General features: G+C 65.1%; 54 protein-coding genes and 7 pseudogenes (1 of these 61 cut by a window edge). 35 read left to right on the top strand and 26 right to left on the bottom strand.

Annotated elements, in window-relative coordinates; all coding sequences use genetic code 11:
* Positions 1-139 precede the first annotated feature (139 nt).
* The 4 genes and pseudogenes from ALC15_RS22895 to ALC15_RS22880 all read right to left on the bottom strand — a co-directional run bounded on the left by ALC15_RS22895 (position 140) and on the right by ALC15_RS22880 (position 3,120).
* Entirely contained in the window at positions 140-1,048 is a 909-nt protein-coding gene (locus ALC15_RS22895; protein ID WP_050629201.1) for an AAA family ATPase, read from the bottom strand.
* Positions 1,049-1,147: 99 nt separating this feature from the next.
* Positions 1,148-1,954, bottom strand: coding sequence for an FAD binding domain-containing protein (locus ALC15_RS22890; RefSeq protein WP_050422266.1), 807 nt, complete (start codon positions 1,952-1,954; stop codon positions 1,148-1,150).
* 66 nt (positions 1,955-2,020) lie between these two features.
* A pseudogene (locus tag ALC15_RS22885) lies at positions 2,021-2,505 on the bottom strand ((2Fe-2S)-binding protein).
* A 168-nt stretch (positions 2,506-2,673) separates the two neighbouring features.
* A complete protein-coding gene (locus ALC15_RS22880; RefSeq protein WP_016840413.1) occupies positions 2,674-3,120 on the bottom strand; it encodes an SRPBCC family protein in 447 nt (148 codons plus the stop codon).
* Between the two features lie 210 nt (positions 3,121-3,330).
* Between ALC15_RS22880 and ALC15_RS22875 the strand changes: the two genes are divergently transcribed.
* From ALC15_RS22875 to ALC15_RS22865, 3 genes are all read left to right on the top strand, one after another.
* A complete protein-coding gene (locus ALC15_RS22875) occupies positions 3,331-4,686 on the top strand; it encodes a 3-carboxy-cis,cis-muconate cycloisomerase (RefSeq protein ID WP_050629200.1) in 1,356 nt (451 codons plus the stop codon).
* A 54-nt stretch (positions 4,687-4,740) separates the two neighbouring features.
* Positions 4,741-5,523, top strand: a complete 783-nt coding sequence (gene pcaD / locus ALC15_RS22870; protein ID WP_050629199.1) for a 3-oxoadipate enol-lactonase — start codon at positions 4,741-4,743, stop codon at positions 5,521-5,523.
* 102 nt (positions 5,524-5,625) lie between these two features.
* On the top strand, positions 5,626-6,018 hold the full coding sequence (locus ALC15_RS22865) for a carboxymuconolactone decarboxylase family protein (RefSeq protein ID WP_050629198.1): 393 nt from the start codon (positions 5,626-5,628) through the stop codon (positions 6,016-6,018).
* Here the strand turns inward: ALC15_RS22865 and ALC15_RS22860 are convergent.
* A complete protein-coding gene (locus ALC15_RS22860) occupies positions 5,998-6,525 on the bottom strand; it encodes a hypothetical protein (RefSeq protein WP_050629197.1) in 528 nt (175 codons plus the stop codon). The genes ALC15_RS22865 and ALC15_RS22860 overlap by 21 nt on opposite strands.
* 180 nt (positions 6,526-6,705) lie before the next feature.
* On the opposite strand from ALC15_RS22860, the gene ALC15_RS22855 reads away from it, so the two are divergent.
* The 7 genes from ALC15_RS22855 to ALC15_RS22825 all read left to right on the top strand — a co-directional run bounded on the left by ALC15_RS22855 (position 6,706) and on the right by ALC15_RS22825 (position 14,234).
* Positions 6,706-7,464, top strand: a complete 759-nt coding sequence (locus tag ALC15_RS22855) for a hypothetical protein (protein WP_050629196.1) — start codon at positions 6,706-6,708, stop codon at positions 7,462-7,464.
* A gap of 496 nt (positions 7,465-7,960) precedes the next feature.
* Complete coding sequence (locus tag ALC15_RS22850; RefSeq protein WP_050629195.1) at positions 7,961-8,878, top strand: ABC transporter permease subunit; 918 nt, start codon at positions 7,961-7,963, stop codon at positions 8,876-8,878.
* Between the two features lie 67 nt (positions 8,879-8,945).
* Positions 8,946-10,214, top strand: coding sequence for a high-affinity branched-chain amino acid ABC transporter permease LivM (gene livM / locus ALC15_RS22845; protein WP_200914685.1), 1,269 nt, complete (start codon positions 8,946-8,948; stop codon positions 10,212-10,214).
* Entirely contained in the window at positions 10,211-11,044 is an 834-nt protein-coding gene (locus tag ALC15_RS22840; protein ID WP_050629193.1) for an ABC transporter ATP-binding protein, read from the top strand. Before livM ends, ALC15_RS22840 begins: the two co-directional genes overlap by 4 nt.
* Positions 11,041-11,790, top strand: a complete 750-nt coding sequence (locus tag ALC15_RS22835) for an ABC transporter ATP-binding protein (protein ID WP_050629192.1) — start codon at positions 11,041-11,043, stop codon at positions 11,788-11,790. Before ALC15_RS22840 ends, ALC15_RS22835 begins: the two co-directional genes overlap by 4 nt.
* 155 nt (positions 11,791-11,945) lie before the next feature.
* Positions 11,946-13,064, top strand: a complete 1,119-nt coding sequence (locus ALC15_RS22830; RefSeq protein ID WP_050629191.1) for a branched-chain amino acid ABC transporter substrate-binding protein — start codon at positions 11,946-11,948, stop codon at positions 13,062-13,064.
* Between the two features lie 117 nt (positions 13,065-13,181).
* Positions 13,182-14,234 (top strand): P1 family peptidase, encoded by a 1,053-nt coding sequence (locus ALC15_RS22825; protein WP_050629190.1) that lies wholly within the window; start codon positions 13,182-13,184, stop codon positions 14,232-14,234.
* Between the two features lie 74 nt (positions 14,235-14,308).
* Here the strand turns inward: ALC15_RS22825 and ALC15_RS22820 are convergent, their stop codons facing one another.
* On the bottom strand, positions 14,309-15,154 hold the full coding sequence (locus tag ALC15_RS22820) for an EF-hand domain-containing protein (RefSeq protein WP_050629189.1): 846 nt from the start codon (positions 15,152-15,154) through the stop codon (positions 14,309-14,311).
* A gap of 250 nt (positions 15,155-15,404) precedes the next feature.
* Between ALC15_RS22820 and rpe the strand changes: the two are divergent.
* Positions 15,405-16,105: pseudogene (gene rpe, locus ALC15_RS22815) on the top strand (ribulose-phosphate 3-epimerase).
* Here the strand turns inward: rpe and ALC15_RS22810 are convergent.
* From ALC15_RS22810 to ALC15_RS22780, 8 genes are all read right to left on the bottom strand, one after another.
* Positions 16,102-17,547, bottom strand: a complete 1,446-nt coding sequence (locus ALC15_RS22810; RefSeq protein ID WP_050629223.1) for a serine/threonine protein kinase — start codon at positions 17,545-17,547, stop codon at positions 16,102-16,104. The pseudogene rpe and the gene ALC15_RS22810 overlap by 4 nt on opposite strands.
* A 19-nt stretch (positions 17,548-17,566) precedes the next feature.
* Positions 17,567-18,307 (bottom strand): metallophosphoesterase family protein, encoded by a 741-nt coding sequence (locus ALC15_RS22805; protein ID WP_050629188.1) that lies wholly within the window; start codon positions 18,305-18,307, stop codon positions 17,567-17,569.
* A gap of 83 nt (positions 18,308-18,390) precedes the next feature.
* A complete protein-coding gene (locus tag ALC15_RS22800) occupies positions 18,391-18,663 on the bottom strand; it encodes a DUF7957 family protein (RefSeq protein WP_050629187.1) in 273 nt (90 codons plus the stop codon).
* A gap of 62 nt (positions 18,664-18,725) precedes the next feature.
* Positions 18,726-19,319 (bottom strand): TetR/AcrR family transcriptional regulator, encoded by a 594-nt coding sequence (locus ALC15_RS22795; protein WP_050629186.1) that lies wholly within the window; start codon positions 19,317-19,319, stop codon positions 18,726-18,728.
* Complete coding sequence (locus ALC15_RS47235) at positions 19,316-19,450, bottom strand: hypothetical protein (RefSeq protein WP_016843141.1); 135 nt, start codon at positions 19,448-19,450, stop codon at positions 19,316-19,318. Before ALC15_RS47235 ends, ALC15_RS22795 begins: the two co-directional genes overlap by 4 nt.
* Before the next feature lie 398 nt (positions 19,451-19,848).
* Complete coding sequence (locus ALC15_RS22790; protein WP_050629185.1) at positions 19,849-20,457, bottom strand: hypothetical protein; 609 nt, start codon at positions 20,455-20,457, stop codon at positions 19,849-19,851.
* On the bottom strand, positions 20,450-21,139 hold the full coding sequence (locus tag ALC15_RS22785; RefSeq protein ID WP_021077822.1) for a DUF2135 domain-containing protein: 690 nt from the start codon (positions 21,137-21,139) through the stop codon (positions 20,450-20,452). The genes ALC15_RS22790 and ALC15_RS22785 overlap by 8 nt, the downstream gene beginning before the upstream one ends.
* Positions 21,136-21,915, bottom strand: a complete 780-nt coding sequence (locus tag ALC15_RS22780) for a MotA/TolQ/ExbB proton channel family protein (protein ID WP_050629184.1) — start codon at positions 21,913-21,915, stop codon at positions 21,136-21,138. The genes ALC15_RS22785 and ALC15_RS22780 overlap by 4 nt, the downstream gene beginning before the upstream one ends.
* Before the next feature lie 250 nt (positions 21,916-22,165).
* Between ALC15_RS22780 and ALC15_RS22775 the strand changes: the two genes are divergently transcribed.
* From ALC15_RS22775 to ALC15_RS22760, 4 genes are all read left to right on the top strand, one after another.
* Positions 22,166-23,536: a histidine kinase gene (locus ALC15_RS22775; protein WP_050629222.1), complete on the top strand. Its 1,371-nt coding sequence runs from the start codon at positions 22,166-22,168 to the stop codon at positions 23,534-23,536.
* A gap of 16 nt (positions 23,537-23,552) precedes the next feature.
* Entirely contained in the window at positions 23,553-24,206 is a 654-nt protein-coding gene (locus ALC15_RS22770) for a response regulator (protein ID WP_050629221.1), read from the top strand.
* A gap of 311 nt (positions 24,207-24,517) precedes the next feature.
* Complete coding sequence (purB, locus tag ALC15_RS22765; protein ID WP_050629183.1) at positions 24,518-25,825, top strand: adenylosuccinate lyase; 1,308 nt, start codon at positions 24,518-24,520, stop codon at positions 25,823-25,825.
* A gap of 85 nt (positions 25,826-25,910) precedes the next feature.
* The gene (locus ALC15_RS22760; protein WP_050629182.1) at positions 25,911-27,083 is read left to right on the top strand and encodes a M20 aminoacylase family protein; all 1,173 of its coding nucleotides are present in this window, start codon (positions 25,911-25,913) and stop codon (positions 27,081-27,083) included.
* A 67-nt stretch (positions 27,084-27,150) separates the two neighbouring features.
* On the opposite strand, the gene ALC15_RS22755 is transcribed toward ALC15_RS22760, so the two are convergent.
* A complete protein-coding gene (locus ALC15_RS22755; protein WP_050629181.1) occupies positions 27,151-28,179 on the bottom strand; it encodes an agmatine deiminase family protein in 1,029 nt (342 codons plus the stop codon).
* Positions 28,180-28,334: 155 nt separating this feature from the next.
* Positions 28,335-28,868, bottom strand: a pseudogene (locus tag ALC15_RS22750) (cytochrome b); the annotation flags it as partial.
* 182 nt (positions 28,869-29,050) lie between these two features.
* Between ALC15_RS22750 and murI the strand changes: the two are divergent.
* The 8 genes and pseudogenes from murI to ALC15_RS22710 all read left to right on the top strand — a co-directional run bounded on the left by murI (position 29,051) and on the right by ALC15_RS22710 (position 36,389).
* Positions 29,051-29,847, top strand: a pseudogene (gene murI, locus ALC15_RS22745) (glutamate racemase).
* 60 nt (positions 29,848-29,907) lie between these two features.
* Positions 29,908-30,684 carry an HpcH/HpaI aldolase family protein gene (locus ALC15_RS22740; protein WP_050629180.1) on the top strand — a complete coding sequence of 259 codons (777 nt, stop codon included), beginning with the start codon at positions 29,908-29,910 and terminating at the stop codon, positions 30,682-30,684.
* Positions 30,685-30,917: 233 nt separating this feature from the next.
* Positions 30,918-31,328: a cupin domain-containing protein gene (locus ALC15_RS22735; protein ID WP_050629179.1), complete on the top strand. Its 411-nt coding sequence runs from the start codon at positions 30,918-30,920 to the stop codon at positions 31,326-31,328.
* Between the two features lie 119 nt (positions 31,329-31,447).
* Positions 31,448-32,232: pseudogene (locus ALC15_RS22730) on the top strand (acyltransferase).
* A gap of 269 nt (positions 32,233-32,501) precedes the next feature.
* Complete coding sequence (rpsD, locus tag ALC15_RS22725) at positions 32,502-33,119, top strand: 30S ribosomal protein S4 (protein WP_024582597.1); 618 nt, start codon at positions 32,502-32,504, stop codon at positions 33,117-33,119.
* Between the two features lie 266 nt (positions 33,120-33,385).
* A complete protein-coding gene (locus ALC15_RS22720) occupies positions 33,386-34,132 on the top strand; it encodes a LysR family transcriptional regulator (protein ID WP_210168598.1) in 747 nt (248 codons plus the stop codon).
* 413 nt (positions 34,133-34,545) lie between these two features.
* Positions 34,546-35,076, top strand: a pseudogene (locus ALC15_RS22715) (LabA-like NYN domain-containing protein); the annotation flags it as partial.
* A 245-nt stretch (positions 35,077-35,321) separates the two neighbouring features.
* Positions 35,322-36,389 (top strand): threonine aldolase family protein, encoded by a 1,068-nt coding sequence (locus ALC15_RS22710; protein WP_050629177.1) that lies wholly within the window; start codon positions 35,322-35,324, stop codon positions 36,387-36,389.
* A gap of 145 nt (positions 36,390-36,534) precedes the next feature.
* Here the strand turns inward: ALC15_RS22710 and ALC15_RS22705 are convergent, their stop codons facing one another.
* Genes ALC15_RS22705 through grxD form a run of 4 tightly spaced genes read right to left on the bottom strand, consistent with a single transcriptional unit; the run spans position 36,535 to position 40,005 of the window.
* On the bottom strand, positions 36,535-37,785 hold the full coding sequence (locus ALC15_RS22705) for a serine hydrolase domain-containing protein (protein ID WP_050629176.1): 1,251 nt from the start codon (positions 37,783-37,785) through the stop codon (positions 36,535-36,537).
* 1 nt (position 37,786) lies between these two features.
* Complete coding sequence (locus ALC15_RS22700; RefSeq protein ID WP_050629175.1) at positions 37,787-39,073, bottom strand: serine hydrolase domain-containing protein; 1,287 nt, start codon at positions 39,071-39,073, stop codon at positions 37,787-37,789.
* A 51-nt stretch (positions 39,074-39,124) separates the two neighbouring features.
* A complete protein-coding gene (locus ALC15_RS22695; RefSeq protein ID WP_094194029.1) occupies positions 39,125-39,676 on the bottom strand; it encodes an O-acetyl-ADP-ribose deacetylase in 552 nt (183 codons plus the stop codon).
* Entirely contained in the window at positions 39,673-40,005 is a 333-nt protein-coding gene (grxD, locus tag ALC15_RS22690) for a Grx4 family monothiol glutaredoxin (protein WP_016843475.1), read from the bottom strand. The genes ALC15_RS22695 and grxD overlap by 4 nt, the downstream gene beginning before the upstream one ends.
* A gap of 293 nt (positions 40,006-40,298) precedes the next feature.
* Here grxD and egtB point away from each other — a divergent pair, with 293 nt between their 5' ends.
* From egtB to ALC15_RS22675, 3 genes are all read left to right on the top strand, one after another.
* Positions 40,299-41,552, top strand: a complete 1,254-nt coding sequence (gene egtB, locus ALC15_RS22685) for an ergothioneine biosynthesis protein EgtB (RefSeq protein ID WP_050629173.1) — start codon at positions 40,299-40,301, stop codon at positions 41,550-41,552.
* A 53-nt stretch (positions 41,553-41,605) separates the two neighbouring features.
* The gene (gene egtD, locus ALC15_RS22680; protein WP_050629172.1) at positions 41,606-42,574 is read left to right on the top strand and encodes an L-histidine N(alpha)-methyltransferase; all 969 of its coding nucleotides are present in this window, start codon (positions 41,606-41,608) and stop codon (positions 42,572-42,574) included.
* An 87-nt stretch (positions 42,575-42,661) separates the two neighbouring features.
* Positions 42,662-43,060 (top strand): DUF4345 domain-containing protein, encoded by a 399-nt coding sequence (locus tag ALC15_RS22675; RefSeq protein WP_244486214.1) that lies wholly within the window; start codon positions 42,662-42,664, stop codon positions 43,058-43,060.
* 9 nt (positions 43,061-43,069) lie between these two features.
* Here ALC15_RS22675 and ALC15_RS22670 read toward each other — a convergent pair whose 3' ends face one another.
* Complete coding sequence (locus ALC15_RS22670; RefSeq protein ID WP_050629171.1) at positions 43,070-44,251, bottom strand: low temperature requirement protein A; 1,182 nt, start codon at positions 44,249-44,251, stop codon at positions 43,070-43,072.
* Positions 44,252-44,281: 30 nt separating this feature from the next.
* A complete protein-coding gene (locus ALC15_RS22665) occupies positions 44,282-44,518 on the bottom strand; it encodes a BolA family protein (RefSeq protein WP_021077843.1) in 237 nt (78 codons plus the stop codon).
* A 177-nt stretch (positions 44,519-44,695) separates the two neighbouring features.
* Here ALC15_RS22665 and ALC15_RS22660 point away from each other — a divergent pair, with 177 nt between their 5' ends.
* Positions 44,696-45,055, top strand: coding sequence for a DUF427 domain-containing protein (locus ALC15_RS22660; RefSeq protein WP_050629170.1), 360 nt, complete (start codon positions 44,696-44,698; stop codon positions 45,053-45,055).
* 94 nt (positions 45,056-45,149) lie between these two features.
* Here the strand turns inward: ALC15_RS22660 and ALC15_RS42060 are convergent, their stop codons facing one another.
* A complete protein-coding gene (locus tag ALC15_RS42060; RefSeq protein ID WP_029083837.1) occupies positions 45,150-45,323 on the bottom strand; it encodes a DUF1328 domain-containing protein in 174 nt (57 codons plus the stop codon).
* A gap of 195 nt (positions 45,324-45,518) precedes the next feature.
* Here ALC15_RS42060 and ALC15_RS22655 point away from each other — a divergent pair, with 195 nt between their 5' ends.
* The gene (locus tag ALC15_RS22655) at positions 45,519-46,703 is read left to right on the top strand and encodes an acyltransferase family protein (RefSeq protein WP_050629169.1); all 1,185 of its coding nucleotides are present in this window, start codon (positions 45,519-45,521) and stop codon (positions 46,701-46,703) included.
* A 267-nt stretch (positions 46,704-46,970) separates the two neighbouring features.
* Positions 46,971-47,231: a GlsB/YeaQ/YmgE family stress response membrane protein gene (locus ALC15_RS22650; protein ID WP_050629168.1), complete on the top strand. Its 261-nt coding sequence runs from the start codon at positions 46,971-46,973 to the stop codon at positions 47,229-47,231.
* 92 nt (positions 47,232-47,323) lie between these two features.
* Here ALC15_RS22650 and purL read toward each other — a convergent pair whose 3' ends face one another.
* A complete protein-coding gene (purL, locus tag ALC15_RS22645; RefSeq protein ID WP_050629167.1) occupies positions 47,324-49,555 on the bottom strand; it encodes a phosphoribosylformylglycinamidine synthase subunit PurL in 2,232 nt (743 codons plus the stop codon).
* A gap of 174 nt (positions 49,556-49,729) precedes the next feature.
* On the opposite strand from purL, the gene ALC15_RS22640 reads away from it, so the two are divergent.
* The 3 genes and pseudogenes from ALC15_RS22640 (at position 49,730) to ALC15_RS22635 (ending at position 52,728) form a co-directional block, all read left to right on the top strand.
* Positions 49,730-50,221, top strand: coding sequence for a PaaI family thioesterase (locus ALC15_RS22640; protein WP_050629166.1), 492 nt, complete (start codon positions 49,730-49,732; stop codon positions 50,219-50,221).
* 138 nt (positions 50,222-50,359) lie between these two features.
* A pseudogene (locus ALC15_RS47645) lies at positions 50,360-50,842 on the top strand (hypothetical protein); the annotation flags it as partial.
* A gap of 167 nt (positions 50,843-51,009) precedes the next feature.
* The gene (locus tag ALC15_RS22635; protein WP_244486213.1) at positions 51,010-52,728 is read left to right on the top strand and encodes an alkaline phosphatase family protein; all 1,719 of its coding nucleotides are present in this window, start codon (positions 51,010-51,012) and stop codon (positions 52,726-52,728) included.
* Positions 52,729-52,803: 75 nt separating this feature from the next.
* Here the strand turns inward: ALC15_RS22635 and ALC15_RS22630 are convergent, their stop codons facing one another.
* Positions 52,804-53,517 (bottom strand): glutathione S-transferase family protein, encoded by a 714-nt coding sequence (locus ALC15_RS22630; protein ID WP_050629165.1) that lies wholly within the window; start codon positions 53,515-53,517, stop codon positions 52,804-52,806.
* 108 nt (positions 53,518-53,625) lie between these two features.
* Between ALC15_RS22630 and ALC15_RS22625 the strand changes: the two genes are divergently transcribed.
* The 3 genes from ALC15_RS22625 (at position 53,626) to ALC15_RS22615 (ending at position 55,406) form a co-directional block, all read left to right on the top strand.
* A complete protein-coding gene (locus ALC15_RS22625) occupies positions 53,626-54,000 on the top strand; it encodes a winged helix-turn-helix transcriptional regulator (protein WP_050629164.1) in 375 nt (124 codons plus the stop codon).
* Entirely contained in the window at positions 53,997-54,350 is a 354-nt protein-coding gene (locus ALC15_RS22620; RefSeq protein ID WP_128089557.1) for a putative quinol monooxygenase, read from the top strand. Before ALC15_RS22625 ends, ALC15_RS22620 begins: the two co-directional genes overlap by 4 nt.
* Positions 54,351-54,422: 72 nt before the next feature.
* Positions 54,423-55,406: a DMT family transporter gene (locus tag ALC15_RS22615; RefSeq protein ID WP_050629162.1), complete on the top strand. Its 984-nt coding sequence runs from the start codon at positions 54,423-54,425 to the stop codon at positions 55,404-55,406.
* A gap of 289 nt (positions 55,407-55,695) precedes the next feature.
* Here the strand turns inward: ALC15_RS22615 and ALC15_RS22610 are convergent, their stop codons facing one another.
* Positions 55,696-55,704 carry the end of a tripartite tricarboxylate transporter substrate-binding protein gene (locus ALC15_RS22610; protein ID WP_050629161.1) on the bottom strand. The gene runs 969 nt beyond the window's last position, so only the last 9 of its 978 coding nucleotides appear in the window; the start codon falls outside the window, past its right edge — the gene reads right to left on this strand; the stop codon is at positions 55,696-55,698.

Raw genomic sequence — 55,704 nt, 5'->3', positions numbered from 1 at the left:
GGGGATCGCGAAGCGAGAGCTATGATGCGCAATTGCGCATCTGAGAATCCATTCTTCAGCGTCAACGCGGCCCGATGGATTCCTGGTTCGATGCCGCGCATCGCCCCGGAATGACGAATGCTGTTACGACGCGCGCGGCTTACGTCTCGCTCGTCGCTTCCTTCAATGTCTTCTGCAACGCATCGCCCTGCATGCGCGCGATGTCGTCCTGGTACTTGAGCAGCGCGCCCAACGTGTCGCCGACCACCTGCGGCGTCAGCGAGCGGGCGTCGAGCTCGGACAGCGCGGTGGCCCAGTCGATGGTCTCGGCGACGCCAGGCGACTTGTAGAAATCCTGGCTACGCAGCGCCTGCACGAAGCGCACGACCTGCTGCGACAGTTTTGCGGAGATGTTCGGCACCCGCGACTTGACGATCGCGAGCTCGCGCTCGGCTGTGGGATAGTCCACCCAGTGATAGAGACAGCGCCGCTTCAGCGCGTCGTGGATCTCGCGCGTGCGGTTCGAGGTGATGATCACGATCGGCGGCGCCGGCGCCTTCACGGTGCCGAGCTCGGGGATGGTGACCTGGAAGTCGCTGAGGATCTCCAACAGATACGCCTCGAACGCCTCGTCGGCGCGGTCGAGCTCGTCGATCAAGAGCACCGGCGGGCCGGCGACATCGGGCTCGAGCGCCTGCAACAGCGGCCGCTTGATCAGGAAGCGCTCGGCGAAGATGTCGCTGGCGAGCTGGTCGCGATCGGTATCGCCGGAGGCTTCCGCCAGGCGGATCGCGATCATCTGCGCCGCGCTGCTCCACTCATAGACGGCGGAGGCGACGTCGAGGCCCTCGTAGCATTGCAGGCGGATCAGCTTGCGGCCGAGCGCCGCCGACAGCACCTTGGCGATCTCGGTCTTGCCGACGCCGGCCTCGCCTTCGAGGAACAGCGGCCGGCCCATGCGCAGCGCGAGATAGGTGACGGTCGCGAGCGACCGCTCGGCGAGATAGCCGCGCGAGGTCAACAGCTCCTCGAGCGCATCGACGGAAGTGGGTAACGCCGATGCACTCATGGAACAGCCAGTCTTCGAACGGAGGTCAGCAAGGTCACGCGTGAAATCTAGTCCTTGGGATCCAGTTCCGATCTAGTCCCTTGGATCTAGTCCTTGGATTTAGTCCTTGGCGTTGGCGGCTTCCACCGCCCGGCGCGTCAAGACGCCGATCAGGTGGGCGCGGTATTCCGCACTGCCGTGCAGGTCGCTGTTCAGCCCTTCGGCGGGAACCGCGATGCCGTCGAGCACCTTGTGCGAGAAGCGCTTCTTCAAGGCCTCCTCGAACGCGGTGGCGCGGAACACGCCGTCGGAGCCCGCGCCGGTGACCGCGACGCGGACGTCGGACGGACGCTTGGCCACGAACACACCGACCAACGCATAGCGCGAGGCCTGGTTGCGGAACTTGATGTAGGCCGCCTTCTTCGGCACCGGGAACATCACCTTGGTGATGATCTCGTCGGCCTCGAGCGCGGTCGAGAACAGGCCCTGGAAATACTCCTCGGCCTTCAGGCGGCGCTTGTTGGTGACGATGGTCGCGCCCAGCGCCAGCACCGCCGCCGGATAGTCCGCGGTCGGGTCGTTGTTGGCGAGCGAGCCGCCGATGGTGCCGCGGTGGCGGACAGCGGGATCGCCGATCAGGCCGGCCAGTTCGGCCAGCGCCGGGATCGCCTCGCCGACGATCGCGGAGTTCGCGACCTCGGCGTGCTTGGCGGTGGCGCCGATCACCAGCGAGCGGCCCTTCATCTCGATCGTGTCGAGACCTTCGATATGGGAGAGGTCGACCAGATGCGGCGGGCTCGCGAGCCGCTGCTTCATGACCGGCACCAGCGTGTGACCGCCGGCGATCAGCTTGGCGTCCTCGTTCTTCACCAGCAGGTTGGCGGCCTGCCGTACGGTGCCGGGACGGTGATACTTGAATTCGTACATTGGCGAAATTCCTGGGAATGTCCTGATCGCGGTCGCGATGAATTGCTGACTAGCCTGGTCGACTTGTTAGGCGAGGTCCGACTTGGCCATCGCCTTGGCGCCGGCGGCGATCGAGGCCACGATGTTCTGGTAGCCGGTGCAGCGGCACAGATTGCCTTCCAGCTCCTCGCGGATCACTTCATCGCTGAGCTCGTGGCCCTTGCGATGGACCAGGTCGACCGCAGTCATGATCATGCCCGGCGTGCAGAAGCCGCACTGCAGGCCGTGATGCTCGCGGAAGGCTTCCTGCATCGGATGCAGCGGTGCGCCGTCGGCCGCCAAGCCCTCGATGGTCTTGACCTCATGACCGTCGGCCATCACCGCGAGCGTGGTGCAGGACTTCACCGCCTTGCCGTCCAGGTGCACGACGCAGGCGCCGCACTGCGAGGTGTCGCAGCCGACATGGGTGCCCGTCAGGCGCAGGTTTTCGCGCAAAAACTGGACCAGAAGGGTACGGGGGTCGACATTGGCGTCACGGGGTTGCCGTTCACGATCATTGAAATCTTGGCCATCAGCACTCTCTTATCTGCGCCACCGCATATCGGCGAAGCAGGCGGTTTAAAATCATTCCAGACGGCATAATATGGGCGCGCCCCGCGATGGGCAACCTTTGGAGCCACCCATCCAGGACATAGCGGGAAGCCTTGGCCGGACCCAGATAGTCCAACCGGAAAGCAGGCCTAACCCTGCACCGCCTTTGCAAAATTTGCAAAGAATTCATCGGCCAGCTTCTTGGCGGCGCCGTTGATCAGGCGCTGGCCGAGCTGGGCGAGCTTGCCGCCAATCTGCGCCTCCACGTTGTAGCTCAGAAGCGTGCCGCCATCCTTGTCGGCGAGGCCGACGGTGGCGCCGCCCTTGGCGAAGCCGGCGACCCCGCCCTCGCCTTCACCCGAGATCTTGTAGCCGTTCGGCGGATCGAGATCGCTCAAGGTGACCTTGCCCTTGAAGCGGGCCGACACCGGGCCGACCTTCATTTTCGCGGTGGCGCGGAAGCCGCCCTCGTCGGTCTTCTCCAGCTCTTCGCAGCCGGGAATGCAGGCCTTCAACACTTCGGGATCGTTGAGCTTGTCCCACACAGCCTGGCGCGGCGCTGCAAGCTGGACTTCGCCGGTCATCGTCATGGCCATGGGGGACCTCCTCGATCGCAAGAAACCTTTTCTCCCAAGTAAAGCAGCCCGGGCGCAAAGGAAAGGCCACCTTGGGAGGATGAGCGATGCATATTCGCAACCGCAGCAAGCCAAGCGCATCGTTCACGAAATCGCGCGGTCCGCTTGCCGAATATGACGGCAGCGCAGGGGCATTGGCAGCGACGCGCAGGAGTGGTTAGGTCGCGCGCAATGAGCACAGCCCTCTCCCCCCTGCTTGCGCCGATGCTGTCGAGCGCCGCGATGCGCGCGGTGTGCGACGACGCCGCCACCCTGCAGAACATGCTGGATTTCGAGGCGGCGCTGGCCCGCGCCGAGGTGGCCTGCGGCGTGATTCCCGCAGCCAGCGCGGGACCGATTGCCGCGGTCTGCAAGGCCGAATCATTCGACCTCGCCGCGCTGGCCGATGCCGCGACGCGATCGGGCAATCTGGCGATCCCGCTGGTCAAGACCCTGACCGCTGACGTCGCCAAGGCGGATGCCGAGGCGGCGCGCTATGTGCATTGGGGCGCGACCAGCCAGGACGTCATCGACACGGCGACCATGCTGTCGCTGCGCGCCGGCATCGATGCGCTGCTTGCCGACCTCGACCGCGCCGTTGCAGGCTTTGCCGGGCTCGCACGCGCCAACCGCGACACCGCAATGGTGGCACGGACCTGGCTGCAGCACGCGCTGCCGATGCCGTTCGGCCTCAAGCTCGCCGAATATGCCGCGGCGCTGCATCGCTCGCGCAAGCGGCTTCAACGGCTGCGCCGCGAGACGCTGGCCCTGCAATTCGGCGGCGCCGCAGGCACGCTCGCCGCGCTCGGCGACAAGGGCCTCGCGGTCGCGGCAGCCCTCGCGAAAGAGCTCGACCTGCCCCTGCCCGACGCGCCCTGGCACACCCATCGCGACCGCATCGCGGAGGCGGCGTCCGTGTTCGCAATCCTCGCCGGCAGCTGCGGCAAGATCGCGCGCGACATTTCGCTGATGATGCAGACCGATGTCGGCGAGGCCTTCGAGCCTGCCGGCGCCGGCCGCGGCGGCTCCTCCACCATGCCGCACAAGCGCAATCCGGTGGCGGCCGCAAGCGCGCTGGGCGCCGCGACCATGGCGCCGAACCTCGCTGCCACGATCTTCGCCGCGCAGGTGCAGGACCATGAGCGCAGCGCCGGTCCCTGGCATGCGGAATGGCCGACCTTGCCGGGCCTGATGCTGGTGACCTCGGGCGCGCTCGCCGCGACCGTCGATCTCGCCGAAGGATTGGAAGTCGATGCGGCGCGGATGCGCGTCAACCTCGATGCGACGCATGGGCTGATCATGGCGGAAGCCGTCACCTTTGCCCTTGCCGACAAGATCGGCAAGAGCGACGCCCATCATCTGATCGAGGCTGCCAGCAAGAAAGCGGTCGCGGAGAAGAAGCATCTGCGCGACGTGCTGTCGGTGGATGCCAAGGTCACGGCGCATCTCGACGACAAGCGAATCGCAGAATTGTTCAAGCCGATGGCCTATCAGGGCGCCTCGCAGGCGCTGATCGACCGGCTGCTGGCTTCACTGGATGACAAGTAGCGACGGCGTGAAGCAACGACGCGCTTCGCCGCACATGACGAGGGGGACAACATAATGCCGATGATCAACGCCGACGGATGCCTGCTCAACGTCCAGGTCGATGGCCGCGACGGCGGACCGACCGTGATGCTGTCGAACTCGCTCGGCTGCACCTTGCAGATGTGGGAGCCGCAGATGAAGGCGCTGACGCAGATGTTCCGCGTCATCCGCTACGACCGCCGCGGCCACGGCAAATCCGGCGTGCCGGCCGGCCCCTACTCGATGGAGCGGTTCGGCCGCGACGTGCTGGCGATCCTCGACGACCTCAACATCGAGAAGGTGCATTGGTGCGGCCTGTCGATGGGCGGCATGGTCGGGCAATGGCTCGGCGCCAACGCTCCTGAAAGATTCAGCAAGTTCATCCTCGCCAACACCGCCTGCTATTATCCCGATCCGACCAACTGGCTGAACCGCATCAAGGCGGTGAAGGAAGGCGGCATCGCCGCGGTCGCCGACACCGTGATCGCGGGCTGGCTGACCGCTGACTTCCGCGAGCGCGAACCGGAAACCACGGCGCGCATGAAGGCGATGCTGCTCGCCTCTCCCGTCGAGGGCTATCTCGCCTGCTGCGAGGCGCTGTCGACGCTCGACCAGCGCGCCCTGCTGCCTGGGATCAAGAGCCCGACGCTGGTGATCGCGGGCAAGCAGGACATGGCGACGCCGGTGTCGGCGGGTGAAATGATCCGCAGCGGCATTCCCGGCGCCAGCATGACGCTGCTCGATGCCGCGCACATCTCCAATGTCGAGCAGTCGCACGCCTTCACCGAAGCCGTGGTCGGCTTCCTGACGCAACGGTAACCGCAAAGAGCGTCATTGCGAGGAGCGAAGCGACGAAGCAATCCACGTCTCCGCCAGCGGCGAAATGGATTGCTTCGGTCGCAATGACGAGGAGGAACTTCAATGGACGATAATCAGCGCCGCAACGACGGCATGACCCAGCGCCGCAAGGTGCTGGGCAATGAATGGGTCGACAAGTCGATCAAGAACCGCAATGCGTTCAACACCGACTTCCAGGACCTGATCACGCGCTACGCCTGGGGTGACATCTGGACCCGGCCGCATTTCGATCACCGCACCCGCCGCGTGCTCGTGATCGGCACCATGGTCGCGCTCGGCCAGTGGGACGAATTCCGCCTGCATGTGCGCGCCGCACTCAGCGAAGGCGACTTCACGCCCGACGACATCAAGGAGATCCTGCTGCAGCAGGCGATCTATTGCGGCGTGCCCGCGGCTAATCACGCCGTCAAGGAAGCCGGCGCGATCATTGCCGAGCTAGGGCTGCTGAAGGGATAGCCCGCTCGCCGGCGCCCCCGCCTCGACGGCAGGAGTCACGGCAGCTCGCTTCGGCGAGGTCTCGAACAGCATCACGATCGCGGTGCCGAGCAGCATCAGAAGCTCGGATGCATGCATCCGCATCGCTTCGATCTCGCCGACCTTGGAGGCCATCATCATGCTGGCGAAGCTCAGCACGCTGCCGAGGCAGAGCGCGACCGCAAGCGCCTCGTCGGCGCCGCTGCTGTTTCTGCGCAGCGGCGAGAACGCGGCCATCGCGAGGAACACCGCGAAGAACGCCACCACCGTGATCCGCGCCAGCGCCAACAGCCATGCGAGCCGCACCGTCGCCATCTTGCCGAGGTGCAAATAGTCGCTCGCATACAGCGCGATCGACACGCTCGGCCGCTCATAGAGGCCGTGGATCGGCGACACCATGATGCTGAACGCGATGATGGTCCAGACCGGAATGAAATAGGCCGCAAGCAGGGCGCCGTTGAAGGAGCTGATCCGCCAGTTGTTCGACATTGCCGCTTCCCGTGGTTCCAGCGCCGTTTGGATTGGCGACGGTTCAGCGTGCGAGGTAACGCCGATCGATTGCCGGCAGCAATTTAAACCCTTTGTTAAGGTTAAGCGCGGTGCGATGGTCCGGGATCGATGCGATCGGGCACGGCCAATATCCGCGCCGGCCAGCATAATGGGGGTAAAATGACTGAAAGAACCCGTGTTTTCGTCGCAACGCCCTGCTTCGGCGGCGATCTGAAGATGGCCTATGTGTTGTCAGTCCTGAAGCTTCAGGCTGCGGCCACGGCCCGGGGCATCGACATCGTGTTCCATCTGATCGGAAACGAATCGCTGATCGTGCGCGCCCGGAACGAGCTGGCCCACCAATTCCTCGCCTCCGGCGCCAGCCATCTCCTGTTCGTCGATGCCGATATCGGGTTCGAGCCCGAGTCCGTGTTCCGGCTGCTCGACTGCGGCGCCGACGTCTCGGCCGCGGCCTATCCGCTCAAGCACATCGATTGGGAAAAGGTGCAGCGGGCTGCGGACGCCAAGCGCAAGAACCTCGCCTCATCCTCGCTGGACTACGTCGTCACATGGGCGGGCGACCAGATCACGGCGCGCGGCGATGGCTTTGCCAAAGTCCGATATGCGGGAACCGGCTTCCTGATGATGAAACGATCTGCCCTCGTCCGGCTGTGCGACGCTCACCCCGAACTGAAATATCGGGCGAACCACAAGAGCAACGATCTGAACACCGGCAATCTGGTTCGCGCCGACCTCGACCGCGTGTCGCTGTTCGAATGCATGATCGACAAGACGACCGGCGAATATCTGTCCGAAGACTACGCATTCTGCCGGCGCTGGATCGACCTCGGCGGCGAGATCTGGCTCGACCTGCGCAGCGAGCTGACGCATTTCGGCTCATACGCCTTCCGCGGCCGCTTCGCCGATCAATTGGCCTGAACGACAGCGGCAGAAACAAATCGACTGGGCCTCGCCGCGCGGCGAGACCCTTTTTGTTGCAACTGCTCAATTGCCCAGCTGCTCACACCGGCCCGGATCCTGCGGCGCTGAGCTTCCGACCCGGGCTCTGCTTGCTCATTCTCTTATCAAGCTGGGGACAACACGTGCATCGGGACCGCAGCTGCTCCGGGAACACGGGTTCCGGCGCGATCATTGCAAAGCAACTGGGTCTCGGCCCCTGTGACATCGGAAGCGCACCCGCCAAAGTAGTTATGTACAAGGCCCTTTCTGCTGCTGCCATGCTGTTGCCGCCGCCGGGGTTCCGCTGTTAGAAAATACCGCGACGCGACGGACCAGGCTGCCGGGGGCCCTCGCCGCGTCAACCGCGACGTAGCGTTTTCGAGCGAAGTGGAGACCGGTTCGCGTGAAGACAACGCGTCCAAATCAAACCGAGAGCCCGTTCGGTTCTCAACCGAACAGGCTCTGACGGCAGCGCATGGATTATTTCGCCCAGCAACTGATCAACGGCCTCGTGCTCGGTTCGATCTACGGCCTGATCGCCATCGGCTACACGATGGTCTACGGCATCGTCGGCATGATCAACTTCGCCCATGGCGACATCTTCATGATCGGCGGCTTCATCGCGATGATCTCGTTCCTGGTGCTGGTGTCGCTCGGCCTCACCGCGATCCCGCTGATCCTGCTGATCGTGCTGCTGGTCTCGATGGTGATCACCGCGCTCTATGGCTGGACCATCGAACGCATCGCCTACCGGCCGCTGCGCCACTCGTTCCGCCTCGCGCCGATGCTGTCGGCGATCGGCATGTCGTTCGTGCTGACCAATTTTTCGCAGGTGTCGCAGGGCGCGAGGGTCAAGCCGGTGCCGCCGATCATCACCGGCGGCTACACGCTGCATGAAGGCTCCGAAGGCTTCGCCGTCCAGCTCTCCAACATCCAGATCGTGGTCGTGCTCGCGACCATCGTACTGCTCGCGCTGTTCACCTGGCTGGTCTCGCGCACCCGGCTCGGGCGCGACATGCGCGCCTGCGAGCAGGACCAGACCATGGCCGCACTGCTCGGCGTCGACGTCGACCGTACCATCTCGATGACCTTCGTGATCGGCGCCGCGCTCGCCGCCGTCGCCGGCATGATGTACCTGCTGTATTACGGGCTGGTCGATTTCTTCATGGGCTTCGTCGCCGGCATCAAGGCGTTCACCGCCGCGGTGCTCGGCGGCATCGGCTCGTTACCGGGCGCGATGCTCGGCGGGCTCGCGATCGGCCTGATCGAGACGTTCTGGTCGGCCTATTTCTCGGTGGAGTACAAGGACGTCGCCGCGTTCTCGATCCTGATCGTGGTGCTGATCTTCATGCCGACCGGCCTGCTTGGCCGTCCCGAAGTCGAAAAAGTCTGACAGGCACTTCGTGAGCGCGACCTCAGCCCGCCCCTCGCACGCCGCGCAGCCTTCGGGCAGCGCCTTCATTCTCAAGAAAGCCCTGATCAGCGCCGCCGTCGCGCTGGTGCTGTTCTCGCTGATGATCGGCATCCGCACCGAGGCCGGGCCGCAGGGCGGCCTGATCTACTGGACGCGGTTCGGCGACCTCGCCGCCCTCGTCGGCACCGTGTTCGGCGGCAGCATCATCATCGAGCTGCTGCGGCAATGGTGGGGACCGGTCGACAAGGAACACATTGTCCCAAAGCCGGTGCAGGCCGCGATGTCGTTCGCCGGGCGCTGGCTGGCACCGGCGCTCCTGGTGTTCGCCTTCCTGGTGCCCGTGATCTTCTACAATCAGCGTTACATTCTCGACCTGTCGATCCTGGTCCTGACCTATGTGATGCTCGGCTGGGGACTGAACGTCGTGGTCGGGCTCGCCGGCCTGCTCGACCTCGGCTATGTCGCCTTCTATGCGGTCGGCGCCTATTCCTACGCGCTGCTGGCCACCAATTTCGGATTGTCGTTCTGGGTCTGCCTGCCGCTCGCCGGCATCCTGGCGGCGTTCTGGGGCGTGCTGCTCGGCTTCCCGGTGCTGCGGCTGCGCGGCGACTATCTCGCGATCGTCACGCTCGCCTTCGGCGAGATCATCCGTCTCGTCATAATCAACTGGCAGAGCCTGACCGGCGGCCCCAACGGCGTCTCCGGCATCCCGCGCCCGACCCTGTTCGGCATCCCGCTCGACAACAGCGATGACGGGCTTGCCGCCAAGCTCGGCATAGATTTCTCGCCCACCCACCGCATCGTCTTCCTGTTCTACCTGATCCTGGCGATGGCGCTGCTCACCAACTGGGTGACGATCCGGCTGCGCCGGCTGCCGATCGGCCGCGCCTGGGAGGCGCTACGCGAGGACGAGGTGGCCTGTCGCGCGCTCGGCATCAACGTCACCACGACCAAGCTCACCGCGTTCGCGACCGGTGCGATGTTCGGCGGCTTCGCCGGCGCCTTCTTCGCCACGCGGCAGGGCTTCATCAGCCCGGAATCCTTCACCTTCCAGGAATCGGCGCTGGTGCTTGCCATCGTCGTGCTCGGTGGCATGGGCTCGCAGCTCGGCGTCGCGCTGGCGGCGCTGACCATGATCGGCGGCTTCGAGCTGTTCCGTGGTTTCGATCAGTATCGCATGCTGGTGTTCGGCATCGCGATGGTACTGTTGATGATCTGGCGGCCGCGCGGGCTGATCGGCCATCGCGCGCCGACCGTGTTCCTGGAGCGCAACCAGGCGATCTCGTCCGACCTCGTCAAGGAGGGCCACGGATGAGCGGCGACCCCATCCTCACCGTCGACCGCCTGATGATGCGCTTCGGCGGCATCGTCGCGGTCAACGAGCTCTCCTTTACCGCCGAGCGGCGCAAGATCACTGCGCTGATCGGCCCGAACGGCGCCGGCAAGACCACGGTGTTCAACTGCATCACCGGCTTCTACCGGCCGAGCGGCGGCGCGATCCGCCTCACCAATGACGACGGCCGCACCATGCAGCTCGAGCGGCTCGGCGATTTCCGCATCACCAAGCAGGCCAAGGTGGCGCGCACCTTTCAGAACATCCGCCTGTTCCCCGGCATGACCGCGCTGGAAAACCTGATGGTCGCCCAGCACAACGCGCTGATGCGCGCCTCGGGCCTGACCTTGCTCGGCCTGATCGGCGCGCCGTCCTGGCGTGCGGCCGAGGAGCGCGCCATAGAACTGGCGCGGACCTGGCTCGATCGTGTCGGCCTGCTCTCACGCGCCGACGATGCCGCCGGCAATCTCGCCTATGGCGACCAGCGTCGGCTCGAAATCGCACGCGCAATGTGCACCGAGCCCGTGCTGCTCTGCCTCGACGAGCCGGCGGCTGGCCTCAACGCGCGCGAGAGCGGCGGGCTCAACGAGCTGCTGCTGTCGATCCGCAACGAACAGGGCACCTCGATCCTCTTGATCGAGCATGACATGTCGGTCGTGATGGAGATCTCCGACCACGTCGTGGTGATGGACTACGGCGTCAAGATCGCCGAAGGCTCGCCGCAGGCGGTGCGCGACGACCCCAAGGTGATCGCCGCCTATCTCGGCGCCGACGAGGAAGAGGCGATCGCCGTGATGGAGAGCGGTACGTGAGCGCGACAGCGGCAACCACTCCCCTGCTCGCGGTGCGCGGCGTGCGTGCGGCATATGGCAAGATCGAGGCGCTGAAGGGCGTCGACATCGAGATCAATCGAGGGGAGATCGTCGCGCTGATCGGCGCCAACGGCGCCGGCAAGTCGACGCTGATGATGACGATCTTCGGCCGGCCGCGCGCCCGCGCCGGCACCATCGAGTATGACGGCCGCGACATCACCGGCGTGTCGACCCACGAGATCGCGCGGCTGCGCATCGCGCAATCGCCGGAAGGCCGGCGGATCTTTCCGCGGATGAGCGTCGCGGAAAACCTGCAGATGGGCGCCGACGCCACCGAATGCAGCGAGGCCGAGCGCGAGGCCGGGCTGGAGCGCGTGTTCGCGCTGTTTCCGCGCCTGAAGGAGCGCATCGCGCAGCGCGGCGGCACGCTGTCCGGCGGCGAGCAGCAGATGCTGGCAATCGGCCGCGCCTTGATGAGCCGGCCCCGCCTGTTGATGCTGGACGAGCCCTCGCTCGGCCTGGCGCCGCTGATCGCGCGGCAGATCTTCGACGCCATCCGCACGCTGAACCGGCAGGACGGCCTCACCGTGCTGATCGTCGAGCAGAACGCCAACCATGCGCTGAAGCTCGCCCATCGCGGCTATGTCATGGTCAACGGCCTGATCACGCTGTCCGGAACCGGCGGCGAATTGCTGCAGCGCCCGGAAATCCGCGCCGCCTATCTGGAAGGCGGCCGCCACGGCTAGCTGCACGTTCCGTGCCGCCGTTGCAGCTGATGTAGCGTCGATTTGCCTGAAAATTGCCGGTGACTTCGCCGCGAAACCAGCCGAGAATGCCCGCGGTTTTGGGGCCCGGCGTGCCGGGCCCCTCCGCAAGAGGCAACGACCACGAGGGACGTCTCATGAAATCACTGAAGCTGATCGGCCTGGCATTGGGCGCTTCGTTCGCATTGTCGGCGAGCGCATTCGCGCAAGATATCACTATCGCAGTCGCGGGCCCGATGACGGGCTCCGAATCCGCTTTCGGCCGGCAGATGAAGAACGGCGCCGAGCAGGCGGTCGCCGACATCAACGCCGCCGGCGGCGTGCTCGGCAAGAAGCTCGCGCTGGAAGCCGACGACGATGCCTGCGATCCGAAGCAGGCGCGCTCGATCGCGGAGAAGATCGGCTCCTCGAAGATCCCGTTCGTGGCCGGCCATTTCTGCTCGTCGTCGTCGATCCCGGCCTCCGAGGCCTATGCCGACGCCAACGTCCTGCAGATCACCCCGGCCTCGACCAACCCGCTGTTCACCGAGCGCAAGCTCTGGAACGTGGCGCGCGTCTGCGGTCGTGACGACCAGCAGGGCCTGGTCGCCGCCGACTACATCATGAAGAACTTCAAGGGCAAGAACGTCGCGATCCTGAATGACAAGACCACCTACGGCAAAGGCCTCGCCGACGAGACCAAGAAGGCGCTGAACAAGGCCGGATTCCAGGAGAAGATGTTCGAGTCCTACAACAAGGGCGACAAGGACTTCAACTCGATCGTCTCGCGCCTGAAGCGCGACAACATCGATCTGGTCTATGTCGGCGGCTACCATCAGGAAGCCGGCTTGATCCTGCGCCAGATGCGCGACCAGGGCCTGCAGACCATTCTGATGGCGGGCGACGCCATGAACGACAAGGAGTTCGCCTCGATCACCGGCCCGGCCGCCGAGGGCACGCTGTTCACCTTCGGTCCCGATCCGCGCAACAAGCCGACCGCAAAGGCGATCGTCGAGAAGTTCAAGAGCAAGAACATCGACCCCGAAGGCTACACGCTCTACACCTACGCCGCGATGCAGGTGTGGACGCAGGCCGTCGCCAAGGCCGGCACTACCGACGCCAAGAAGGTGATGGAGACCATCAAGGCCGGCGATTGGGACACCGTGCTCGGCAAGATGGGCTTCGACGCCAAGGGCGACATCAAGGCGATCGACTACGTCGTCTACAAGTGGGACGCCAAGGGCAACTACACCGAGATCAACCCGAAGGGCTCCTGAGCCTCTCACGCCTGATCCGATCAGAGACACGAAACGCCCCGGTTCGCCGGGGCGTTTTTTTGACCAGGGAGCTGCAAGTGTTACCGCAAGTCGCCGCTCACCTACGCGCGACGGTTGATGCATCCGCCGCGGCTGCTATACCGGATCGATCGGACAGCAGGCGGACGGACGCATCGTGAAAACCTTCTCACCGATATTGCCGGCGTTGCCGTCGGCCACGCCGACGACACCGTGATTGCCTCCGGCGTCACCGCGATCCTGTTCGAGCGGCCGGCGGTGGCCTCGATCGATGTCCGCGGCGGCGGTCCCGGCACCCGCGAGGACGCGCTGCTTGCCCCGCATAATGTCGTCGAGGCGATCGACGCCATCACGCTGTCCGGCGGCTCCGCGCTCGGGCTCGATGCGGCCGGCGGCGTGCAGGCCTGGCTTGCCGAGCGCGGCCGCGGCTTTCGCATCCGCGATGCGGTGATCCCGATCGTGCCCGGCGCGATCTGCTTCGACCTGCTCAACGGCGGCAACAAGGCATGGGGGCGCTTCCCGCCCTATCGCGACCTCGGTTATGCGGCTGCTAATGCCGCCTCCGACGACTTCGAACTCGGCAGCGTCGGCGCCGGCATGGGCGCGACAACAGCCAACCTCAAGGGTGGCCTCGGCTCGGCGTCGGCCACGACCGACGACGGCGTGAAGGTCGCGGCGCTTGCGGTGGTCAACGCGGTCGGCAGCGTCACGGTCGGCAGCGGCCCGTGGTTCTGGGCGGCGCCGTTCGAAGTCGACGGCGAGTTCGGCGGGCGCGGCCTGCCGCCATCGTTCACACAGGACATGCTGAAGCCGCGGCTGAAGGGCGGCGCGGACGCCACCGCGGCCGAGAACACCACGCTCGTCGTTGTCGTGACCGACGCGCAATTGACGAAACCGCAGGCGCGGCGGCTGGCGATGATCGCACAGACCGGCATGGCGCGCGCGATCTACCCGGTGCACGCCCCGCTCGATGGCGATGTGGTGTTTGCCGCCGCCACCGGCGCCAAGCCGATCGATCCACTGTTCGGGCTGACCAAACTCGGCGCGATCGCCGCCAATACGGTGGCGCGCGCGATCGCCCGCGGCGTCCATTCAGCGACCGCCCTGCCCTTCCCCGGCGCGTTGCCGAGCTGGCGGGACCGGTTCGGCTAGGGCCGCGAAGGCAGTGTGCTCCCTCGCCCGTTCTTACGGGGAGAGGCGTGGCGCTCGCGGTCGTACCGCCTCAGTTACGCGCTGACCGAAACCGATGACGAAGCCTGTGCCGAGATCGCCTGCGACTGGCGCTGGATCAGCTGCTCGATGAAATTGTAGGACGACGTCGCATTGCTGCCGGCGGAGGACGAATTCGTGCTGCCGGTGGTGGACGCCGAGGCTGGGGTGGTCATCGACACCTTGGAGCCGTCGGCATAGGTCGTCGTCGTCGTGGTCGAGCCGTCGCTGTTGGTCACCGAGGTCGAGGTGGCACCGTTCAGCGCCTGCATCAGGGGATCGGAGCTCGATCCGCCCGAGCCGCTGCTGGAGCCGGATCCATCGGTGGAGCCGCTCTCCATGTGATGGTGATGATGGCCGCCGCCCTTGTGGCCCTGCAGCGCCTGCGACATCTCGCCGAGGCTGACGCTGCCGTCGCCATTCTTGTCGAGCTTGGAGAACACGTCGTCGGCCTGCGCGACGTTGGTGCCGCCGGCGCCGAGCGCGTTCTCGAATTCGGTCTTGGTGATCTGGCCGTTGCCGTCGGCGTCGATCAGCGAGAACAGGTCCTTCAGCGCATCCGACCGGCTGGTCGGCGTTGTGCTGGTTGAAGTCGTGCCGGTTGAAGCCGCGCCGGTTGAAGCGGTCGCCTGGCTCTGCGCGTCGAGCAGCGCGCTCATGGTCTGCGGCGAAATCTGCGGGGTGCCGGCGCCCGATCCGGCGCTGGTGCTGCTGCTCGACGTCGATGTCATGGTCGAAAGGTCGAACAGCCCGGCGGTCTGATTTCCCTGAGTGGAGCTGCCGGTCTGCGTCGTCGATTTCGACGACATCAGCGAGCTCAAAAGGTCGACGGCGGATGACGCAGCGCCAATGGCAAATAACATGGCAATACTCCAACAAGGCCGCGCCTGGCGGCTCAAACGCTGCCATTGGCGGAGCAAGGGGCGTGCCATGGCAAAAACCCAATAAAACCAGGCCTTCGCGCACCGCTGCAGGTTCCGCGTACCCGGCAAGACCTGCCACCGGCGGCAGAATTTTCCGGCTTCCGGCCGCCGTCCGCTCGCATTGCCCGCCACGCCTGCGCATGTTAGGCGGGATCACCCGTCGCCCCCTGAAGTCTTTCGGAACTGCGCTATGACTCAGTCATTCACCCCGCGTCCCCTCGTCATCGCTCCGTCGATCCTGGCGTCGGATTTCTCAAAGCTCGGCGAGGAGGTCCGCGCCGTCGACCAGGCCGGCGCCGACTGGATCCATCTCGACGTGATGGACGGGCATTTTGTCCCCAACATCTCGTATGGCCCCGACGTCATCAAGGCGATGCGGCCGCACACCAAGAAGGTGTTCGACGCCCATCTGATGATCTCGCCCTGCGACCCCTATCTGGAGCCTTCGCCAAGGCGGGCTGCGACCACATCACGGTGCATGCCGAGGCCGGCCCGCATCTGCATCGCTCGCTGCAGGCGATCCGCGCGCTCGGCAAGAAGGCCGGCGTCTCGATCAATCCGGCGACGCCGGCGAGCGCGATCGAATATGTGCTCGACCTGATCGACCTCGTGCTGGTGATGTCGGTCAATCCCGGCTTCGGCGGCCAGGCCTTCATCCGCTCGGCGATCGGCAAGATCTCCGACGTCAGGGCGATGGTCGCGGGCCGCCCGATCGACATCGAGGTCGATGGCGGTGTCGCGCCCGACGTCGCGGGCCAGCTCGCCGCCGCCGGCGCCAACGCCTTCGTCGCGGGTTCCGCGGTGTTCAAGGGCGGCACGCTCGAGGCCTACAAGACCAACATCGCCGCGATCCGCAATGCCGCGGCCGACGCGCGCGGCGAAGCGATCTAGAACAAAGCGGGCGGCGGCGGCGCGGCATCCGCCGCGGCGTCGCCCGCATCCGTCGCCGGCGTCAGCCGCGACGGCCGCACCACCGTCACCGTGCACGGCGCTTCCCCGGCGACCTGGGCAGACACGCTGCCGAGCAGTGCTCGCCGCATCGAGTTCTGCCGCGCGCCGATGATGATGTGATCGACCAGATTGACCGCGGCGAATTCCAGGATGGCGGCGGCCGGATCGATCGCCTCCAGCACATGCACGGTCAGCCGCCCCTCGGCGAGCCGGAACGGCCGCGCCCAATGCTGCAACGCGACCAGCCGGTCGACATGCTTGTTCTGGCCCTGCTCGTCATGGCTGCGGTCGATCGCCAGGCGATTGAGCTTCAGCACGTTGACGCAGGCGAGCCGCGCCGACGGCGAGGTCGACAGCACCTGCTCGGCGGTGACGCGGATGGTCTCGTTCAGCGCCTCGGTCTCCTCGCCGAGATCGAGCGCGACGGCAACGATCGGGCTCGATGCGAGCTGCACCGCGACGTCGGACTTCGGCTGCGGCGGCGCCGCGCCGAGATTGAAACGGCGGCGCCACACCGTGCTCAGCGGATCGCGCTTGAGCCGCTGTGCCCGCGCCGTCAGCTTGACCTGCTCGGGATGGCCGAGATCGAACGCAAGCTGCGCCGCGGTGGGATAGCGCGCGACGGGGTCGATCTCCAGACAGCGCAGCACGATCTCCTGCAGCCACAGCGGATAGTCCGGCCTGAGCTCGCGCGGCGGATGCGGATCGCGCCACAGCCGCCGGCGCATGCCGCGCAGGGTCTCGCTCTCGCCGAACGGGCGGACGCCGGTGGTGAAGAAATAGAGCAGCACGCCGAGCGAAAACAGGTCGCTGCGCGGATCGTCGCGCACCCCGAGCAGGCGCTCCGGCGCCATGTAGGGCGCGGTGCCGTAAGGCAGCCGAAACTCCTCCTGCAGCAGGTCGGGCAGATGCTGGTGATGCGAGAGGCCGAAGTCGATCAGCACCGCCTCGCCGCGTTCGCGGAACATGACGCTGCTCGGCTTGATGTCGTGATGGATGACGTTCTGCCGGTGCAGGCTGGCGAGCGCGGCGGCGACCTTGCCGCAGATCACCCTTACCTCGTCATACGGCAACGGCAGCTTGTCGATCTGCTTGTAGAGGGTTTGGCCCGGGATGCGCTCCATCACCACATAGGCCTGGCGCTCGAAATCGCCGGTGCCGAAACAGGCCGGCACGTGCGGCCCCGACAGCCGCGGCAGGATCATCTGCTCCATTTCGAAGCTGACGATCGCGGCCGGATCCTCACCTTCCGAGGTGAGCGGCACCTTCATCAGCAGCGGCACGTTGATGCCCGGATGGGTGACGGTCCACAGCGTCGCCATGCCACCGCGGTGCACGCGCTCGCCGATGGTGAAGCCATCGAGCTCGGCGCCCGGCTGCATGGTCAGCGCCGCCACCGCGTCACCTGCCGAGCGGCAGGCGATCGGCCAGCCACAGCGGCAGGCCGTTCGCCTTGATCCGCGCCGCGGCGGTCGCGACGTCGTAGGGCACGCGATGATAGGTGATCTCGCGGCTTGTCGTGTCGAACATCGCGAACGATGCGGCCGGATCGCCGTCGCGCGGCTGGCCGACCGAGCCGAGCACCGCAAGCCAACGTCGCCCGGTCAGAAGCTGTACGGGCATGCCCGAAGTCGGGACGAAGCTCGTCATCTTCGCCGTCGAGGACATCGAGTAGAGGCCGGGACGATGGATGTGGCCGCAGAAGGTGATCTGCAATTCGGTCGCCATCATGCTCCGGGCGGCATCTGACGTGTCGCGGATATAGCGCCATTTCGCCGGGTCGGAGGCCTCGGAATGCACATAGAGACGGTTGTCCTCCTCGCGCAGGATCGGCAAGCCGGCGAGGAAGGCCTTCTGCTCGGCGCTGAGCCGGCCGCGGGTCCAGTCGATGGCGGCCTGCGCATCGGCATTCATGCTGTCGCTGGGCACGCCGATCGCATTGTCATGATTGCCCCGCACTGCGACTGCGCCCTTGCCGACGAGGTCCATCACCGTGTCGACGGCCCATTCGGGATCGGCGCCATAGCCGACGATGTCGCCGAGGCAGATCAGCCGCTCGGCACCGCGCGCCCGCGCGGCATCCAGGCAGGCGGCGAAGGCCTGCCGGTTGGCATGAATATCGGCAAAGAGTGCGAGGCGCATGGTTGTTGGCAGTCGAGCCCGGAAAGGCGAACCTGATCTTGACGGACATCAAGCACGCGCGGCCCGGAGGCCGCAACGGGGCACTATTTGCTGAATTCGGACTTGATGGTGGCGCCGCTAACGGAATCAAGCCAAATCGCCCATCCGCTCCACGTGCTGGCGCGCATACAACCCCCGCCCAGCACAACGTCGACAAATCGGTCCGGGCCGGTGTGGTGAGGTAGCGCGGCTCGCCAGCGCAACGAACCGTCAGGGTCAAAGCATGCGAGATTTTCCGCGCGATAGGCATCCGCTGCGCCGTCGAACAGGACGACACGACCATCGGTCAGATCGAGGGATTTGATCACATCGCTCATCGTGCCACTTCAGGCCGGTTGCCAGCATGACCGCGCTCTTCGCCGGTCGCCGGAACCATGAGCTAGTGCTTGCACACCCGCACGCCCCGCAGCAGCAGGGCGATCAGGGCGTCGATCCGGGACGGGCATTCCGGCTTGGCCCATTCCTCGGCATGCGCCGGGTGATGGTAGCGGACGGTCGCGTCGAACACGGCGCGCGCCGTCGCCTTGACGTTGTCGATCTCGAATTCCCCCTGCGCGATACCGTCGGACAGGATTTTCGCGATCAGGTCGACCTGCTTGTCCTTGTAGGCTTCCACCACCTCGCGCGCGTCCTGCGCCAGCGCCAGGTAGGTCGCGAACATCTCCGGATCGTCACAGACCTTCTTCTGCTTGATGGTGAAGGCGGTGCGCAGCCATTTCTCCAGCCGCTCCGGCGCCGGGCCGTCGGCCGCTGCGAGCTTGCACAGCGGCTCGTTGGCGCGGTCCAGCCAGCGTTTTGCCACTGCGTCGCGCAGCGAGGCCTTGCTGGGAAAATGGCGGTAGACGCTGCCGTGGCTGACATCCAGCGCGCGGGCCACGTCGACAACGGTGGCCTTGGTCAACCCGTAGCGTCTCAAGACATCCTCAGTTGCCTCGAGGATCCGCTCGGGTGTCAAAACCACCGCCTCGTTCATGCGTTTACCGTCTGGTTATCGCTGTCCTGCCCGCGGGTGAACTTGGCGGCCTGGGCTGCCAAATGGCGGGCGACGCGAAGGTTGAGCCACTGTTGAATCTGGGCGGTCAATTGAAAGATTTCTATCGTCATGGAGGTAGTCCTTCGAGGTAGTCAAATTAAGTACGGCTTCCCCGGCCAAACGCCGGAACAGCCACTGGGCGCCCTCCTCCCTTGGGCTGGTGAGTATATACACCATCTCGCTGACAGATTTCAATATCTGTCAGCGAGACGGTGTGAGATGACAGCCATGCACGGAGCGCGGCCTCGCTGGAAAATTCCGATGGGAACTGGGAGCGGAATCGAAAGGGGCCGCTTCACGCAGCGGCCCCTTTGCCGGGAAAATGGCTTCGGGATAAAATCTAGCCCCGGTTAGAAGTTAGATTACACCGAGCTGACCGTTGGCGGGATTCCGGATCACTACTGTCCACCCCGCTGACCGATTATTGGCGATCCCTACTTTTATGCCATCCTGGTTGGGACGCCCCGTCCTAGCGCTGCTCGTCCTTGGGGGGCATCCGGGGCGGCGGCAGAGGCGTGAAGACCGATCCCTGCGCACCGGCCGGCGGGGCCACGAACGTCCCCGTCGTGGAATCGCCGCCAGTGGTCTCCACGATCGTCTTCGGCGTGATGTACTCCCTGACGAAGTCCATGATGGTCCCGTCGCCGCCGCCGAAATCCGCCGCCCGCCCGCCCTGCGGGTGCCCGGCCTTGATCTCGTTGTCGGCGGTATGGGTCTGCTCGGCCAAGGCGTCGCTGTAGGGAATGCGGAAGGCGCGCGGCACCGCGCTCGGCCGGTTGTCCTCGTCGAGCTCCTCGACCCACAGATAGATCGAGCCCGGATCGCCCTCCAGCGAATGCGGCTCCACGATCCGTGTCGACAGCAGCTTGAAGTTCGCCGGCAGCTTCTCCGCAGAGGCCCAGCCGAGCAGGCCGCGCATCCCGCCGAAGCTGACGAAGTAGAAGGCGCTGGTCACGACGATGACGACCGCCTTCAGCGACCAGTGCAGCCGCGCATAGACCAGCACGATCAAGAGCAGCGCCCCTACCACGGCGTAGGCGACCGCAAGCGTGAGGATGATTGATTGCAGACTAATCACGACGGAGCACCCTCACGCCGGATCTTGGGACGCCGGTGTTCGGATCGAGGTCGGCGCCGTTGCGCCAACTGCTGCGGAAGGTCTCGAGCAGCGATTTCGGCCGCCGGTCGACGTTGATCACCTTGCCCTCCGCGTCGAGACGAAACCGCACCGCCGTCTTCTCGTCGCCGGTGTGGTCGACGGTCAGCTTGTCGTCGAAGATCACCTGCGCCGTCGGATTGAGCTTCTGCACCTTCACATTGGCCTGCACCGGCTCGCCGGTCGTCGCCTGGAAATGCGAGACGTTGACGGTGTATTCGCCGGCGACGACGCCGCGCAGGGTGACGATCTCCTCGCGGATCGGCGACGCGATCTTCTTGCCGTTGACCACGATGAAGTCGTTGGCGCCGCCGCGGTCGTCGCGGTCGAGCGTCAGAAAACCGGCCTCGCGATGCCGGTACCAGGCGATGTTGCCGGCCGGATCCTGCACGAACAGGTCGAGATCGTCGGGGTGGTTGTCGGGCCAGTCCATCGTGATGATGAACTCCGCCTTGGATTCGATCTTGCCGTCCTTGGAGTCCGGCGACACCGCAAGCAGCGCCAGGAAGAACAGGAAGGCGATCACCTGCAGCGCCTTGAACAGCATGACGCCGAGCGGATCGAACGGCTCCTCGCGCGGATAGAGACCGAACTCGTCCATCATGGCGGCGTACCAAGGGACGTATCAAGGCGACGTTCGAGGGCCGGCGTGACGTGGGTCTCGGTCAGCACGACGGCGTCGGAGAACACCCGCTGGGTCGCGGAATCCAGCATGTAATACTGGATGCGGACCAGGATAGACCCGATCAGCCCGGCCAGCGTCGTGTACATCGCGACCGCCATGCCGTCGCTCATCAGGCCCATCGACGATTTCATCGCCACCTTGTCGGCGGCATCGAGCGAGGCGATCGGCGCCAGCATGATGATGAAACCGATGATGGTGCCGAGCAGGCCGAGCTTCATCAGCGTGTCGGAGACGAAGGCGCCGAAGCCGTTGGAGCCGCGCAGGCGGTCGGCCAGCGTCCGCAGCAGCAGCGTCTGGTCGATACGGCCTTTGGCCTGCGCGTCGGCCTTCTGCACCAGGCTCTTGATGTGATCGGTGACGAGGCCACGCGGCAAGCCGCGCGCATCCGACAGAAGCGCCTTCGTGCCGTCGGGCGCGGCGAGGATCGTGCGGCAGGACCGCGCCACCTCGCCTTCCCGCGCGATCGCCCGCGTCCGCCAGAAGCAATGGATGCAGGTCACGACGTAGAGAACGGCGATGACGCTGGAAATGTAGGTGCGGTCGGAACTGACCATCAGGCGGATCAGCCCGTAGCGCCACAGCAGGAAGGCAGCGAAGAGCGAAAGGCCGGTGAAGATCATCCAGAGCAGCAGGACGCTGCGCTCCGCCGCGTCCGTGCCGGCCGGTGCGGCCGCAGCCTCGACCTTGGCGTCCATGCTGCGCTAGCTCCCTGTAACGGTTGTTCCGCGAGGCCCGCGTGAGAACCCCGCTGATGGTTAGAGCAGAGCCGGCAGGCGCCGTCCAAAGACTTCTGCCCAAGTTTCGTCGGGCAAATTTCCCGACCTGCACAGCCTGGCACGCTTGCGATTGGCGGGGAACAGCGGTGCTGTTAGCATCGCGCCGCCCATTTCAGCATGAGGCCGCATCACGCTTGGTCGGCTCATGCTCCGGCCGTGGAGTGATCGCATGCGCCTCGTGCTTCAACTGGTCGCCCGCCTGCTCGTCATCGTCGCGCTGTGCCTTGGCGCCGCCACCGTCTGGGCCACGATCGACGCCTATCGCAGCGTCGATCGCGCCACCGAGGCGTCCGCCGGCCGGGTCTCGCAGGCATTGGAGGCGCTGTACTGGCGTGAATTGCTGCTGCGCAGCAACCGGATGCGCGAACAACTGCTGCCAGCGCCGGACTGGCGCACCATCGAGACCATGGGCCTGATCGCCCCCGGGATCTGCGTGCAGTTCGAACCGGCCGGCGCCTTCGAGAAGCCGCTCTGCGGCCAGAGCAAGGGGATCGGCAAGGCGCCGCCGCGCTGGTTCGCGGCAACCGTGCAGACCGTGCTCGGCGAGCACGCCACCGTCGAGCGGCCGATCAGCGCCCGTGCCGCGACCGCGGGAACCGTCCGTGCCATCTCCGATCCGGACGCCGCGATCGCGCTCGCCTGGCAGCACATCCTTGACAACATCCATGTCGCGCTCTTGATGGCGCTCGCCATCGCGCTGCTCGCTTCGCTCGCCATCGCGCATACGCTGGCGCCCGCCCACTCGATCGTGTCGGCGCTGCGCCGCATGGCCGACGGCGAGTACCGCACGCCGTTGCCGCGCGTCCGCTCGATGGAGCTTGCGATGATCGGGCGCGCTGTCGGCGATCTCGGCGATCGCCTGGCGCAGGCCGAGGAGGAGCGCACGATGCTGACGCGGCGCCTGCTCGAAATCCGGAGCGACGAACGCCGCGCGCTGGCCCGCGAGCTGCACGACGAGTTCGGCCAGAACCTCACCGCGATCCTGGCGTTCGCCAACACGATCGAGGCGAGCTCTGGGGACAAATACGCCGCCGGTACGGAAATCGCGCAGGACGCGCGGATGATCTCGCAGGCGACGCGCCGCATCATCGCCTGCCTGCGCGACACGTTGAACCGGCTGCGCCATCCGCCGGCGGAGGAGCTCGGGCTGGAGGCAAGCCTGGTCGATCTCGTCGACAGCTGGCGGTCGCGCGCGACGCAGCCGATGATCCAGCTCGATTTGCAGGGCGACCTCGCCGACATCAGCGGCACGGTAGCCGTAACGGCCTATCGGGTGGCGCAGGAATGCCTGACCAATGCGCTGCGCCACAGCGACGCGCGCGAGATCGTGCTGCGGATCGAACGACGAACCGGAACCGAGAACGCGCTGCTGGTGCGGGTCGAGGACGACGGCGGCGGCGATGCCGCCAAGGTGGCGCAGTCGGCAGGCTTCGGCCTCACCGGCGTCAGCGAGCGCGTCGCCGCACTCGGCGGTTCGCTGTCGATCGCGCGCGCCAGCCGCGGCCTCTCCGTCGCCGCCACGATCCCGCTCGCCGCCTGAGATGACGACCGCGAAGATGACAGTCGTGAAGACTCGGGGAATCTCGATCCTGCTGGTGGACGACCATCCCGTGGTCCGTCAGGGCTACCGGCGCGTGCTCGAGCATCAGGACGATTTCAGCGTGGTCGCCGAGGCCGACAACGCCGCCAATGCCTATCGCGCGTTCAAGTCGCACGGGCCTGACGTGGTGGTGATGGACATCTCGATGCCGGGCGCGAGCGGGCTGGAGGCGATCCGCAACATCCGCGCGCGCGATGCCGACGCCCGCATCCTGGTCTTCAGCATGCACAGCGAGGCGGCCCAGGTGAAGGCGGCGTTCGCTGCCGGCGCCTCCGGCTTCGTCACCAAGGGCAGCGAGCCGGCCGAGCTGATCGCGGCGATCCGCTCGGTGGCGCGCGGCGAGCACGCGATGAGCGACGACGTCGCGCGGGTGCTCGCGCTGGAGAGCCTGGTGCCGACCAAATCGGCGCTCGACCAGCTCGGCGAGCGAGAGATCGAAATTCTCCGGCAGTTCGCGGCGGGCAGCACCAAGGAGCAGATCGCCGCCAACCTCAACCTCAGCACCAAGACCGTGCAGAACTACCACTATCTGATCAAGGCCAAGACCGGCCTGCGGACCGACGCCCAGCTGGTCCGCCTCGCCGTCGAATGCGGCCTGGCGAACCTCTAACCGCTCCCTCCCCCCGTTCTTACGGGGAAAGGGTTGTGGTGAGGGGCTATCTCCGCGAAGACGCTGACAGCCGAGTTCGCGGAGGCTCCCCCTCACCCGGAACGCATCTGGCGATGCGTTCCGGCCTCTCCCCGCAAGCGGGGCGAGGCGAAGCAAGGCCGGGGCTACGGACCGCCGATTTCGGCCGGTTTTCCCCGCCAAATGCCCCGAAAAGGTGGCTTCGCCCGGCCCGATTTGCTAAAGCGCAGCGTAAAAACAAATTGGCCGGAGCGCGTTCTGCGCGCCCCGCCCCGTCCGATTCGGAGTTCTCGATGATCCCCCGCTATACCCGCCCGGAAATGGCCTCCATCTGGGAGCCCCAGACGCGTTTCAAGATCTGGTTCGAGATCGAGGCGCATGCCGCCGACGCGCTGGCCGAGCTCGGCGTGATCCCAAAGGAAGCCGCCAGGACGATCTGGGCCAAGGGCAAGGATGCCACCTTCGACGTGGCGCGGATCGACGAGATCGAGCGTGAGACCAAGCACGACGTCATCGCCTTCCTGACCCATCTCGCCGAGATCGTCGGCCCCGAGGCGCGCTTCGTGCACCAGGGCATGACCTCCTCCGACGTGCTCGACACCTGCCTCAATGTCCAGCTCAAGCGCGCCGCCGATCTCCTGATCGCCGATCTCGACCGGGTGCTGGCGGCGCTGAAGACCCGCGCCTTCGAGCACAAGATGACGCCGACCATCGGCCGCTCCCACGGCATCCATGCCGAGCCGGTCACCTTCGGCCTCAAGCTCGCCTATGCCCATGCCGAGTTCGCCCGCGCCCGCGCCCGCCTGGTCGCCGCGCGCGACGAGATTTCGACCTGCGCGATTTCGGGCGCGGTCGGCACCTTTGCGCAGATCGATCCGCGGGTCGAAGAGCACGTTGCGAAAGCGATGGGCCTGCGGCCCGAGCCGGTCTCGACCCAGGTGATCCCGCGCGACCGCCACGCGATGTATTTTGCCACGCTCGGCGTGATCGCCGCCTCGGTCGAACGGCTCGCGGTGGAGGTGCGCCATCTGCAGCGCACCGAGGTGCTGGAAGCCGAGGAGTTCTTCTCCGAGGGCCAGAAGGGCTCGTCGGCGATGCCGCACAAGCGCAATCCGGTGCTGTCGGAAAACCTCTCCGGCCTGTCGCGCATGGTGCGCGCCTATGTGACGCCGGCGCTGGAGAACGTCGCGCTCTGGCACGAGCGCGACATCTCGCATTCCTCCGCCGAGCGCATGATGGGCCCCGATGCCACCGTCACGCTCGACTTCGCGCTGGTCCGGCTCGCCGGCCTGATCGAGAAGCTCCTGGTCTATCCGCAGAACATGCAGAAGAACCTCGACCGGCTCGGCGGCCTGGTGCATTCGCAGCGCGTGCTGATCGCGCTGACCCAGAAGGGCGCCAGCCGCGAGGACGCCTACAAATTCGTGCAGCGCAATGCGATGCCGGTGTGGCGCGGCGAAGGCGACTTCCAGACGCTGCTGAAGAACGACCCCGACGTGAAGAAATACATGACCGATGCCGAGATCGAGGAGAAGTTCGACCTCGGCTATCACCTCAAGCATGTCGACACGATCTTCAAGCGGGTGTTCGGCGAGGCCTGAGCGAGGCCGCCATTCCCACGTGACATCGCGGCGGGTTGCGCTACGCTGACCCGCCCTACGCAATCACAAGAAACGGACGCTTCCCATGCCCATCGTCAATCGCGTTGCCGCCCTCTCGGATGAAATGGCCGCCTGGCGCCATGACTTCCACGAGAACCCCGAATTGCTCTACGAGGTGCACCGCACCGCGGGCATTGTCGCCGACAAGCTGCGCGAGTTCGGCTGCGACGAGGTGGTGACGGGGATCGGGCGCACCGGCGTGGTCGGCGTGATCCGCGGCCGCAAGAACGGCTCGGGCAAGACCATCGGGCTGCGCGCCGACATGGACGCGCTGCCGATCGTGGAGGCCGCCGACGTGCCCTACGCCTCGAAGGTCCCCGGCAAGATGCACGCCTGCGGCCATGACGGCCACACCGCGATGCTCTTGGGCGCTGCGAAATACCTGACCGAGACGCGCAATTTCGACGGCACCGCGATCGTGATCTTCCAGCCCGCCGAGGAAGGCGGCGCCGGCGGCAAGGCGATGGTCGACGACGGGCTGATGACCCGCTGGGGCATCCAGGAGGTCTACGGCCTGCACAACATGCCCGGCCTGCCCGAGGGCTATTTCGCGACCACCCCGGGCCCGATGCTCGCCTCGTCGGACACCTTGAAGATCGTCGTGCGCGGCAAGGGCGGCCACGCCGGCGCCGCGCCGCACGAGGCGATCGACAGCGTCCTGATCGGCGCCCAGATCATCAGTGCGCTGCAATCGATCGTGTCGCGCAATCTCGACCCGCTGAAGTCCGCGGTGATCTCGATCACGATGTTCGAGGCCGCAAATGCATTCAACGTGATCCCCGAGATCGTCACGCTGGGTGGCACCGTGCGCACGCTCGATCCCGGCGTGCGCGACATGGTCGAGCGCCGGATCGGCGAGGTCGCCTCCAGCATCGCCAAGGCCTATGGCGGATCGGCCGAGACAGACTATGGGCGCATGTATCCGGTGACGCTGAACCATGCGCATCAGGCCGGCATCGCCGCCGAGATCGCCCGCGACGTGGTCGGCGCCGACCGCGTCAATGACAATCTGGTGCCGGTCATGGGCGCCGAGGATTTCGCGTTCATGCTGGAAGCGCGCCCCGGCGCGTTCGTCTTCCTCGGCATGGGCGACGGCCCGATGTGCCACCACCCGGCCTACAAGTTCAACGACAACATCCTCGGCCACGGCGCCTCCTACTGGGTGCGCCTGGTCGAGAAGCAGATGCCGGCGGGCTAGCGCCGCTTGTACAGTTGATGAACGGCGAATGGCCCGGCCGCGATCCATCGCGGCCGGGCCATTCACGTCATGAACGCGGCTGCTGTTGCGTGGTGCAGTGAATGCCGCCGCCGCCGGCGGCGATGCCGTCGATGTTGAGCTGAATGATTTCCCTGTCCGCAAACAGCTCCCGCAGGATATCGCGCGCATTGCGGTCGGCAGCCGCATCGCCGAATTCCGGGGCGATCACGGCGCCGTTGCAGACGTAGAAATTGATGTATCCGGCAGCGAAGTCCTTCGTGCCGTGCTTGGGGCGCACTGTCGACGGGCCCTGCAACACCACGATGTCGAGATGCCGGCCCTTCGCGTCGACCGCGCCGCGCAGCAGATCGAGGTGCCGCCTGGTCACCGCGTGATCGAACGACGACGGATCTGGCTCGAGGCCGGCCACGACGACGCCTGGACCGGCAAATCGTGCGTAGAAATCGGTATGTCCGTCGGTGATGTCCTTGCCGGCGATGCCGGGCAGCCAGATCACCTTGTCGAGCCCGAGCAGGCGCGATAATTCGGCCTCGCATTTCTCCCTGGAGACACCAGGATTGCGATTGGGGTTGAGCACACAGCTCTCGGTGATGATCGCAGTCCCCTCACCATCGACTTCGATCCCGCCGCCTTCCAGCACCAGTCCGGCCTTGACGAACGTCGCGTTCGCCGCACGGGCCACGTGCCCTGCGATCTCGGCATCAAGCGCATGGCGCTGCTTGTTGCCCCAGCCGTTGAAGTTGAAACCGATCGCGCCAAGCTGTCCCGAATTGTCGCGCACAAACACCGGACCGGTGTCGCGCATCCACACGTCATCGATCGCTCGAATGACGAGGCTGACCGAGGGGCCGCAGAGCCGCGCGGCTATCTCGCGGTCCTCGTCGCGCACCAGCATGTTGACGCGTTCGTAGGCCGCAATCGCCTTGGCGATGCCGGCGAGATTTTCCCGCGCGACGGGAAGCAGCTTGCCGCCCCAGATCGCCGCGCTGGCGCCGAACGCCATCCAGGTCGCGGCATGCGGCGCGCCCTCGTCCGGCATCCGCCAGTTCGCATTGTCCCGCGCAATATCGTCCACGAGATCCCGGCCGCGATGGCCCTCCCGGCTTCAACGCCAGATTAGCGCCGTCGCCAACCCGACGCCACGACCTGACGGTGATCCGCTCGCGCTGGGCCTGGCCGCCCAAGTCGCTCGGTGAGGCGTTTACGCGCGGGGTCGGCCTCACTCGCCCCGATCATGCGCGCCGCGACGCGGTCGCGCTTGACGAAATGATGGAAGGCGACTGCGGCGAGATGCAGCACGATCAGTGCCAGCAGCACATAGGCGAAGAAGATGTGGCGCCCCTCATAGGCATCCGCCGCCGCCTTGTCGGGCGAGGTGATCTGGGGAACGTGGAACAGGCCGAAGAAGCTCGAATAGTCCTGCGCGCGGGATCCGGAATGCGCCCAGCCCAGCATCGCGACCATGATGGTGACGGCATAGAGCGCGCCGTGGCTGACGCGGGCGGCGATCCTTTGCCAGCTGGGCATGACGGCCGGCAGCGCCGGCGTCGGGTTGACCCCGCGCCACAGCAGCCTGAGCACCGTGAGCAGCAGCACCAGGTAGCCGATATCGGCGTGGATCGACCGGTAGAAGAACTTGTCCGCCCGCGCCGGGATGTGGTTCATCCACCAGCCATAGGCCAGCATGCCGATGATGGCGATGCCGAGCACCCAGTGGAACGCTCGGGCGAGCGAGCCCCAGCTCGCGGTCGTATTGCGGATCATGGTCGAATGGTCCCCGGCGGCCCGTCTGGATTTCACACGTCACAGCAATAGTTTGCCGTGATACTTGCAGGTATCGGCCAAGGCCATATGAAATTCCCGGCTTCACCGCCTTTTGTCGGCCCCAAAGGCCGGGCAGGCAAAAACAACTGAATGGTAACCCTGCTTCGGATAGACTCTTCACCGTGTCCACTCCCCCGACCATCCTTGTGTTCGATTCCGGCCTCGGCGGCCTCACCGTGCTGCGCGAGATCGTCCGCGCCCGGCCCGGCGCACACTTTGTCTATGTCGCCGACGATGCGTTCTTCCCCTATGGCCACCACACCGAGGACGAGATCATCGCCCGCGTGGTGCCGCTGGTCGGCGAGCTGATCCGGGCTCATCGGCCCGACCTGGTCGTGATCGCCTGCAACACGGCGTCGACCCTGGTCATGTCGCATCTGCGCGACGCCTATCCTTTGCCCTTCGTCGGCACGGTGCCGGCGATCAAGCCGGCCTGCGCCTCGTCGAAGACGCAGCGCGTCTCGGTGCTCGGCACCAGGGGCACCGTGAAGCGGGAATATACCCGCAAGCTGATTTCGGATTTCGCGCAGGGCTGCGAGGTGACCCTAGTCGGCTCCGGCGAGCTCGCCTCGCTGGCGGAAGCCGCGCTCAGCGGCCAGAGCGTGCGCGATGAGGACATCGCGGCCGAGCTCGCGCCCTGCTTCGTCGGCGCCGGCCCCGACGACCCGGCCCGCACCGACACCGTCGTGCTCGCCTGCACGCATTATCCGCTGCTGCTGGAACGCCTGACCAGGCTCGCGCCCTGGCCGGTCGACTGGATCGATCCGCGCCGGCGATCGCACGCCGCGTCGCCGACCTGCTCGGCCCCGCCGGCACGGGGAGCGACGAGGCCGGCGCCGAGATGATCTTCACCTCGAAGCGCCCGCACACGCTGGCAGCGGCGCTGACGCCGTTCTTCGGCGGCCGCGTCCCCGCCTGATCCTTCCCGTCGTCACAGCGTGCTGCTAGTTTCCCCTCGCCTCACCGAGGGAGCACCGCATTGACCTCAGCACCGCTGACGCCGCTCAACCGCCTGCGCAAGCAGTGGCGCGACAAGCGCCCGACCTTCGGCGCGATCGCGACCATTCCAAGCATCCAGACCGTGCAGATCATGGCGCAGTCGCTGGACTGGATCATCGTCGATCTCGAGCACGGCCCGATCGATCTCGGCACAGCGCATGCGATGATCGTGGCGACCTCGGGGACGCCATGCGTGCCGATGGTGCGGATATCAGCCAACGAGCCGCACCTCGCCAAGGCGCCGATGGACATCGGCGCGCTCGGCATCAACTTCCCGATGATCTGCAACCGCAACGAGGCCGAGAAGGCCGCGCGCAGCGTGCGCTATCCGCCGAAAGGTGACCGGCTCTGGGGCCCGTTCCATGCGCCGTTCCGCTGGGGCGTCTCGATGAACGACTACATGGCGACCGCCGACGACGACATGATCTGCATGATCACGATCGAGCATGTCGATGCAGTGAACCGCATCGACGAGATCATGGCGACGCCCGGCATCGACCTCGCGGTGATCGGCCCCGGCGATCTCGCCACCTCGATCAACAAGCGCGGGCTGCCCGACGATCCCGAAGCGATCGCGCTGATGCAGCGCGCCGAGGAAGGCATCTTGAAGAGCGGCGTGCCGATCGGCGGCGTCGCGCGCACCGCAGAGCAGGCCAATGCGATGATCGACCGCGGCTATCTGGCGCTGGCGCTCGGCTTCGACTGGTCGCTGTTCCAGCGCGGCATCGCCGCCGCCTTCGCCGGGATCAGGCGGTAAGCAGGTTCCAATGATGTCACACAGGAACCGCAGCGCGACTGCACGCGCTGCGATCAACTGAACGCGGGCGCTGCCATGTCAGCCTTCTGTAAGCTCGACCGCGGATAATGCCAGGACGGCCGGCGCGATTGGATGAACGGACTAATCCCAATGTCGAAAGCGTACATCACACAGTGCCTGCTTTTCGCCGCGATTCCGCGCTGCTAGAGTTTCGTGGGTTGGGAGGAAATTGCATGTTCAGGAAATTGCTGCTTGGCCTCACCGTGATTGCGTTTGCCGGCGCCGGCGCTGCCTTTGTCGATATTGGCGTTGCCTTGGCGCAGCAGAGCGGTATCAAGCGAACGCCGCTGCAGAAGGTCGATTTTCCGGCGGGCTACAACACGGTCACCGCGATCGCCGAGGTTCCAGCCGGGGGTGCGTCGGGGCGTCACAGCCATCCGGGTGCGGAAACCGGCTATGTGCTCGAAGGCGAGCTGGAGCTTGTGATCGACGGCAAGCCGCCGCTGAAGCTGAAGACGGGCGATTCCTACCAGATTCCGGAAGGCGCGGTGCACGACGCCAAGACCTCCGGCGACAAGCCGCTGAAGGTGCTCGGCGTCTACGTGGTCAAGGCCGGCGAGCCCCTGGCGAAACCAGCACCGTGAACCCGAACCGATTGGCCTCCGGCCGGTTGGTTCATGTCAGCTTCAGGTGCGGCGAGCGACAATTTGAGTTCGCCGGACCTTCGATGTTTTGCCTGATTGCAGGGATTTGAACCGAACAGATGCGCGGTAAGTTTCGTCGGATTTCATTGCCGCGCCGTCTCGTCGCCGATCTGATGCACGCATCGGCAGATGTGCCGTTCGTCTCCCTGACGCGCTCGCTGAACGTTCGTGCTGTCGTCGAGGCCCGGGCACGCGCCGCGCAGGCACCGGGCTGGGCCGCCATCTTCGTCAAGGCATTCGCGCTGGTCGCCAAGACCGAGCCGACCCTGCGCACGCTGCACGTCAAATTGCCGTGGCCCTGCCTCTACGAGCTGCCGCGCAGCGTTGGCATGGTGGCCATTGCGCGCGTGAGAAAGGCGAGGACTGCGTATTGTTCGAGCGCGTCTGCGCCGCCGACGAGATGGCACTCAGCGATGTCGACGCGCTGATCCGGCGCGCCAAGACCGCGCCGCTGCACGAGATCCCGTCGTTCCGCAAAACCCTCAGCGTGACGCGCCTGCCGCTTCCGCTGCGCCGGCTGGCCTGGGCGATCGGGCTGAATTTCGGCCGGCAGCGCGCCAATTTCTGCGGCAGCTTCGGCGTCACCTCGGTTGCGGCCTATGGCCCCGGCGAGTTGCACGCGCTGAGCCCGGGGCCTTTCCTGCTGAGCTACGGCGTTATCAAGCCGGATAACACCGTCGATGTGGTGCTGCGCTGGGACCATCTGGTCTGCGACGCCGCCCTGATCGCCCAGACCCTGACCCGGCTCGAGCGGGTGCTGGCCGGCGAAATCGCCGCGGAATTGGCCGCGATCCGGCCGCATGCCGACGCCCGGCCGGTCCGGGCGGCCGGAAACCGCCTTTGAGCGACGAAATCGGCCGATTTTGACGCCGATTCGACCCAAAATGCCCCCTGTTTTGTTTGACAGGAGCGGACTTTCTCCTTAAGACCACCCTTGCTCGCGGGCCGGTTTCGGCCCGCGATGCGTTTCGCGACCCGTGGTTCTCCCCGAGCTTTCGAGGCGAACCTGTCGGTACAGGCCTTTTGGCCGGTACACAGGAGGGCGCGTCTCCTCAAACCCTAGACTGACAAAACGCCGGTCGCTTCGTGCGAAGGCTATGCAAAGAGGACGCGATGACAAAGCGCAGTGAGGCGAAGTACAAGATCGATCGCCGCATGGGCCAGAATATCTGGGGCCGCCCGAAGAGCCCCGTGAACCGCCGCGAATACGGTCCCGGCCAGCACGGCCAGCGCCGCAAGGGCAAGCTCTCCGACTTCGGCGTGCAGCTCCGCGCCAAGCAGAAGCTCAAGGGCTACTACGCCAACATTTCCGAGCGCCAGTTCCACGGCATCTATGTCGAAGCCAGCCGCCTGAAGGGCGACACCGGCGAGAACCTGATCGGCCTGCTCGAGCGCCGTCTAGACACCGTGGTGTATCGCGCCAAGTTCGTCTCCACGATGTTCGCCGCGCGCCAGTTCATCAACCACGGCCATGTCAAGGTGAACGGCCGCAAGGTCAACATCGGCAGCTACAAGCTGAAGGTCGGCGACGTCGTCGAGGTCAAGGAATCCTCCAAGCAGCTCACCCCGGTGCTGGAAGCGAGCCAGCTCCCCGAGCGCGACGTGCCCGACTTCATCGAAGTCGATCACTCCAAGATGACGGCGAAGTACGCGCGCACCCCCGGCCTCTCGGACGTGCCGTTCCCGGTGCAGATGGAGCCGCATCTGATCGTCGAATTCTATTCGCGCTGATCGGTTCACCGTTGCGAGATTCGAAAGGCCCCGGTTTTGCCGGGGCCTTTTTGTTTGGCCTGCGGACTATTGCAGTGCGTCGACCAGCACACGGTCAGCTGTGTGACCATAATCGGCAGCTGCTCGCGAGCAACGTCCCCTGCGACCAATTTTCGCAGATCACGTCCGGATTGAGCTAGATCAAATTCAAGGCAGATCGGCTCGTACAATGTCGCATTCGATAGGGATGTTGGATGCTGCGACGGGCGACAAATATTCCGACGGAGATGTTCCGGACGGTCATTGCCATTGCCGAGGCCGGCTCCATGTCGAAGGCGGCCGACGTGCTGAACCTCAGCCAGCCCGCGATCAGCGCGCAAGTAAAGCGCCTTCAGCGATACATCGGCGGCGAGTTGTTCATCCGTACCGCAAGCGGCACAAATCCCACCGAGCTGGGCAAGCTGGTGCTTCAGCAGGCACGCCGGATCATCGACGCCAACGATCAGGTTCTCAGACTCGGCGGATCAGAGCGGCCCTCCGTGTGCAGGCTGGGAGTGAGCCAATTCTTTGCCGAGCCTCTGTTTGACATGATCGGCAAGGCTGGCCTTTCCGACATCTTCGTGATTGGCGAGCACTCGAGCGAAATTCGGCGAGGTCTCGTTGAGCGATTCATCGACGTCGCTTGTTTGTTCATGCATGAAGCCGACGGGCACGAAATCGAGGACCTGATCGTCGACGAATTCAAATTCGAAACCAGCTGGGTCAAGGCCCGGGATTTTGTCACGCGACCCGGCGCTCCGATTCCGATCATCACGCTTCCCGAAGACAATTGGATCATCGAGCCGCTGGAGCGAATGAAGGTTGCTTACCAGGTCGTGCTTCGAAGCTCTGACTCGGCAGTACGCGCCAGCGCTCTCAGAGCGGGGCTCGGCGTGACGGCCATGCCATCAGTATTCGTGCCGCCAGCTCGTCATCTCCAGGGACTCCTATTTGCCAGTGCTGGCGGCTCGCCGAGCTGTCGTCTGCATCCGTGAGGGCTGGACCGCAACCAATGTGCAGCATTTGGCAGGTCAGCTTTCCGAGTTGCTGGAGGACCTTGGCACCGTGATCTCTGAATCAGAGAGCCTGACCGACAATCGGTGACCCGACTGGCGCAATCAGAGCTCCGACGTGCGACTTCTCGTCACGCCACCAAAGTTTGAAATTTTAGTCATTCGACATAGATTTCCGCTCAACCTGAAGACCCGCCGCATTGGAAGCAACTTGGTGCGGGTCAATCTCGCAAGCGGAACGACACCTTGGCGTGTTGCTGTTGCTTGTGGTGGCGAACCGCGTCGTCAACTCATGAAACGCGCGGGATGGTGCCGTACTTCGATAAGGCCCGATCGAGGCTTCCCCTTGCAACATCCCGAATGTGAGTCGAATCGGCTCGCGATTGAGTTTGCCTATGTCATCGTCCAGCACGAGCAGGATCGCATTATTCATAGACGGCGCTAGTCTGCACGCGACGGCGAAGGCGCTCGGCTTCGATATCGACTACAAGCGTCTCCTGAGCGAATTTCAAAGCCGCGGGAGACTCCTGCGCGCGTACTACTACACCCCCCTAGAGGACCAAGGATCCTCCTCGATGCGGCCCTTGATCAATTGGCTGAGCTATAATGGATACACCGTAGTCACCAAGACGACCAAAGCATACGTCGACGGAAACGGCCGCCGTAGAGTCACACGCAATGCGAACATCGAGCTTGCTGTCAACGCCATGGAGCTCGCCGATCGCATCGATCAGCTGGTGCTGGTCTCCGGCGATGGAGATTTCCGGCGGCTCGTAGAAGCAGTGCAGCGACGCGGCGTGCAAGTGACGGTGGTTTCGAGCGCGGCCCGTCAGTCGCCGTTGATCGAAGACGAACTGCGTCGGCAGGCTGATATTTTTACCGACATTGCCGAATTGATGCCCAGGATCAGTCGCGATCTCTCCGAATGAAATTGCCGCGGTAGGGGCCATCAACCACTGAGCCGCGGATGGCCGACATCTCGTCTGGTCGGAAGAAAAATCCATCTCCGCGGGGAACACCAGAATTCGATCCCAGCGGATCGGCGGCACGACCGCATGGATTGTCGCGTGACGCCGGCCGGGATTATCGTTATGTGGTTTCGCCATGCGGTCCGATCACCCCAAAACTGACCGGTGAATCCGCGCCCCGGCGCGGACCGATGAGGTAAGCCATGCACTACACCCCTGCCCGCCCCGATCCGAAGGCGCCCGCCGTCCGCATCAACCTGCTGTCGGACACCCAGACCAAGCCGACGCCGGCGATGCGCGAGGCGATGGCCAGGGCGGAGGTCGGTGACGAGCAGGTCGGCGACGACCCGACCACCAACGAGCTCTGCGCCCGCGTTGCCGATCTGCTCGGCAAGGAGGCCGCCGTATTCATGCCGTCGGGCACGATGTGCAACGTCGCGGCGACGCTGGCCTACTGCCGGCCGGGCGACGAGATCCTGGCACATGCCACCGCGCATATCATCGCGCGCGAGGGCGGCGCGCATGCCGCGCTCGGCGGCTTCCAGATCACCCAGCTGCCGGGCGACGATGGCCAATTCACGCCGGAGACGTTCCGCGCCGCGCTGCATCCGCGCACCCGCTACCAGCCACCGCAGGTGCTGGTCAGCGTCGAGCAGACCGCCAATATCGGCGGCGGCACGATCTGGAAGAAGGCCGCGCTGGATGAGGTCGTGCGCATCGCCAAAGCCCACGGGCTCGTGACCCACATGGACGGCGCGCGGTTGCTGAACGCGACCGTCGCCTCCGGTATCTCGCCGCGCGACATGACGGCGGGCTGGGATTCGGCCTGGATCGATTTCTCCAAGGGCCTCGGCGCGCCGATCGGCGGCGTCATCGCCGGCACCAGAGCGTTCATCGACGACGTCTGGCGCTGGAAGCAGCGGCTGGGCGGCTCGATGCGGCAGTCCGGCGTCTGTGCCGCCGCCTGCATCCACGCGCTCGATCATCATGTCGACCGCCTCGCCGACGACCACGCCAATGCGCGGGCGCTGGCGCGCGGACTGTCGCAGATCAACGGCATCGCAGTGCAGACGCCCGAGACCAACCTGGTCTTCTTCAAGCCCGACGGCGCCGGCGTATCAGGTGACAAGATGGTCGCCGAGCTGCGCAAACGCGGCGTGATGCTGGCGATGATGGACGGCCGGATCAGGGCCTGCACGCATCTCGACGTCTCGGCCGCAATGATCGAGGAAGCCGTCGGCCACGTCAGGGACCTCGTCCGCGCGGCGTAGTATCCGCTCGTCATTGCGAGCGAAGCGAAGCAACCCATCTGTCCGTGTGCGCGGGGCGATGGATTGCTTCGTCGCTTCAGCGCAAAATTGCTTTGCAATTTTGTCGCGAGCTCCTCGCAATGACGAGAGGAAGGTCTTACCCGAACTACCGCCCCATCGCCTGATAGATCAGCGTCTTCAGCTCCTGCTGGATCCGGCCGCGCTGTGACGGCGTCTGCACCATGAAGATGCCGAACAGATCGTCGGCGGGATCGATGAAGAAGAACGTGCCCCCGACGCCGTCCCAGCGATACTCGCCCAATGGCCAATTCGTGTTCTCCGGCGCCGAGGTGCGCACGGCAAAGCCGAGGCCGAAGCCGGAGTTCGGACCGGGATAATAGTTCTTGTCGCGCACGACCCCGGTCTCGGGACCGATATGGTCCTTCGCCATCAGCGCGATGGTTTCCGGCTTCAGGTAGCGCTTTCCCTCATAGAGGCCGCCGTTCAGCAGCATCTGCGAGAAGCGCGCATAGTCGCCGATGGTGCCGACCATGCCGCCGCCGCCGGATTCCCATCGCAGCAGCTTGCGCGGATCGCGGATGTCGGCGACCGGACTGATGGTGCGATCCTTCGGCATCGGCTCGGCGATCAGCGGCCATTTCGCAGGGTCGGTGACGTAGAACGCCGTCTCGTTCATTCCGAGCGGGCCGAGCAGCCGCTCCTTCTCGACCTGAAACAGGGATTTCCCCGAGATCACCTCGATGATGCGGCCGAGCACATCGGTGGAATGGCCGTAATCCCATTGCCTGCCGGGTTGTTCGGCGAGCGGCAGCGCCGTCAGCCGCGCCACGAATTCGGCATTGTCGGGATCGTTGTTGAACAGGCCGGCATCGGCGTAGTCCTTGTTCACGATCCCGCCGCCGTAATAGCCGTAAGGCAGACCTGCGGTATGGCGCATCAGATCTTCGATGGTGACGGGGCGCTTGAGCGGCTCCAGCGTCATCGTCGTCTTGCCCTCGTCGCCGCGCTTCTCCACGCCGACCTTCATGCCGGCAAAGGCCGGGATGTATTTCGACACGGGGTCGCTGAGCGCGAGCTTGCCTTCCTCCACCAGCATCATGGCGACGACCGTGGTGATCGGCTTCGACATCGAATAGAGGCGGAAGATGGTATCCGGGCTCATCGACAATTCGGTGGCGACGTCGCGAACCCCGAAATTCTGGAAGTAAACCGGCTTGCCGTGCTGCTGCAGCAGCAGGATCGCGCCGGGAATCTTGCCGGTCGCGATCTCGTTCCTGATGTAATCGGAGACCTTGACGAGCCCCTCCGGCGAGAAACGCGCGACGGAGCTCGCCCTCGCCTCGACCGCACCGAGCAGGAGCATGAGCGCCGCGATCAGAGCGCGGCGCACGCGCATCTCAATTCTCCAGCGCTTCATAGATCAACTGCTTCAGCTTCACCTGGATGGGCTGGCGCTGGCTCGGTGATTGCTCGAGCAGGATGAAGAACATGTCCTGCTTGCGGTCGATCACGTAATAGCAGCCGCTTGCGCCGTCCCACTTCAGTTCACCCAGGTCGCCGGGCGGCGGCGGCTTCGCATTGCCGGGATCGGTGCGGACCGCGATGCCGAGCCCGAAACCGAAGCCGTCGCCGGGGAAATAGAATGCGTCGCGCGCGACGCCGGAGCCCGGGCCGACCTGGTCTGTCGTCAATTCCTTGAACGTTTCGGGCTTCAGAATGGTCTTCCCGTCGAAAGTGCCGCCATTGAGCAGCATCTGAGCGAAGCGCGAATAATCAGCCATGGTCGAGACCATGCCGCCGCTGGCGGATTCCCACTTCTTGACCTTGGTCGGATCATTGACCCGGCCGACCCGGAAGTCGCTGTCGTTCGGCATCGGTTCGGCCATCAGCTTCTGCTTCTCGGGATCAGTGACGAAGAAGCCGGTGTCCGTCATGCCGAGCGGGTCGAGCAGCCTTTCGCGCTCGATCGTCGAGAACTTCTCGCCAGTGGCCACCTCCATCACACGCGCCAGAATGTCGGTGGAATGGCCGTACTGCCAGAGCGCGCCGGGCTGGTTGTGCAGCGGCAACTTGGCGATCCGCTCGGCGAACTCGGCGAGGTCGAAATCGCCTCCATAAATGTTGGCTTCCTTGTAGGCCTTGCGGACCAGGCTGTCGCCATAGAAGCCGTAGGTGACGCCCGACGTATGCGTCATCAAATCGTGGATCGTGACCGCCCGGTTCGGCGGCACCAATTCGAGTGTCTTGGTGCCGTCCTCGGCCTTCTTCTCGACGCCTACCTTTACATCGGCAAATGACGGAATGTACTTCGAGACGGGATCGTCGAGCTTGTACTTGCCCTCTTGCAGCAGTTGCATCGACACCACGGCGGAGATCGACTTCGACATCGAGGCCAGGCGGAAGATGGTCTTGTCGGTGATCGGCGCCTTGCTCACCACGTCCTGGACGCCGAAGGATTCGTGGTAGACCGGCTTGCCGTGCTGCTGGATTAGGACGATCGCGCCGGGGATCTTGCCAGTCGCCACCTGTTCCCTAAAGAATTCCGAGATTTTGGCGAGCTTCTCCGGATTGAAATGCGCGCCAGCCGGAATCTCGTAAGTGCCCTCGGTGTGCGTGTACGCGGGCGAAGCCGCCAGCAGCACTGCGGCGGCCGCAGCCGTGCGCCAAAATCCGAATGAAATCATTTGATCTATCCCTCTCCCCGCATATCACGGGGAAGTGTAGCGGCGGTATCATCAGGCACAAGGGCTCCCAAAGGCGTCCAGGACCGCCTGATGCAGCTCGCCGCTTGGGGCCGAGAAGCAGCAAAAGATCACCTGTGTGACACCGGGGGCGGATAGCAGGGCATCGACGACGGTTTCGACCGCAATCTGGGCGGCGCGATCTGCGGGGAAACGATAGATGCCGGTCGAGATTGCAGGGAAAGCGACCGACGCAAGCCCATGCTTTTCGCAGAGCTCGATCGAGCGCTGATAGCAGGATGCCAGCAGCCTGTCCTCATCGAGCTTGCCGCCATTCCACACCGGGCCGACCGTATGGATGACGTGCCTGGCGGGAAGCCTATAGCCTCTGGTGATCTTGGCCTGGCCAGTCTCGCAGCCGTGAAGCATACGGCATTCGGCGACCAGATCGGGTCCAGCGGCACGATGGATCGCGCCGTCGACACCGCCGCCACCGAGCAGCGATGAGTTGGCCGCGTTGACTATGGCGTCAACGCGCAGGGTCGTGATGTCGGTGACGATGACGTCGAGCCGCGCCTTGCCGATCTGGCGCGCGGTCAAGGTCAGGCAGCTACGTCGACCGGGATGCCCTTGTCGGCAAACAGCTGCTGCAATTCACCGGCCTGGAACATCTCGCGGATGATGTCGCAACCGCCGACGAACTCGCCCTTCACATAGAGCTGCGGAATCGTCGGCCAATTCGAATAGACCTTGATGCCGTTGCGCAGCTCGGCCGATTCGAGAACGTTGAGGCCTTTGTAGCCGACACCGATGTGGTCGAGGATCTGAACGACCTGACCGGAAAACCCACACTGCGGGAATTGCGGCGTGCCCTTCATGAACAGCACGACGTCGTTCGACTTCACTTCGTTGTCGATGAATTGCTCGATGCTCATTTTCGCTTCCTTCGGGGGCGGCGCTCTCAGGCCTTGACGGGCCGGCCCACCCTTCTAACCCGTGACTGGCTATATATGTAGCTCAAACCATTGTGCATCCAAAGTAAAATGGCGGAAATCTGGCATGCGGCGGGGGCCGGACGGCACCCCCAAAAGCGCCGGGATTATCTGACGGGCCCAATATCATCATGGGGGAGGCTTTTTTCCCGTAACGGAGCCCCTATCTAGGACGAACTGTCCGTCAGGAACCAGATTGCCGAAGCAACGTTCTCCCCCTGGAATCGGAGACCCATGTGACGAAACCAGCCTCTGCCGCGGCCACCAATTCCGCCGCCACCCCGTCACTTTCCTCCGAATCCGCCCCGCTCGCACAGCGGCTGGCGGACGCCTATCGCGCGGTCCGCGACGAGACCGAGCGCCGGGCCGCCCCGCTGTCGGCGGAAGACCAGCTGATCCAATCGATGCCGGATGCGAGTCCTGCCAAGTGGCACCGCGCCCATACCACCTGGTTCTTCGAGCAATTTCTGCTCGGCGAGCACGTCAAGGGCTACACGCCGTTCCATCCGGACTACGCCTATCTGTTCAATTCCTATTACATCAGCGCCGGCCCGCGGCACGCCCGCCACCAGCGCGGCCATCTGACCCGCCCGACCGCCGACGAAGTCACCGCCTATCGTCGCCATGTCGACGCCGAGGTGGTGAAATTCTTCCGGACCGCGACGCAGGACACGCTCGAGGCCCTGGTGCCGCTCGTCGAGGTCGGCCTCAATCATGAGCAGCAGCATCAGGAGCTGATGTACACCGACATCCTGCATGCCTTCGCGCAGAACCCGATCCCGCCGGCCTACGATCCGGCGTGGCGCTTCCCGGCATCGCAGCACGGGCCGCAGGAATGGGTCACGCTCAACGAAGGCATCCACACCGTCGGCCACGGCGACGACAGCTTCCATTTCGACAATGAGAAGCCCGCGCATCGCGCCTTGGTCGGCCCGGTGAAGCTCGCCAAGAACCTCGTCAGCAACGCCGACTGGCTCGCCTTCATCAAGGACGGCGGCTATTCCACCGCGACGCTGTGGCTGATGGACGGCTTCGGCACCGTCAGCAACGAGGGCTGGCAGGCGCCGGGTCACTGGCGCGAGATCGACGGCGAATGGAAGATCATGACGTTGGGCGGCCTGCAGGCCATCGATCCGCAGGCGCCGGTCTGCCATGTCAGCTACTACGAAGCCGACGCCTTCGCCCGCTGGGCCGGCAAGCATCTGCCGACCGAGATGGAATGGGAGGTCGCGGCACGTGCCGGCCTGCTGAACGACGCCTATGGCATCGTCTGGCAATGGACCCGCAGCGCCTACTCACCCTATCCGGGCTACCGTGCGATCGAGGGCGCGCTCGGTGAGTACAACGGCAAGTTCATGGTCAACCAGCTGGTGCTGCGCGGCTCGTCGCTGGCGACCCCACGCGGTCACAGCCGTGTCACCTATCGCAACTTCTTCTATCCCCACCATCGCTGGCAATTCACGGGGTTACGCCTCGCCGACTACGCCTGATTGATTCCAGTTGACATCAAGTGCGCGCCGGTAAGCGCGTTCAGGAGAGTATCATGAATGTGCATGCCGCCGCTTTGGCCAAAGCGTATCCATTCGACGAAGCGACCTCGGCGTTTGCCGGCGACGTGATCGGCGATCTCGCCCGTCACCCGAAACGGCTGTCGCCGAAATATTTCTACGACGCCACCGGCTCGGAGCTGTTCGAGCAGATCACGGTGCTGCCGGAATACTATCCGACGCGCACTGAACTTGGCATCCTGCGCGACCGCGGCGACGAGATATCGGCGATCATCCCCGACGGCGCGGCGCTGGTCGAGTTCGGCGCCGGCGCGACCACCAAGGTGCGCCTGCTACTCGAGCATTGCGAGTTCGCAGCCTATGTCCCGGTCGATATATCAGGCGATTTCCTGAAAGCGCAGGCCGACGGCCTGCGGAAGGATTTCCCGGGTCTCGGCATCTATCCGGTGGCGGCCGATTTCACCACGCCGTTCGCGCTGCCCGAGGCGGTCGCCGCGATGCCGAAGGTCGGCTTCTTCCCCGGCTCGACGCTCGGCAATTTCGAGCCGAGCGAGGCCTTGGCCTTCCTGCGCAGCGCGCGCAAGATCCTAGGTCATGGCGCGCAGATGATCATCGGCGTCGACCTCGAGAAGGACGAGCGCGTGCTGTACGACGCCTATAACGACGCGGCCGGCGTCACCGCGCGCTTCAACCTCAATGTGCTGGTGCGGATCAACCGCGAGCTCGGCGGCAATTTCGACCTGTCGGGCTTCACCCACCGCTCGATCTACAACCGCGACCGCCATCGCATCGAGATGCACCTGATCAGCCGCAAGGCGCAGACCGTGCGCATCCTCGGCAACACCTTCGCGTTCCGCCCCGGCGAGAGCATTCACACCGAGAACAGCTACAAATACTCGCTCGAGCGTTTCACCGCGCTCGCCCGCAGCGCGGGGTGGACGGTGCGCAACAGTTGGACCGACGCCAACACGATGTTCTCGGTGCACGCTCTCGTGGCGGACTAGCGACATTATTAGATTGACGCGTTTTCTTCACGCGAACCGGTACCCACTTCGCTCGAAAACGCTATGAACGCGAGGGACGGGGGCACGATGATGGGCCGGCGCGCGCTGCAGGTCGCCACAGTGGTGCTCGCCCTTGTCCCGATCCTGACCGGCATCATCACCATGCTCGGCGTGAGCGACCCGCTCTATGCCGCGTCGGGCGTGCCGGCGCTGCCGGTGCTCGACAGCAATCTGCGCTTCTTCGGCGGGGTCTGGCTCGGTCTCGGCCTTGCGCTGCTCTGGCTGGTGCCGCGCATCGAAAGCGAGAGCGTTCTGTTCCGCGTGGTCTGGGGCGGCATCTTCCTCGGCGGGATCGGCAGGCTGCTGTCGATCGTGATGGTCGGCGCACCGCCGCTGCCCTTCGTGGGCTTCACCCTGCTCGAAGCGATCGGCGCGCCCCTGTTCGTCTATTGGCAGCATCGCGTGGCGACTGCCCGTCGCACGTAACGACCTTCCCTATTCTTCCTCTCCCGTCGACCTTAGCGAGATCGACTCCCACGCCGCCACCACGATCATGATCGCGGTGGTGACGATCGAAAGCATCAGCGGGGACATCCCGCCGGCGAAATACGCCGCGACCGCCAGCGCGATGATGCCGACGCCATGCGAGAGCTGCAGGAAGCCGCGGATCACGTATTTGAACAGGATTGTTCCGACCAGGAACAGCGCGGGACCGCCGACCGAGCTGACGATCGTCTTCAGGTCGGAATGGCCGGCGGGATGCTTCAGCACCAGTTCGTCGGCGACCGCGGTGAGGATGATGCCGCCGACGATCGGCATGTGCAGGTAGGTGTAGGCGATCCGTGCCACGCGGCCGGATTCCTCGGATTTCGAGATCATGTCCGAGCCGGCCTCGGCGCCCTTGTGGAAATAGATCCACCACATCGCGATGCTGCCGACCAGCGCCGAGATGAAGGCTGTGACATTCTCCGGAGTCCAGGTCAGCTCGGCAAAGGTCGCGCCGTCGACCACGATGGCCTCGCCGAGTGCGATGATGATGAAGCCGGCGCAGCGCTCCGCCATGTGGCCGCCCTCGACCGACCAGGCCTCCATCGAGGAGAAGCCGAGCCCGGGGGTCCAGAACCGCAGGGCCGGCGCGACATATTCGATCGCGAGCGCCGCGATCCAGAGCCACATCCGCGTCTCGTGCTCGGCGAAGCCGCCGAGGATCCACAGCACCGCCGAGCAGCTGAGCCAGGTCAGGATCCGGATCGCATTGTGGCGCACCGCGGTGCGGCGCCGCGGCGTCGCCAGCAGCCAGAACGCCGTGCGGCCGACCTGCATCGCCGCATAGGTCCCGGCAAACCACAGCCCGCGGCCCTCGAAGGCGGTCGGGATCGAGGTCGACAGCAACAGCCCGCCTAGCATCAGGACGAACAGCAGCAGGCGGACCGGCGTCAGATCGGGATTGAGCCAGTTGGTGACCCAGGTGGTGTAGACCCACACCCACCACACCGCGAGGAACAGCAGCGTGACCTGCACCGCGCCCAGCGGGGTGAAGTGGTGCAGCAGCGTATGCGACAGCTGCGTGACGGCGAAAACGAAGACCAGGTCGAAGAACAGCTCGGCATTGGTGACGCGGCTGTGCTGGTTCGGCACGATGACGCGAAACATCGCGCCACGCGGATTGTCTGCCATCGCTCGAGGCCCCCGCCCGCTGGCCGGGGCCTAGCCTTCCGGCACCCCGGTCTGCAGGGCGAGCGCATGCAGCACGCCACCCATCTGGCCTTTCAGCGACTGGTAGACGATCTGGTGCTGCTGGACGCGGGACTTGCCGCGGAATGACTCGGAAACGACAGTGGCCGCGTAGTGGTCGCCGTCGCCTGCCAAGTCGCGGATCGTCACCTCGGCGTCCGGGATAGCTGCCTTGATCATCGATTCGATATCACGGGCGTCCATCGGCATCCCAGTCCACCTCCGTCAAGTCGTTCGAATCAGGGCCGATTCGGCCCGGATAAAACCTAGTTCTTGAGGTCTTCTAGGTCATCCTGCCGCACACTATATTCCCATTCCCAGCGAATTAAACCTGCATCAATCGGTCACAAGCCATCACGCCGAAATGACCAGAAGAGGCGCAGAATCATGAAGCTCCCCGGCCCCGACCATCCGATCACGATCACACCCAATGCCAAGCGCGTCCGCGTCACAGCCGACGGCGTCGTCATCGCCGAGACGACCCATGCGCTGACGCTGAAGGAAGCGAGCTATCCGGCGGTGCAATACGTGCCCCGACAGGACGCCAACATGACGCTGCTGACCCGCACCGAGCGGACCACGCATTGCCCCTACAAGGGGGATGCGAGCTATTTCAGCATTAAGGCCAACGGCAAGACGCTGGACAATGCGATCTGGACCTATGAGGAGCCCTTCCCGGCCATGACCGAGATCGCCGGCCACCTCGCGTTCTATCCGGACAAGGTGAAGATCGAGGAAGTCGCCTAGGCCGCCTCGCCTGCCGCAACACCGAGCCACCGAGAGCCAAAATGCCCGGGCCGGACCCGGGCATGATGACGGAAGGTGTGCGGCCGGATCGCCGCTAGGCCCTGAATATCGTGAGCCCGAGGATCAGCAGCACCAGGAAGATCACGACGAACACGTAGAACAGGAAGCGTGCGATATCGGCGGAAGCCGCTGAAATGCCGGTGAAGCCGAGCAAGCCCGCGATGATCGAGACAACAAGGAAGATCAACGCCCATTTCAGCAAAGTCATTGCGTGCTCCTCAGAGCCGCGAGCGCCCGCTGCGCCCGCCAGCCTTACCGACAACGCCCGCTAAATATTCCAGTTCCAAAACGAAACAGACGCGCTGAGATGGCCGACCTCGACACCACCGAATCGGGACAATTCGCTCTTGCTGAATCGGGTTCCCGATTGCAACATCAGGGTGCAGACCCGGCTGGGGGCACCATGAAATCGATTGCTCACGCGGCTCCGGCCGTCGACGTCCAGGCAGCTCCGAAGCTCCACAAACGCAACGTCGCCCTCGATCGTGCGCGCACCTTCCTGACGCTGGTCGTGCTGCTGCACCATGCGGTGATCCCCTACACCCATTTCGGGCATACCGACCCGACCTCGTGGATCGGCTTCGATTGCGTGGTGCTCGCTACCGACAGCTTCTTCATGGCGATGTTCTTCTTCCTGTCGGGGCTGTTCGTGTGGCCCGGGCTCGGCCACAAGCCGTGGCTGATCTTCCTGCGCGACCGGCTGCTGCGGCTCGGCCTGCCCTTCGTGATCTGCGCCTTCACCGTGATTCCGATCGCCTATTACGCGATCGCGCTGCGTGCGACGCCGGAGCTGACCTTCTCCGAATTCTGGTGGAGGACCATGATCTACGGGCCCTGGCCGAGCGGCCCGATCTGGTTCGTCTGGGTTCTGATGGCCTTGGACCTGACGGCAAGCGTGCTGTACCGGGTGTCGTCGCGCCTGCTCGAACCGATCAACCGCCTTTCGGTCAAGGGATTTCAACGTCCCTCGAAGTTCTGGCTGTTCATCGTGGTCGTCAGTGCCGCCTTCTATTTGCCGATGCTGGTGCGTTATGGCCAGAACTACTGGTTCGAGCTCGGACCGTTCTCGGTGCAGGCCAGCCGGGTGCTGCTGTATGCGTGCTACTTCTTCATCGGTGCGGGGATCGGCTCGGCGAACTTCGAGAACGGGCTGCTCAGCGCGCACGGACGGCTGACCGAGAGGCGCTGGTTCTGGACCGGCATCACGCTGATCCCCTATGCGTTGATGTGGGTGATGATCTACATCAAGCGCGAGATCATCGGTAACCCCGATCCGCTGCCGGGCTGGTACCTTGCGATCTACGGCAGCTTCTACGTGCTGTTCAGCGCCTCGATCCTGTTCGCGATCCTGGCCTACTTCCTGCAATCGAAGGCGGCGGGCCCGACACTGCTCGATCGCATGCAAGGCGATGCCTACGGCATGTTCCTGGTGCACTATCCGATCGTGCTGTGGCTGCAGTACTGGCTGTTCGACATGGAGTTGCCGGCGATCGCCAAGGCCGCGATCGCATTCTTCGCCACCATTGCGCTGAGTTGGGCAGCCACCGCCGTGCTACGCAAGATTCCGGGCTCGAAATACGTGCTTTGATCACGCTCCTCGCCGCCGCGCTTCGCGGCGCGGGGGGCGCGGGCGATCATGATGTAGAGGTCGGCAGCACGAACAGCGTACCGATCACCACGTTGCTGCCGATGACGAAACGGCTCGCCGCAGCGTCGGGATGGAGCAACGGCGCGAAGCGGCAGGCTTGACGGCAAATCGCGACCGACAAGTTGCGCACAACCTGCCATTGGTCACATCCCGTCGAGTGATTCTCGGTTATGCTGGCCGGACTGCTTGACCCTAGGGAGTCCTGAGATGAACGACCCTCAAGTTGGATGGATCGCCGCGATCATCGTCGGCGGATTGGCCGGCTGGCTTGCCGAGATGATCATGAAGTCCGGCACCGGCATCTTCATGAACATCATCCTCGGCATCGTCGGCGCGGCGTTGGCGAACTGGCTGCTGGGTCTGCTCGGCGTGTCGCTCGGCGGCGGATGGCTCAGCTATCTGATCGCCGGATTCATCGGCGCCTGCATCATCATTTTCGCATGGCGCGCGATCCGCGGCGCGACCTAGCGTCCGGTCGCTTCGGCTTGCGTCCGAACAAGACAATGGCGCGATGATCAATTCATCGCGCCATCATTGAGGGCTTGTGCGGCAGCGCCTGATCAGGCCGCAGTGCTGCGCATGTAATTCGGCAGCCAGTGCTCGAAGGCGCGAGAGAGGCTGTCGACGGTCACCGGCGGCTCGCCGGCGACCGCGATCGCATCACCCCCGGTGGTGCCGATCCGCGCGCAGGGCACGCCGGCGCCCTTCATCTTGGCCAGCACGAGACCGGCGTCGGCAGCGGGCACGGTGACGATGTAGCGGGCCTGATCCTCGCCGTACCAATAGGCATGCGGCACGATCGAGGACGGCGCCGCCAGGAGCTGCGCGCCGATGCTGCTCGCGATCGCCATCTCGGCGAGCGCAATCAGGAGCCCGCCGTCGGAGACGTCATGCACCGCGGTCGCGGTGCCGGCGCGGATCATGCCGCGCACCACGTCGCCGTTGCGCTTCTCGGTGGCGAGATCGACCGGCGGCGGAGCGCCCTCCTCGCGGCCACAGACATCGCGCAGGTAGACCGACTGGCCGAGCCAGCCCTGGGTATCGCCGATCAAGAGGATCGCCTCGCCCGCCGCCTTGAACGCCAGCGTCGCGGACTTGGTGAAGTCGTCGAGCACGCCGACACCGCCGATCGAGGGGGTCGGCAGGATGCCGCGGCCGTTGGTCTCGTTGTAGAGCGAGACGTTGCCGGACACGACCGGGAAGTCCAGCGCGCGGCAGGCCTCCGAGATGCCCTTCAGGCAGCCGACGAACTGGCCCATGATCTCGGGCCGCTCCGGGTTGCCGAAATTGAGATTGTCGGTGATCGCGAGCGGCCGGCCGCCGACCGCGGTGATGTTGCGCCAGGCTTCGGCGACCGCCTGCTTGCCGCCCTCGAACGGATCGGCCTCGCAATAGCGCGGCGTGACGTCGACGGTGAGCGCAAGCCCTTTCGGCCCGTCCTCGACGCGGACCACTGCGGCATCGCCGCCGGGACGCTGCACGGTGTTGCCGAGGATGACGTGGTCGTACTGCTCCCAGACCCACCGCTTCGAGCACAGTTCGGGGGTACAGATCAGCTTGGTCAGCGCGTCTGCAATGCCGAGCGGCGGCTTGACGTCCTGGGCGCGGATCACCGGCAGCGCGTTCGAGGCGACATGCGGACGATCATAGACCGGCGCCTCGTCGCCGAGCTCCTTGATCGGCAGATCGGCCATCACGTCGCCGCCATGCTTGACGACGAAGCGCTTGGTCGGCGTGGTGTAGCCGACGATGGCGAAATCGAGCCCCCATTTGCGGAAGATCGCCTCGGCCTCTTGCTCCTTCTCGGGCCTGAGCACCATGAGCATGCGCTCCTGGCTCTCCGAGAGCATCATCTCATAGGCGCTCATGCCGGTCTCGCGGGTCGGCACCGCGTCGAGGTGGAGGTCGACGCCGAGATCGCCCTTGGCGCCCATCTCGACCGCCGAGCAGGTCAGACCCGCCGCCCCCATGTCCTGGATCGCGACGACGCAATCGGCCGCCATGATCTCGAGGCAGGCTTCCAGCAGCAGCTTTTCGGCGAAGGGATCACCGACCTGCACGGTCGGGCGCTTCTCCTCGGACGCGTCGTCGAATTCCGCCGAGGCCATCGAGGCGCCATGGATGCCGTCGCGGCCGGTCTTCGAGCCGAGATAGACGATCGGCATGTTCACGCCGGAGGCCGCCGCGTAGAAGATCTTGTCGGCATCGGCGAGGCCCACCGCCATCGCGTTGACCAGGATGTTGCCGTCATAGCGGGTGTGGAAGCGGACCTGGCCGCCGACCGTCGGCACGCCGAACGAATTACCGTAGCCGCCGACGCCCGCGACCACGCCGGACACCAGGTGCCGGGTCTTGGGGTGCTCCGGCGCGCCGAAGCTCAGCGCGTTCAGGCAGGCGATCGGTCGCGCGCCCATGGTGAAGACGTCGCGCAGGATGCCGCCGACGCCGGTGGTCGCGCCCTGGTACGGCTCGATATAGCTCGGGTGGTTGTGGCTCTCCATCTTGAAGACCACGGCCTGGCCGTCGCCGATGTCGATCACGCCGGCATTCTCGCCGGGGCCCTGGATCACCCAGGGCGCCTTGGTCGGCAGCCCGCGCAGATGGATGCGGGACGACTTGTACGAGCAATGCTCGTTCCACATCGCCGAGAAGATGCCGAGCTCGGTGAAGGTCGGAACTCGCCCGATCAGCTTGAGGATGCGCTCGTACTCGTCCGGCTTCAGCCCGTGGGCGGCGACGAGTTCGGGGGTGATCTGGGGCTCGTTCTTCGGATCATTCTTGGGCGCGGTCATGGGACCCTTAATAGGTAGATCGAACGGGGGCGAAAAGGCCTTTTACGGCCCATTTCCGGCCTGTCCAGAGCTTTGCGGCGGTTGGGCGCGGCTTGGGGTCGGCACCCGGGATTTGCACAATGGGGATGGATCGGATTTAAGGACCCGAACCCGATAATTGAAGGCCCAGATTTCGTGAACGAACTCGCCCCGACCGCACTCAACACCGCATTCAACCGCCGCCCCGACCTGCATGTCGAAACCGAGGGCGAATTCGCCGGCTGGCGAACCTGGACTCGGGACAATTTCGAGACCCATACCGGCCCGTTTTACCACCGCATGGACGAGAACGGCCGCATCTCCTGCGCGTTCCGGGTCGCCAAGAAGCACCTCAACGGCTCCGGCAACGTCCATGGCGGCTGCTTCATGACCTTCGCGGACTACTGCCTGTTCGCGCTCGCCGGTTCCGTGCTCCAGGGCCCCGGCGTCACGGTCTCGTTCGCCTCGGAATTCCTCGACGCCGCCCGCGAGGGCGATTTGATCGAATGCACCGGGGAAGTCACCCGCGCCGGCATGTCGCTGATCTTCGTGCGCGGCATGCTGACATCGGCCGGGCGGCCGCTGTTCACCTTCTCCGGCACCATCAAGCGGGTGAAGCGCAAGGCGCCTGCGGAGCCGACAGCGTAAGCGCGCGCGTCACCGCTTCGTGCGAGAACGCTTCAGGTCCGTGACCACGCGCCGTCATCCAACCGTTACATCGACACGCACTGACTAGAAAGCAGAGCGCTAGCGCGTTGCGTTCACGCGCGATCTTCGCGTAAAGCAATGCACACTGCAGTTGTGACGCGCAAATGCGCTGTCGTTGCGTCGTCGCGCATGCGTCACATGGCCGTCAGCCAAGCGTCCGTAGATTGCCGAACGGTTTCCGTTTGTGCATTCGCGCAGCGAGCTTGGGGCATTCTCATGAAATTGAAAACGTTGGTTTCCGCCACGACGGCGATGACGCTTGTCGCATCGCTGGCGTGGATCGCAACTCCGGCGCGCGCCGGACAGGACGGCGATAATGGCGATCGCGGCAGCGATTCCCGCGGTCACGATCAGGATCAGGACCAAGATCATGACGGCGGTCATCATGGCCGCAAGTCGCGCGTGGTGTTGATCTCGCTCGACGGCGCAAAACCCGATTTCATCCAGAAATTCATCGAGGAAGGTGTGCTGCCGCGCGACGGCGGTCTCGCCCGGCTCAGCCGCCACGGCGCGGTGGCGTTGCAGAACGTAACGGCGTCGCCGTCGCTCACGGCGGTGTCGCACATCGCGATCGCGACCGGTTCGACGGCGGTTCATAACGATATCCCCTCGAACACGTTCCAGCCGATCGTCGGGCCGATCTCCAGCAGCATCAGCGGTTTTGCGGCGCCGATCGGCGGCTACAGCGAAAGTCCGCTCGGGCCGACGGCAAACCCGACGGCGCAGCGTTGTGGGTTCAGCTGCGCCAGCAGGGCAAGAAGGTCGTCACCGCGACCTGGCCCGGCGGCGACGGCGCCGACATCTCCATCAACAAGACCGTGGTGCAGCCGGCGCAGCCGACCCGCGTCACCGACTTCACGGTGCCGTTCGGCGCGTTCGGCGGCATCGGCGCCCAGGGCTTTACGCTGTCGCGCAGCGACTTCACCGCCGATCCGGGCATCGTGGCGGCGCTGCAGGCGGCCGGTCATTTCTCGTTCAGCCCGGTGCTGGTGACCTCGGCGCCGGTCGAGACGTTCTCGTGCTCGGCCGCGGCAACCGCGACCTGCACCAATGCGTCGACGCTCGACGTGAAATATTCGATCCGTGTCGCCGCGATCGACACGACAAATGACCGCAAGGTGAATTACGACACGCTGGTGTTCTTCGACGAGAACCGCGGCATCACCGCAGGGCCGTTCCACGCGCCCTCGACCGGACCGGCCTATGTCAAGTTCGGCGGCGAGAACGCGCCGTTCTTCTTCGAAGGCAGCGGCGCCAAGGTCGGCGCCGCGTACTTCGTCTCGGCGCTGTCGCCGGACCTCTCGGTCGTGCGCTTCGCCCGCTACGGCGCCAACTACATTCCGCGCAACACGCCTGTCCTCGCCGATGTCGACGACATCAACAACAATATCGGGTTCTGGCGTCCGCAGGCCGACTTCCGCATTCCGGAGCGCCTGAGCCCGGGCTTCACGGGCTTCCCCGACCTCGAGATCGAGACGATGTTCGAGGACATGGTGAAGACCTTCGTGCGCTACCAGGCCAATATCGGCGAGCGCGCGATCAAGGCGCATCCGGATGCCGACCTCGTCATGGTCTATATCGAGCAGCCGGATGGCTCCGAGCACCAGTTCCTGCTCACCGATCCGCGCCAGGGCACCAGCCCGACCGATCCGAACTCGATCGGCGCCAACCAGGATCCAGCCAAGGTCAAGCGCTACGCCTCCTACATCCGCTTCGCCTACCAGACCGCCGACAAGGCCGTGAGGCAGATTGCCGAGGCCGCGGGCCATGACAGCAACGTCGTCGTGGTGTCGGACCACGGCTTCGCGCCGTTCCACACCTCGGTCAATCTCACCAACATCCTGCGCAATGCGGGTATCGACACCAGCAAGGTCGGCATCCGCACCTCGGGTCCCGCCGCCGACATCTACGTCAACCTGCAGAACCGCGAGCTCGGCGGCACCGTGGATCTAGCGACCTACCGCGCCCTGGTGGCGCAGATCACCGATGCGGTGAAGAACGCGGTCGATCCCAATGCGCGCTTCAACTATTCGCTGAGGGATCAGCGCATCTTCACCGTCGTCGAGACCCGGCCGCTGCAATGCGACGCCGGCACCGGACAGTGCACCAGCAAGACCGTCGGCCAGGACTATGGCGACGTGTTCGCGCTGATGGCGCCCGGCTACAATTTCGACGGTATCCAGAACCCCGGCGTCGCGCGCCAGGGCGATGCGCCGTTCAATTCGGCCACCACCGCGCTGTCGATACCGAACTTCTACGGCGCCCATGGACACGATCCCGAGCTTCCGGTGATGAGCGCGACGTTCATCGCCGCGGGGCCGCAGATCCGGAAGGACACCGTGGTACGGCACATGCGCAACATCGACGTCGCGCCGACCATCATGCGGATGCTCGGCACCACGCCGCACCAGGTCGATGGCGAGGTGCTGAACGAGGTGCTGCGCTAGCATCCTTTCGGCAAATTCCTGGCGGTGGACGCCAAGCCGCGTCCACCGCCTCGCAATCCCGCCTCCGGGAATCACTCACGCGCGCGGCGTGCCGAACCGCTCGATCACCTCGGCAAGCGCAACGTGACCGAGGCAAGCGCCCGTTCCCGGACTGCTGTCACCGTTCTCCAGCGCTGTCGCGTAAATCACGGCCGGATCGGCCTCCAGGCGTGCGCGAAGGGCGGCCAGTTTCGGCCAGCGATTGCGGTCGGCGACGGCGTGGAATTCGAGCCAGCGCGCGACACCGATCAGCAGCCCATCCGCCAATGTCGGATGGTCGCCGAGCAGAAACGGCGCATCCCCGATCAGTTCCTCGAGCCTGTCGTGCCGCTGCACGACATTGCCCTTCCCCCACTGACGCAGCGCCGACTGCATCGTCGGGGCCGGCGATTGCATCTCCAGCGCCGCCCACAACGGGCTGAACGCCGCGGTGAAGCCGGTGTTCACGAACGCAATCAGCAAACGCATCCGGTCGACCTCGGGCGACAACGGCTCGAAGCTGATGCGGCGCTCGGTATCGCGCGCCGCGAGCCAGCTTGCGATCGCCATGTTCTCGGTGAGCACCCTGCCCTGGTCGGTGACGAAGGCCGGCGTCTCGTGCCGCGGATTGATCCGCGCATAGGAGGGATCGCGCATTTCGCCGAGCATGTCGACGCGGCAAAGGCGGTAGGGCTTGCGCAGCCATTCGAGGGCTGCAACGAGCCCCATGGAGCTTCCGAGCGGGAAGCCATAGATAAGGATAGGTTCCATGATGTGGTCTCCGGTGATGATCTGACGATCACGCTGCGCAGCGGAGCCGGACCCTATTCGCCACATCCGGGATGTAAATTACGCACCTTTTTGTAACCACGAGCCGCCATGAAATCTCTCGTCTCCCGCTGCCCGATCGAAGAAGTGATGCAGATCCTGAGTGGCCGCTGGCCGACGCTGCTGATCTATTATCTGAAGCAGGGCACCAAGCGCTTCAGCGACCTGCGCCGCGACAACCCGACCATCTCGCACAAGATGCTGACCCTGGAGCTGCGCAAGCTCGAGGACGCCGGCATCGTCGAGCGTATGGAATTCCAAGGATACCCCTTGCGTGTCGAGTACGAGCTCACGTCGGCCGGGCATCGGCTGGTGCCGCTGATCGATGCCCTCGGCGAATGGTGGGAAGCAACCGCTGAAGAGGGGCTACAGGCCGACACCGCGAATGGCGAGAGCGCGGTTGCGAAAGTCTCGCGGCCTGATTGATACTGCCGCATGCACGCGTCGTTTCGAATATGCCGCAGGGCAGAATTGCGAGTGAGCCGATGCCATTCTACTTTTTCGCACAGTTTCACGCTGCTCCGGGACAGGAACGCGCCGTCGAAGCCGCGCTGCGCCAGGTCGCGGCGCCCTCGCTCGCAGAGACCGGATGCAGGGATTTCCACGTCTTCCGCGGCAGCCGCGACAGTGCCCGCTTCGTCATTCACTCGATTTGGACCGATGAAGCAGCATTCGATTTACACGCCACGCTGCCGCATACCGTAGAATTCCTCCATACCGTAAACCGGCTTGTCGATCGCCCGCCGGACCTGTGCCGCAGCGAGATGATCGTGTGAGGCGCCGAAGACTCTCCGCTGGCCTAAGCTGCAGTCCCGAAGTATCAGTCTCCTGGCAGGGAGCCAATCAAGGTGCCGAAGAGCACAGCTAGAGCGGGCGGCGTGACGGCTCCCGCGATCACACCCACGGCGTCGACATCGGCGCCGGGCGCGCGCGGCTGGCGCGACTATGCGCTGCTGCTGGCGCTGGCCTGCTGCTGGAGCTCGACCTATCCGCTGACCAAGATCGGGCTCGGCTCGATCCCGCCGGTCACCTTCATCTCGGCGCGCTCGCTGGTGGCCGCAGCTTTCCTGCTCGTGGTGCTGCGGATCCGCGGCATCCGCATCCCGACCGACATCAAGGCGTGGAAGCTGTTCGCCTTCCAGCAGACCATCAACTCGACGATCCCGTTTTTGGTGATCACCTGGGCGCAGCTCTACGTGCCGGCGTCCAACACCGTGGTGCTGGCCTCGACCACGCCGATCTTCGCCTTCCTGATCACCTGGGCGATCACGCGGCACGAGCCGGCCTCGCTGCTCAAGCTGGTCGGCGCCATCCTCGGCCTCGCCGGCACGGTCGCGATCATCGGCCTCGACGCGCTCTCGGGCTTCGGCAAGGAAATATTCGCCGAGATCGCGATCCTGCTCGCCACCATCTCGTTTGCCTGCGCGACAATCTTCGGGCTGCGACTCTCCGATTATGATCCGATGGTGGTTGCCGCCGGCTCGCTGCTGTTCGGCGGCACCGTGCTGTTGCCCGTCGCCCTGATCGTCGACCATCCCTGGACGCTGCACCCGACGCCGCAAGCGCTGGTCGCCACCGTCGTGATGGGCATCTTCTCCAGCGCATTCGGGTTGATGCTGTTCTACATGTGCCTGACGCGGCTCGGCACGCTGACGACGAACGCGCAAGGCTATCTGCGCATCCCGATCGGCGTCGCATTGTCGGTGATCCTGCTCGGGGAATCCGTGCCGTCGAACCTGGCGCTCGGTCTGGTGTTGGTCATGTTCGGCGTCGCCGCGATGACGGTGCCGGCAGACGCGGTGAAGCGCTGGCTGCGACTACGATCACAGTGAAGATGGCTTGTTCGCGACCGCAAGCCGCGGCGCCGGCGGCAGCGGTTGAGACGAGCATGCGATAGCTATCGCGCTTCGCAGCCGGCCTTACGCTCCTGTTCAGCACGCTTTGCCTGCTCTGATCTCGCCTGCATTTCCTCCGGCCGCGGCACCGGCAACGAGCCAAGCGAGCGCCATGCCGGCGCAGCAGCGCAAGACAACACGGCGCATGGCCGCATCCCCGATCAGACCTGAATGCAGGCTTGCCGTAGACTGTGTTTACAATAGGGAGTTGCGCGCCGCGGAGGCACTACTTCTT

The organism is Bradyrhizobium viridifuturi (assembly GCF_001238275.1).
GTDB classification, from domain to species: domain Bacteria; phylum Pseudomonadota; class Alphaproteobacteria; order Rhizobiales; family Xanthobacteraceae; genus Bradyrhizobium; species Bradyrhizobium viridifuturi.
Note: the sequence above shows the minus strand (reverse complement) of the source record. Positions and strands in the feature narration are given on the sequence as shown.

Excerpts from the sequence above, each read along its gene's own strand:
- ALC15_RS22895 (WP_050629201.1), bottom strand. The coding sequence starts at position 1,048 with ATGAGTGCATCGGCGTTACCCACTTCCGTCGATGCGCTCGAGGAGCTG.
- ALC15_RS22890 (WP_050422266.1), bottom strand. The coding sequence starts at position 1,954 with ATGTACGAATTCAAGTATCACCGTCCCGGCACCGTACGGCAGGCCGCC.
- ALC15_RS22880 (WP_016840413.1), bottom strand. The coding sequence starts at position 3,120 with ATGGCCATGACGATGACCGGCGAAGTCCAGCTTGCAGCGCCGCGCCAG.
- ALC15_RS22875 (WP_050629200.1), top strand. The coding sequence starts at position 3,331 with ATGAGCACAGCCCTCTCCCCCCTGCTTGCGCCGATGCTGTCGAGCGCC.
- pcaD (WP_050629199.1), top strand. The coding sequence starts at position 4,741 with ATGCCGATGATCAACGCCGACGGATGCCTGCTCAACGTCCAGGTCGAT.
- ALC15_RS22865 (WP_050629198.1), top strand. The coding sequence starts at position 5,626 with ATGGACGATAATCAGCGCCGCAACGACGGCATGACCCAGCGCCGCAAG.
- ALC15_RS22860 (WP_050629197.1), bottom strand. The coding sequence starts at position 6,525 with ATGTCGAACAACTGGCGGATCAGCTCCTTCAACGGCGCCCTGCTTGCG.
- ALC15_RS22855 (WP_050629196.1), top strand. The coding sequence starts at position 6,706 with ATGACTGAAAGAACCCGTGTTTTCGTCGCAACGCCCTGCTTCGGCGGC.
- ALC15_RS22850 (WP_050629195.1), top strand. The coding sequence starts at position 7,961 with ATGGATTATTTCGCCCAGCAACTGATCAACGGCCTCGTGCTCGGTTCG.
- ALC15_RS22840 (WP_050629193.1), top strand. The coding sequence starts at position 10,211 with ATGAGCGGCGACCCCATCCTCACCGTCGACCGCCTGATGATGCGCTTC.
- ALC15_RS22830 (WP_050629191.1), top strand. The coding sequence starts at position 11,946 with ATGAAATCACTGAAGCTGATCGGCCTGGCATTGGGCGCTTCGTTCGCA.
- ALC15_RS22825 (WP_050629190.1), top strand. The coding sequence starts at position 13,182 with ATGCATCCGCCGCGGCTGCTATACCGGATCGATCGGACAGCAGGCGGA.
- ALC15_RS22820 (WP_050629189.1), bottom strand. The coding sequence starts at position 15,154 with ATGTTATTTGCCATTGGCGCTGCGTCATCCGCCGTCGACCTTTTGAGC.
- ALC15_RS22810 (WP_050629223.1), bottom strand. The coding sequence starts at position 17,547 with ATGCAGCCGGGCGCCGAGCTCGATGGCTTCACCATCGGCGAGCGCGTG.
- ALC15_RS22805 (WP_050629188.1), bottom strand. The coding sequence starts at position 18,307 with ATGCGCCTCGCACTCTTTGCCGATATTCATGCCAACCGGCAGGCCTTC.
- ALC15_RS22800 (WP_050629187.1), bottom strand. The coding sequence starts at position 18,663 with ATGAGCGATGTGATCAAATCCCTCGATCTGACCGATGGTCGTGTCGTC.
- ALC15_RS22795 (WP_050629186.1), bottom strand. The coding sequence starts at position 19,319 with ATGAACGAGGCGGTGGTTTTGACACCCGAGCGGATCCTCGAGGCAACT.
- ALC15_RS47235 (WP_016843141.1), bottom strand. The coding sequence starts at position 19,450 with ATGACGATAGAAATCTTTCAATTGACCGCCCAGATTCAACAGTGGCTC.
- ALC15_RS22785 (WP_021077822.1), bottom strand. The coding sequence starts at position 21,139 with ATGATGGACGAGTTCGGTCTCTATCCGCGCGAGGAGCCGTTCGATCCG.
- ALC15_RS22780 (WP_050629184.1), bottom strand. The coding sequence starts at position 21,915 with ATGGACGCCAAGGTCGAGGCTGCGGCCGCACCGGCCGGCACGGACGCG.
- ALC15_RS22775 (WP_050629222.1), top strand. The coding sequence starts at position 22,166 with ATGCGCCTCGTGCTTCAACTGGTCGCCCGCCTGCTCGTCATCGTCGCG.
- ALC15_RS22770 (WP_050629221.1), top strand. The coding sequence starts at position 23,553 with ATGACAGTCGTGAAGACTCGGGGAATCTCGATCCTGCTGGTGGACGAC.
- purB (WP_050629183.1), top strand. The coding sequence starts at position 24,518 with ATGATCCCCCGCTATACCCGCCCGGAAATGGCCTCCATCTGGGAGCCC.
- ALC15_RS22760 (WP_050629182.1), top strand. The coding sequence starts at position 25,911 with ATGCCCATCGTCAATCGCGTTGCCGCCCTCTCGGATGAAATGGCCGCC.
- ALC15_RS22735 (WP_050629179.1), top strand. The coding sequence starts at position 30,918 with ATGTTCAGGAAATTGCTGCTTGGCCTCACCGTGATTGCGTTTGCCGGC.
- rpsD (WP_024582597.1), top strand. The coding sequence starts at position 32,502 with ATGACAAAGCGCAGTGAGGCGAAGTACAAGATCGATCGCCGCATGGGC.
- ALC15_RS22720 (WP_210168598.1), top strand. The coding sequence starts at position 33,386 with ATGTTCCGGACGGTCATTGCCATTGCCGAGGCCGGCTCCATGTCGAAG.
- ALC15_RS22710 (WP_050629177.1), top strand. The coding sequence starts at position 35,322 with ATGCACTACACCCCTGCCCGCCCCGATCCGAAGGCGCCCGCCGTCCGC.
- ALC15_RS22705 (WP_050629176.1), bottom strand. The coding sequence starts at position 37,785 with ATGCGCGTGCGCCGCGCTCTGATCGCGGCGCTCATGCTCCTGCTCGGT.
- ALC15_RS22700 (WP_050629175.1), bottom strand. The coding sequence starts at position 39,073 with ATGATTTCATTCGGATTTTGGCGCACGGCTGCGGCCGCCGCAGTGCTG.
- grxD (WP_016843475.1), bottom strand. The coding sequence starts at position 40,005 with ATGAGCATCGAGCAATTCATCGACAACGAAGTGAAGTCGAACGACGTC.
- egtD (WP_050629172.1), top strand. The coding sequence starts at position 41,606 with ATGAATGTGCATGCCGCCGCTTTGGCCAAAGCGTATCCATTCGACGAA.
- ALC15_RS22675 (WP_244486214.1), top strand. The coding sequence starts at position 42,662 with ATGATGGGCCGGCGCGCGCTGCAGGTCGCCACAGTGGTGCTCGCCCTT.
- ALC15_RS22670 (WP_050629171.1), bottom strand. The coding sequence starts at position 44,251 with ATGGCAGACAATCCGCGTGGCGCGATGTTTCGCGTCATCGTGCCGAAC.
- ALC15_RS22665 (WP_021077843.1), bottom strand. The coding sequence starts at position 44,518 with ATGCCGATGGACGCCCGTGATATCGAATCGATGATCAAGGCAGCTATC.
- ALC15_RS22660 (WP_050629170.1), top strand. The coding sequence starts at position 44,696 with ATGAAGCTCCCCGGCCCCGACCATCCGATCACGATCACACCCAATGCC.
- ALC15_RS42060 (WP_029083837.1), bottom strand. The coding sequence starts at position 45,323 with ATGACTTTGCTGAAATGGGCGTTGATCTTCCTTGTTGTCTCGATCATC.
- ALC15_RS22655 (WP_050629169.1), top strand. The coding sequence starts at position 45,519 with ATGAAATCGATTGCTCACGCGGCTCCGGCCGTCGACGTCCAGGCAGCT.
- ALC15_RS22650 (WP_050629168.1), top strand. The coding sequence starts at position 46,971 with ATGAACGACCCTCAAGTTGGATGGATCGCCGCGATCATCGTCGGCGGA.
- purL (WP_050629167.1), bottom strand. The coding sequence starts at position 49,555 with ATGACCGCGCCCAAGAATGATCCGAAGAACGAGCCCCAGATCACCCCC.
- ALC15_RS22630 (WP_050629165.1), bottom strand. The coding sequence starts at position 53,517 with ATGGAACCTATCCTTATCTATGGCTTCCCGCTCGGAAGCTCCATGGGG.
- ALC15_RS22625 (WP_050629164.1), top strand. The coding sequence starts at position 53,626 with ATGAAATCTCTCGTCTCCCGCTGCCCGATCGAAGAAGTGATGCAGATC.